General features: G+C 61.2%; 41 protein-coding genes and 1 pseudogene (1 of these 42 only partly in view). 15 read left to right on the forward strand and 27 right to left on the reverse strand.

Annotated elements, in window-relative coordinates:
- Both AC097R_RS20590 and AC097R_RS20595 read right to left on the reverse strand, forming a co-directional pair.
- Positions 1-39: the start of a DMT family transporter gene (locus AC097R_RS20590; protein ID WP_479600095.1), read on the reverse strand. The gene continues 888 nt to the left of window position 1, outside the view; the window shows 39 of its 927 coding nt (coding positions 1-39); the start codon lies at positions 37-39; the stop codon falls past the left edge of the window.
- On the reverse strand, positions 36-671 hold the full coding sequence (locus AC097R_RS20595; RefSeq protein ID WP_479600096.1) for a LysE family translocator: 636 nt from the start codon (positions 669-671) through the stop codon (positions 36-38). Before AC097R_RS20595 ends, AC097R_RS20590 begins: the two co-directional genes overlap by 4 nt.
- A gap of 98 nt (positions 672-769) precedes the next feature.
- Between AC097R_RS20595 and AC097R_RS20600 the strand changes: the two genes are divergently transcribed.
- Genes AC097R_RS20600 through AC097R_RS20615 form a run of 4 tightly spaced genes read left to right on the forward strand, consistent with a single transcriptional unit; the run spans position 770 to position 3433 of the window.
- On the forward strand, positions 770-2203 hold the full coding sequence (locus AC097R_RS20600; protein WP_479600097.1) for an aminotransferase-like domain-containing protein: 1434 nt from the start codon (positions 770-772) through the stop codon (positions 2201-2203).
- Positions 2200-2547, forward strand: coding sequence for a DUF4087 domain-containing protein (locus AC097R_RS20605; protein WP_479600098.1), 348 nt, complete (start codon positions 2200-2202; stop codon positions 2545-2547). Before AC097R_RS20600 ends, AC097R_RS20605 begins: the two co-directional genes overlap by 4 nt.
- Before the next feature lie 29 nt (positions 2548-2576).
- A complete protein-coding gene (locus tag AC097R_RS20610; RefSeq protein WP_479600099.1) occupies positions 2577-2882 on the forward strand; it encodes an NIPSNAP family protein in 306 nt (101 codons plus the stop codon).
- A 47-nt stretch (positions 2883-2929) separates the two neighbouring features.
- On the forward strand, positions 2930-3433 hold the full coding sequence (locus tag AC097R_RS20615) for a hypothetical protein (protein ID WP_479600100.1): 504 nt from the start codon (positions 2930-2932) through the stop codon (positions 3431-3433).
- A 69-nt stretch (positions 3434-3502) separates the two neighbouring features.
- Here the strand turns inward: AC097R_RS20615 and AC097R_RS20620 are convergent, their stop codons facing one another.
- The 12 genes from AC097R_RS20620 to flgB form a co-directional block, all read right to left on the reverse strand.
- Complete coding sequence (locus AC097R_RS20620; protein WP_479600101.1) at positions 3503-4726, reverse strand: YuxH family protein; 1224 nt, start codon at positions 4724-4726, stop codon at positions 3503-3505.
- A gap of 3 nt (positions 4727-4729) precedes the next feature.
- The gene (gene flgL, locus AC097R_RS20625) at positions 4730-6097 is read right to left on the reverse strand and encodes a flagellar hook-associated protein FlgL (RefSeq protein ID WP_479600102.1); all 1368 of its coding nucleotides are present in this window, start codon (positions 6095-6097) and stop codon (positions 4730-4732) included.
- Positions 6098-6128: 31 nt separating this feature from the next.
- Positions 6129-8072: a flagellar hook-associated protein FlgK gene (gene flgK / locus AC097R_RS20630; protein ID WP_479600103.1), complete on the reverse strand. Its 1944-nt coding sequence runs from the start codon at positions 8070-8072 to the stop codon at positions 6129-6131.
- 16 nt (positions 8073-8088) lie between these two features.
- Positions 8089-9015, reverse strand: coding sequence for a flagellar assembly peptidoglycan hydrolase FlgJ (gene flgJ, locus AC097R_RS20635; protein ID WP_479600104.1), 927 nt, complete (start codon positions 9013-9015; stop codon positions 8089-8091).
- A gap of 1 nt (position 9016) precedes the next feature.
- Positions 9017-10165 (reverse strand): flagellar basal body P-ring protein FlgI, encoded by a 1149-nt coding sequence (locus tag AC097R_RS20640; protein ID WP_479600105.1) that lies wholly within the window; start codon positions 10163-10165, stop codon positions 9017-9019.
- A 66-nt stretch (positions 10166-10231) separates the two neighbouring features.
- Entirely contained in the window at positions 10232-10951 is a 720-nt protein-coding gene (locus AC097R_RS20645) for a flagellar basal body L-ring protein FlgH (RefSeq protein ID WP_479600106.1), read from the reverse strand.
- 8 nt (positions 10952-10959) lie between these two features.
- Positions 10960-11742 carry a flagellar basal-body rod protein FlgG gene (gene flgG / locus AC097R_RS20650; protein WP_479600107.1) on the reverse strand — a complete coding sequence of 261 codons (783 nt, stop codon included), beginning with the start codon at positions 11740-11742 and terminating at the stop codon, positions 10960-10962.
- 18 nt (positions 11743-11760) lie between these two features.
- Positions 11761-12501, reverse strand: coding sequence for a flagellar basal body rod protein FlgF (locus AC097R_RS20655; RefSeq protein ID WP_479600108.1), 741 nt, complete (start codon positions 12499-12501; stop codon positions 11761-11763).
- 16 nt (positions 12502-12517) lie between these two features.
- The gene (flgE, locus tag AC097R_RS20660) at positions 12518-13765 is read right to left on the reverse strand and encodes a flagellar hook protein FlgE (RefSeq protein WP_479600109.1); all 1248 of its coding nucleotides are present in this window, start codon (positions 13763-13765) and stop codon (positions 12518-12520) included.
- A gap of 24 nt (positions 13766-13789) precedes the next feature.
- Positions 13790-14434: a flagellar hook assembly protein FlgD gene (locus AC097R_RS20665; RefSeq protein WP_479600110.1), complete on the reverse strand. Its 645-nt coding sequence runs from the start codon at positions 14432-14434 to the stop codon at positions 13790-13792.
- Between the two features lie 17 nt (positions 14435-14451).
- Positions 14452-14856 carry a flagellar basal body rod protein FlgC gene (gene flgC / locus AC097R_RS20670; protein WP_310346015.1) on the reverse strand — a complete coding sequence of 135 codons (405 nt, stop codon included), beginning with the start codon at positions 14854-14856 and terminating at the stop codon, positions 14452-14454.
- A 29-nt stretch (positions 14857-14885) separates the two neighbouring features.
- On the reverse strand, positions 14886-15332 hold the full coding sequence (flgB, locus tag AC097R_RS20675) for a flagellar basal body rod protein FlgB (protein WP_479600111.1): 447 nt from the start codon (positions 15330-15332) through the stop codon (positions 14886-14888).
- A 177-nt stretch (positions 15333-15509) separates the two neighbouring features.
- On the opposite strand from flgB, the gene flgA reads away from it, so the two are divergent.
- From flgA to AC097R_RS20690, 3 genes are all read left to right on the forward strand, one after another.
- Positions 15510-16250: a flagellar basal body P-ring formation chaperone FlgA gene (gene flgA / locus AC097R_RS20680; RefSeq protein ID WP_479600112.1), complete on the forward strand. Its 741-nt coding sequence runs from the start codon at positions 15510-15512 to the stop codon at positions 16248-16250.
- A 94-nt stretch (positions 16251-16344) separates the two neighbouring features.
- The gene (flgM, locus tag AC097R_RS20685) at positions 16345-16674 is read left to right on the forward strand and encodes a flagellar biosynthesis anti-sigma factor FlgM (RefSeq protein ID WP_479600113.1); all 330 of its coding nucleotides are present in this window, start codon (positions 16345-16347) and stop codon (positions 16672-16674) included.
- Positions 16675-16713: 39 nt separating this feature from the next.
- On the forward strand, positions 16714-17094 hold the full coding sequence (locus tag AC097R_RS20690; RefSeq protein ID WP_479600114.1) for a hypothetical protein: 381 nt from the start codon (positions 16714-16716) through the stop codon (positions 17092-17094).
- A 20-nt stretch (positions 17095-17114) separates the two neighbouring features.
- On the opposite strand, the gene AC097R_RS20695 is transcribed toward AC097R_RS20690, so the two are convergent.
- The 12 genes from AC097R_RS20695 to AC097R_RS20750 form a co-directional block, all read right to left on the reverse strand.
- Positions 17115-17831 carry an RNA polymerase sigma factor FliA gene (locus AC097R_RS20695; RefSeq protein ID WP_310346005.1) on the reverse strand — a complete coding sequence of 239 codons (717 nt, stop codon included), beginning with the start codon at positions 17829-17831 and terminating at the stop codon, positions 17115-17117.
- The gene (locus AC097R_RS20700) at positions 17831-18628 is read right to left on the reverse strand and encodes a hypothetical protein (protein ID WP_479600115.1); all 798 of its coding nucleotides are present in this window, start codon (positions 18626-18628) and stop codon (positions 17831-17833) included. The genes AC097R_RS20695 and AC097R_RS20700 overlap by 1 nt, the downstream gene beginning before the upstream one ends.
- Complete coding sequence (flhF, locus tag AC097R_RS20705) at positions 18621-20060, reverse strand: flagellar biosynthesis protein FlhF (RefSeq protein ID WP_479600116.1); 1440 nt, start codon at positions 20058-20060, stop codon at positions 18621-18623. The genes AC097R_RS20700 and flhF overlap by 8 nt, the downstream gene beginning before the upstream one ends.
- A complete protein-coding gene (gene flhA, locus AC097R_RS20710) occupies positions 20057-22138 on the reverse strand; it encodes a flagellar biosynthesis protein FlhA (protein WP_479600117.1) in 2082 nt (693 codons plus the stop codon). Before flhA ends, flhF begins: the two co-directional genes overlap by 4 nt.
- The gene (locus AC097R_RS20715) at positions 22135-23289 is read right to left on the reverse strand and encodes an EscU/YscU/HrcU family type III secretion system export apparatus switch protein (protein WP_479600118.1); all 1155 of its coding nucleotides are present in this window, start codon (positions 23287-23289) and stop codon (positions 22135-22137) included. The genes flhA and AC097R_RS20715 overlap by 4 nt, the downstream gene beginning before the upstream one ends.
- 95 nt (positions 23290-23384) lie before the next feature.
- Positions 23385-24005 carry a protein phosphatase CheZ gene (locus AC097R_RS20720; protein WP_479600119.1) on the reverse strand — a complete coding sequence of 207 codons (621 nt, stop codon included), beginning with the start codon at positions 24003-24005 and terminating at the stop codon, positions 23385-23387.
- Positions 24006-24007: 2 nt separating this feature from the next.
- A complete protein-coding gene (gene cheY / locus AC097R_RS20725) occupies positions 24008-24397 on the reverse strand; it encodes a chemotaxis response regulator CheY (RefSeq protein WP_105261429.1) in 390 nt (129 codons plus the stop codon).
- 60 nt (positions 24398-24457) lie between these two features.
- Positions 24458-25402, reverse strand: a complete 945-nt coding sequence (gene motB, locus AC097R_RS20730) for a flagellar motor protein MotB (RefSeq protein WP_479600120.1) — start codon at positions 25400-25402, stop codon at positions 24458-24460.
- 18 nt (positions 25403-25420) lie between these two features.
- On the reverse strand, positions 25421-26278 hold the full coding sequence (gene motA, locus AC097R_RS20735; RefSeq protein WP_310345982.1) for a flagellar motor stator protein MotA: 858 nt from the start codon (positions 26276-26278) through the stop codon (positions 25421-25423).
- Between the two features lie 164 nt (positions 26279-26442).
- Positions 26443-26979 (reverse strand): flagellar transcriptional regulator FlhC, encoded by a 537-nt coding sequence (flhC, locus tag AC097R_RS20740; protein WP_310345978.1) that lies wholly within the window; start codon positions 26977-26979, stop codon positions 26443-26445.
- Positions 26980-27004: 25 nt separating this feature from the next.
- Positions 27005-27331: a flagellar transcriptional regulator FlhD gene (flhD, locus tag AC097R_RS20745; protein WP_310345975.1), complete on the reverse strand. Its 327-nt coding sequence runs from the start codon at positions 27329-27331 to the stop codon at positions 27005-27007.
- A gap of 322 nt (positions 27332-27653) precedes the next feature.
- Positions 27654-29228, reverse strand: coding sequence for a flagellin N-terminal helical domain-containing protein (locus AC097R_RS20750; RefSeq protein WP_479600121.1), 1575 nt, complete (start codon positions 29226-29228; stop codon positions 27654-27656).
- Positions 29229-29659: 431 nt separating this feature from the next.
- On the opposite strand from AC097R_RS20750, the gene AC097R_RS20755 reads away from it, so the two are divergent.
- From AC097R_RS20755 to AC097R_RS20775, 5 genes are all read left to right on the forward strand, one after another.
- Positions 29660-31129 carry a flagellin N-terminal helical domain-containing protein gene (locus tag AC097R_RS20755; protein ID WP_479600130.1) on the forward strand — a complete coding sequence of 490 codons (1470 nt, stop codon included), beginning with the start codon at positions 29660-29662 and terminating at the stop codon, positions 31127-31129.
- 175 nt (positions 31130-31304) lie between these two features.
- The gene (gene fliD, locus AC097R_RS20760) at positions 31305-33287 is read left to right on the forward strand and encodes a flagellar filament capping protein FliD (protein WP_479600122.1); all 1983 of its coding nucleotides are present in this window, start codon (positions 31305-31307) and stop codon (positions 33285-33287) included.
- A gap of 13 nt (positions 33288-33300) precedes the next feature.
- Positions 33301-34572, forward strand: a complete 1272-nt coding sequence (locus tag AC097R_RS20765) for a S1 family peptidase (protein WP_479600123.1) — start codon at positions 33301-33303, stop codon at positions 34570-34572.
- Between the two features lie 108 nt (positions 34573-34680).
- Positions 34681-35100, forward strand: coding sequence for a flagellar export chaperone FliS (gene fliS / locus AC097R_RS20770; RefSeq protein ID WP_479600124.1), 420 nt, complete (start codon positions 34681-34683; stop codon positions 35098-35100).
- 13 nt (positions 35101-35113) lie between these two features.
- The gene (locus tag AC097R_RS20775) at positions 35114-35413 is read left to right on the forward strand and encodes a flagellar protein FliT (protein WP_479600125.1); all 300 of its coding nucleotides are present in this window, start codon (positions 35114-35116) and stop codon (positions 35411-35413) included.
- Positions 35414-35426: 13 nt separating this feature from the next.
- Here the strand turns inward: AC097R_RS20775 and AC097R_RS20780 are convergent, their stop codons facing one another.
- Positions 35427-37238, reverse strand: coding sequence for an O-linked N-acetylglucosamine transferase, SPINDLY family protein (locus tag AC097R_RS20780; protein WP_479600126.1), 1812 nt, complete (start codon positions 37236-37238; stop codon positions 35427-35429).
- 157 nt (positions 37239-37395) lie between these two features.
- Here AC097R_RS20780 and AC097R_RS20785 point away from each other — a divergent pair, with 157 nt between their 5' ends.
- The 3 genes and pseudogenes from AC097R_RS20785 to AC097R_RS20795 form a co-directional block, all read left to right on the forward strand.
- Positions 37396-38751 (forward strand): efflux transporter outer membrane subunit, encoded by a 1356-nt coding sequence (locus AC097R_RS20785; RefSeq protein WP_479600127.1) that lies wholly within the window; start codon positions 37396-37398, stop codon positions 38749-38751.
- An 8-nt stretch (positions 38752-38759) separates the two neighbouring features.
- On the forward strand, positions 38760-40697 hold the full coding sequence (locus AC097R_RS20790; protein WP_479600128.1) for a tetratricopeptide repeat protein: 1938 nt from the start codon (positions 38760-38762) through the stop codon (positions 40695-40697).
- 267 nt (positions 40698-40964) lie between these two features.
- Positions 40965-41417: pseudogene (locus tag AC097R_RS20795) on the forward strand (heme utilization protein); the annotation flags it as partial.

The raw sequence follows: 41417 nt of genomic DNA on the forward strand, positions 1-41417 counted from the left end.
GCCCAACCACAGGCCTTTTTTGAGGTGTGAAGTAGTCATAGAGATCCCATCCAGGCGGCGGTGGCCACCAGCACGGCAGCCATGCCGCGGTTGAACCAGCGCAGGCGCTGCGCTGTGGCCACACCGGCCACCACGGGGCCACACAGCCAGTCGCGCAAGAGCGAGCCCATGGTGGCGTAGAGCAGATTGCTGAAGAAGCCAAAGGCCAGCATCAGGGGCAGCGTGATGGCGTAGCGCGCCAGCGCGTCCTCGCGCCCGGCCAGCCAACCAGCGGTCACAGTCAGGCCCAGCATCCAGGCCTTGATATTGAGAAACTGCAGCGCCACCCCCTGCCAGAAGCTAACGTTCATGCGACTGGCATCGGACTCCCCCAGGCTGCTGGCGCCCGCCATCTTGCAGGCCAGCCACAGCAGGTAGGCAATGCCCAGCCACTGGATGGCGCTGCGCAACAGCGGCAACGCCACCACCAGCGCGCCCAGGCCACCGGCACACAGCGTGAACAGCAGGCCCCAGCCCAGCGGCACCGCCACCACAAAGCGCATGGCGCGCCGCAGGCCGAGGTTGGCCGCCAGTGCGGTGGACAGCGTGGTGTTGGGGCCCGGCGTGAAGCTGGCCGCGGTGGAGAGCAACAGCAGCGCGGTGAATTCGGCGGGAGCAAATGGGTTCAACATGGGAATCACTGTACTTTGAAAAACAACACACTTGCAGTACAGTTTGTGTAGACAGAAATCAAACTGTACTGCTGGCGGGGCCAGCACAGAGGACTCCCATGCTCATGAAAACCGCGGCCCAAAGCCTGGCCGAACAACTGGCGGCACTGTTTGCCCAGCGCATCCGCGACCGCCTGCTGGCGCCCGGCGCGCGGCTGCCCTCGGTGCGCCTGTGCGCGCAGCAGCAGGGCGTGAGCCCGTCCACCGTGGTGGGCGCGTACGACCAGCTGCTGGCCCAGGGCCTCGTGGAGGCGCGCAAGAACCGTGGCTTTTATGTGCGCGATCTGCCCTCAGCCCCCGCCGAATCTACGCGACTAGCTACGTATTTGGTAGCAAGCGGGGTGGACAGCACCGCCCACCGCGCGCCGCTGAACGCCACCGCGCTGATCCGCGGCATGTTCAAGGGCGTGAGCAACAAGCCCCAGCCCGGCATGGGCGTGCTGCCCAAGGAGTGGCTGCAGTCCACCTTTCTGGCCACGGCCGTTCGGCGCAGCTGCAGTGTGGAGGCACTCAATGCGTTCTCGCTGCAGTACGGCGAGCCCGCGGGCGACTCAGGGCTGCGCCGCGCGCTGTCTACCAAGCTGGCGGGCCTGTCGGTGCACGCCGCGCCCGAGCAAATCATCACCACGGTGGGGGCCACCAACGCGCTCGATGTGGTGAGCCGCACGCTGCTGCGCGCGGGGGACTACGTGATGGTGGAAGAGCCCGGTTGGGCGATCGAATTTGCGCGGTTGGATTCGCTGGGCATGCGCATCCTGCCGGTGCCACGCCGCGCCGAGGGGCCAGACCTAGAGGTGATGGCGCGCTACTGCGAGGCGCACAAGCCCAAGCTCTTTGTCAGTGTCAGCGTGTTCCACAACCCCACGGGGTTTTGCCTCTCGCCCAGCAGCGCCTACCGCATCCTGCAGCTGGCGAATCAGCACGACTTTCATATCGTCGAAGACGACACCTACAGCCACTTCGCACCCGAGCACTCCACGCGCCTGTGTGCGCTGGACGGCCTGCAGCGCACCATCTACGTGGGCGGCTTTGCCAAGATCCTGGCGCCCAACTGGCGCGTGGGCTACCTGGCTGCGCCCAAAGACCTGGCCGAGCGCCTGTTGGACACCAAGCTGCTGTCCACCCTGACGACGCCCGCGCTGCTGGAGAAGGCCTTGGCCTGGTGCATTGACCAGGGCCAGCTGCGCCGCCATGCCGAGCGCATTCGCACCCAGCTGGATGGCGCGCGTGCGCGCAGCGTGAAGCTGGCGCTGGCGCACGGCTGCACCTTCGCGTCTGACCCCGTGGGTTTGTTTGGCTGGGTAGAGACCGGTGTGGACACTGACGCCTTGAGCCAGCGCATGCTGGACGAAGGCTATCTGCTGGCGCCCGGCGCCCTGTTCCACGCCCAGCGCACCCCCAGCAGCCTCATGCGCATCAACTTTGCGAGCACGCAAGAGGCCCAGTTTTGGAAGACCTTTGCGCGCCTGCGCGACGAACAGGTTCGCGCATGAAGCGCCTGCTGGCCCTGGCGCTGTGGACCGCCTGCGCGGTGCAGGCCGCACCCCAAACGCGCTGCGGCTGGTGGGACAATCCCAGCCCCGGCAATGTGTGGCTGCATGACCGCGATGGAGAGTGGGAAGTCGCCACCCAGGGCGGCCATGAGGCAGAGGGCGACTGGCCCAACTTCTCGGCGCGCCAGCAGGTGCGCGTGAACGGCAACTACGGGTATGGCTGCGCCTGCCTGCGCCTGACCGTCAACCCCACAACCCGGCAGGTGCTGAAGATCCTCAGCGCCCAGGCCCGCCCCCTGGCGCAGTGCCGCGCGGACCCCGCCCTGGGCAAACCGCCAGGCTGAACCTATCAACTTTCATTGGAGAACCCCCCATGGTGACCTGCTATCTGCGCTACGTGATCGACCCCTTCAAGCTCGCCGAGTTCGAGCACTACGGCAAGCTCTGGATTCCGCTGGTGGAGCGCTTTGGCGGCCAGCACCACGGTTACTTCATGCCCTCCGAAGGTGCCAACAACATCGCCTTGGCTATGTTCAGCTTCCCCAGCCTGGCGGCGTACGAAACCTACCGCCAGCAGTCCTTCAACGACGCGGAATGCCAGGCCGCGTTTCGCTATGCCGAAGAGACGCGCTGCATCGTGAGTTACGAGCGCACGTTCTTCCGCCCCGTGTTTCGCTGAGCCTGAAGCCGTTACGATGGCACAGGATTTTTAAGGGAGACTGTTTCATGGCATCGTGCGCGTACTGCAACACTACGATTCTTCTGGGTGGCAAACGGCAGGGCGACCTGCGCTTTTGCAATGCCACCTGCATGCAGCGCGGCGCGCTGGCCCTCACGGCGCGGGCGCTGCCCCAGCCCGAGGTTGACCAGTACGTGGCCCAGGTCCACCGCGGCCAGTGCCCCGCTTGCAAGGGTGCCGGGCCGGTGGATGTGCACACCTCGTACCGGGTGTGGTCGGTGCTGTTCATGACTTCGTGGTCCAGCCGACCCAAGGTGTGCTGCCAGGGCTGCGGCACCAAGCGCAAGGTCGGTGACACGGTGTTCTCGGTGGTGCTGGGCTGGTGGGGCTTCCCCTGGGGCTTTCTGGTCACGCCCATGCAAATCATCCGCAACGTCTGGGGCGCGGTGAACCAGCCCGACCCCTCCACGCCGTCCCCCGCGCTGGAGCAGATGCTGCGGCTGGAAATGGCGGCGCGGGCGGCGCCTGCGCGGAGCAAGTTATTGGATTGAGATGGTGGCTGCTCCTATTTCAGGAGCTGCTCGCGCATATTCCACGCGGGCTAGCGCCCTAAAATGTCACTAAACAGCTGCCAACGAGCGCAGCAGGGCGCGGTTCACTTCGTCGGCGGGCAGGTCGTGGGCCTTGCAGACATCGCGGATGACTTTGGTGGAGCTGCCTTCGAGCGCGCTGGCCACTTGCAGCCACGGCGCATAGGGGCCGGTCTGGCCCAGCACGGCGGATGCCACGCGGCCCGGCAGAGGCAGGCGGTGCAGGGCGGCGCCCAGGTTTTCGCCCAGCAGCAAATCCACTTGCGAGAAGATGCCGCACATGAAGACTTCGCGGCGCAGCTCGTCTTCGGCACCCGCGTCCGCCAACCGCTCCATGATGCGGGCGCGCAGCACCATGGCGCCGCGGATGGGTTGCAGGTTGGCATCGCTGCTGGCATGGGGCATTTGCTCCATGAGCCAGGCGCGCAGGCGGCTATAGCCCATGTTGAGCAGGCCCTGGCGCACGCTGGCGGTCTCGTTGCGCAGCGCCAGCGCAGCTGAATTGGCAAAGCGCAAAAACCGGTAGATCAGCAGCGGCTCGTCGCCCATGCGGCGCTCCAGCGCCTCCAGGGATTCGTCGACGTCAATCGCGCGCACCAGGTCGCGCAGCACCTCGCGTGCGGGCTGGATCTGCTTGTAGCGGTAGGCGTAGAGCATTTCCTCGGTGGGCCAGCCGGCCACCCCCCAGACGGCCTGGTGGTCCAGCGCGTGTTCCACCAAGGCCTGGCTGGCCAGCCCCTCGTACAGCGCGCCGGGCACCACGGGGCTGGACACTACCCCGGCGCCACCGCTGCCACCGTCTTGTGTGCGGCGCAGCGCGGCGCGCAGCGCGCCCAGCGCGTCTTGCGGGCTCAGGGTGCGCAGGGTTTTGTGAAAGCTGCCTTGTACCTGGGCTTGCGACGCGGCTTGGCCGACCTCGCCGCTCCACACCAGGCGGCGCCCGCGCTGGTGGGCCTGGCGCACCAGGCCTGCAAGCTGGGTGTCGCCCAGCCAGGCATCGGGCACTTCCAGCCAGATGCCACCGGGCGGCGCGTGTTTCAGCAGGTCACTCAGAAGCGCTGGCGTGCGCACGCTGAGCAATTGGGTTTCCTTGCCGGCAGGCCAAAGTTCTTGCAGGGCTTGCAGCAGGTGCTGTGCATCCACCGCGCTGCCGCTGTAGGGGTCCACCCACAGGCGCACGCCGCTGCGCTGGCGCCATTGGTTCCACAGGGGTTGGTACCCCATGGTCACGCTGCCCAGCACCGAGGGGGTCATGGCTTACCCGAGGAAGTTGAACAGCGAGAGCTTTTGCACCTGCGCGTAGGACTGCAGGGCCGCGGAGTAGGCGGTCTGCTGGTTCTGGAAGTCGGAGATGCCCTTGATCATGTCCAGGTCTTCCGCGCGTGAGCGGTTGCCCTCTTGCTCGATGTTGCGCTTGTCGTTGTCGGTGGTGATGCGGTCGGCGCGACCCAGCAGGTCGCCGGCCTGGCCGCGCACAGCCGAGATGCGGGTCATGCTGATGTCCACGTTGTGCAGGGCCTGGGCCACGGCCTGCGTGGCTGCGTTGGCGTTGGTGGCCTTGCCGATGTCGTTGATGGCGGTGTCCAGCACGCTGAACACGCTGCGCTTGAAGGTCACGTCCACCGTGTCCCCCACGGCCGGGCTGCCGATCACGGTGGCACCGCTGTTCTTGTCGGTGGTGGGTGGGATGCCGTTGATGTTGAACGTCAGGCCGGGGATGCCGGTGATGGCGATCTTGGCGTTGCTGCCCGTGGCATACGAGGCGCTGGCGCCCGACACCAGGGGGGCGGGGCCGCTGACGGCTGGGGTCTCGGTGATGTCGTAGGTGACGGTGGTGGTGCCCGGCACGGTGGTGGAGTCCAGCGCCGTGAAGGTGATCTTGTAGGTGGGGTAGTCGGGGTTGCCCGCCGTGGCCTGGGCCAGCGCTGCGGTGCTGGCCACAGTGGCGCTGTTGCTCACCACCACGCCGTCGGTGGTCAGTGATCGGTTGGTGGGAATGGCGCCACTGGTGGTGTTGCCCACGGTGACGTTGAACACGCCATCGCGTGCGGGCTGGTTCATGAAGGCGCTTTCGCCATCCAGCGTGAACGGAATGGCGTACTGGCCGCTGGCCGCCTGGCCGGGCAGGCCGTTGAAGGTGTAGTCCGGCGCGACCGACTGCGGGCCCACAAACGGTGCCAGTGCGCTACCCAGTGCGGCAAACAGCGGCAGGCCATTGCTGTCCTTGGTATTGGCCAGCGCCAGGATCTGGTCGCGCATGCCGGTCAGCTGGCTGGCAATGGTGGTGCGCTCCGACGCGGTGTAGGCACCGTTGCCGGCGGTCACCACCAGCTCGCGGAAGTTCTGCAAGGCGTCGGTGATGTTGCCCAGGGTGCTTTCGGCCGATGCGATGGCGTTGCGCTGTGATTCGAGTGCGCGCTGGTCGGTAGCAATGCGGGCAATGCGGTTCATCGCGCGCTCGGCCTGGGCGGCGCCCGTGGGGTCGTCGCTGGCGCTGTTGATTTTCTTGCCCGAGGTCAGGCTCTCTTGCAGGCTGGCCAGCGTGGTCTGGCGGGATTGCAGGTTGCGCAGGGTGTTGTCGTAGGCGTTGGCGGACCCGAGCCGGGTAAAGGCGGTGGCGGTCATGCGTGTTCTCCAAGCGTCGGGCGCCTAGCGGCTACCGGGAAAGGCCCTGGATCAGGGTGTCAAAAATGCTTTGGGCGATCTGGATCATCTTCGCCGAGGCCTGGTAGGCCTGCTGGTACTGCAGCAGCTTGGCGGCTTCTTCGTCTAGGTTCACACCCGATACACCCGAGCGGTCTTTCTCTGCGTTGGTGGCAATGTTGCTGGACACCTGGGCCGAGTAGTTGGCGCTTTGCGAGCGGATGCCGATTTGCGAGATCAGGCCGGCGTAGCCGTCGGTCAGCGCGGCACCGTCAAACATGGGCTTGTCCCGCAGGTCCATCATGGCGCTGGCATTGCCGCCGCTGGTGGCGGCAAAGGCGTTTTGGCCAATGGTCACCGTATCGTTGGTCGCGGGCATGCCGGTCAGCGTCAGTGCAAAACCGGGGAAGCCTGCTGGCGTGTAGTTGATGGCCTGGCCCGATACATAGGGCTGGCCGGTCACACCGGGGGTCAGGGCGGTGTTGTCCACGATGTCGTAGGTGGTGCCGCCCACGCCATTGGTAAAGGTGACGGTGTAGCTGGGCTGGGGCACGGTGGCCGCCGTGGTGGCCATGGTCTTGGCGCTCAGGCTGGCCAGTGCCAGTGAGCCGGTGTTGGTGGGCTTGAGCGTGGCGGCCAGCGGTGCGGCCACGGCCAGCGCACGTGGGGTGGAAAATTCGCGCCCCACATTGCTGGCCGAGGTGCTGTAGGGCTTGAGCAGAAAGCGGTCGCCCGCGGTGGCACCGGCGGCACCGGTGGTGGTGATGGTCAGGCCGTCCAGCGTCACCGGGCTGCTCAGGTCCACGGTGCGCACCAGCCCGTCGCTCATGCGCTTCACCGAGGCATTGGGCGGGGTGGTGAAGTTGATCTCGTAGTCAGACGCTTCCAGCTTGGTCACATCTGCGACGGACAGGGTCATGCTCGCCGCCGAGGTTTGCCCCGTGGCTTCGTAAATGTTGGAACTGCCAAAGGTGGTGGGCGTGAAGATGTTGCCGCCCACATTGCCGTCCAGGTCCAGGCCCAGCTTGTGCTGGTCGTTCATGGCGGTGGTGATGCCCATGGTCAGGCGGCCCAGCAGGTTGCGGCCCTCGGCCAGGTCGTTGTTCTGAAAGCGCAGCAGGCCCGAGACTTCGCCGCCGCCCAGGGTGTTTTCGTCCAGCACCATGGAGCTGCCGTTGCGCGTGATGGCCAGCCGGCTTTTCAGCGTGTCGCCAAAGTCATCGGGCACGATGGACACGGGCGCCACCTCGGTGCCCAGCACCAGGGCTTGGCTGCCGCCGATGAAGACGCCCACGGTGCCGTCATCCGCCGGGATGGAGGTGGTCTGCACATACTGGTTCAGGTCTCGGATCAACTGGTCGCGACGGTCCAGCAGGTCGTTGGGCGGCTGGCCGTTGCCCTGGGCGCGCGAGATCTGCTGGTTCACATCGGCAATGTTGTGCGCCAGGGTGTTGATGGCGGTGACCTTTTCGCCGATGGACTGGGCGATGCCGCTTTGCAGGTCGTCCAGGCTTTGCGATGCAGAGCGCAGGCGACGTGCGGTTTCGTCCACGCGGGTCAGCGCCACGGTGCGTGCGGTCAGGTCGGTAGGGGAGCTGGCCACGTCCGAGAAGGCGTTCAGCATGTCGTTGATGCTGGCGCCCACGCCGTCGGTCCCGCCCTGGAAGATGTTGGTCAGCTGCGTCAGGTAGTTGGCGCGGGTTACGTCGGCAGACTGGGTGGTGGCGGCCAGCGTGCTTTGGCGGTTCAAAAACGAATCGAAGTTGCGCTGGATGGTCTGAATGGACACACCCTTGCCCAGGTAGCCACCGCCCGTGAACTGGCCAGCAACGGTTTGCAGCACCACCTTCTGGCGCGAATAGCCGGCGGTATTCACGTTGGCAATGTTGTTGCCCGTGGTTTGCAGTGCCACCAGGTTGGCCTGCAGTGCCTGCGCGCCGATGTTCAGAATGCCCATGGTGGTCGGTCTCCGTTTACACCTGCACGCGGCGCAGTTGCAGCGTGGTGTTGATGGCGCGGCTCAGCTTGGCGGCGTATTCAGGGTCGGTGGCGTAGCCGGCCTTTTGCAGGCCGCTGGCAAAGGCGTGGGCCGAGGTGGTCTGCTCGCGTGCCTTGGCGTAGCGGGGGCTTTCCGTGATCATGCGGGCGTAGTCCTTGAACGAGTCCTCATAGGAGTCGTAGGCGCGAAACTTGGCCACCTGCTTTTGCGCCACGCCGCCCACGTATTCGGTGGTGGTGACTTCGGCCACCTTGCCGGTCCAGCTGGCACCGGCCTTGATGCCAAACAGGTTGAAGGAATTGCCGCCGCCCTTGACCTTGATCTGGTGGTTGCCCCAGCCAGTCTCGTGGCCGGCCTGGCCCAGCATGTAGCTGGCGGGTATGCCGGTGGCTTTCTCCACTTTGCTGGCCACGTCTGAATGCTTTTTGACGAAGTCGGCCTGGCTCTCGGTGGGGGCGCGTTTGGTTTTCACCGGGGTGATCTTCGCGTCCATGCCCAGGTCCTTGGCCGCCGCCTTGGCGGGTTCGGTGCCGGTGGCCGTGGGGGGCGTGGTGCCGGGCATGGTCACGCCCATCTGGCGTGCCAGCTGCTGGGAGATCATCTCCGACAGGCCGCCAGGCTGGCCCGACATCTGCACGGCAAACTGCTGGTCCAGCATGTCAGCACCCAGGTCGCTGCCGGGGTTGTCCAGCATGCCGGATTTCATGCTGTTGCTGGCCTCGCGCATGCTTTTCACCAGCTCGCGCATGAACAGTGATTCAAACTGCTTGGCCGTTTCCTTGATGGTCTCCGGCGTGGCCTTGCTCGCGTCGAACTTCAGGTTGCTGAGCGACTGGGAATCAACCGCCAGGCTCTGCGAGCTGGAGAGTGACGAGGTGCCGTAGATGGATCCGTAGCTCATGTCAGATCACCTCCAGTTCCGCGTTGAGCGCGCCGGCCGACTTGATGGCTTGCAAAATGGCCAACAGGTCTTGCGGCGTGGCGCCCAGTGAATTCAAGGCCTTCACCACATCGGTGAGTTGGGCCGCTGCGGGAATCTGGATCAGCTTGCCGGGCTCGGATTTGATGTCGATATTGGCTTTTTCGGTCACCACGGTTTGCCCGCCGGACAAGGCGCTGGGCTGGCTCACCACCGGGGTGCTGGAGATGCTGATGGACAGGTTGCCGTGCGCAATCGCGCAGGGGCCCAGGGTCACGGCCTGGTTGAGCACGATGGAGCCGGTGCGTGAGTTGATGATGACTTTGGCCGCGGCCACCGACGATTCAATGGGCAGCTCTTCCATCTCGGCGATGAAGTTCACGCGGTCATTGGGGTTGCCGGGGGCCTTGACCTGCACGGTGCGGCCGTCTTGGGCCTGGGCCACGCCGGCGCCAAATTTGCGGTTGATGGCCTGGGCCACCTTGCGTGCGGTCTGAAAGTCCGACGAATTCAGGCTCAGGCTGATGCTGTCGCCCTCTTGCAGGTTGGTGGGTACAGCGCGCTCGACCTGGGCGCCTTCGGGAATACGGCCCACGCTGAGGTGGTTCACGGTGACCTTGCTGCCACCGGCCGCAGCGCCGGCACCGGCCACGATCAGGTTGCCCTGGGCCAGCGCATACACCTCTCCGTCCACGCCCTTGAGTGGGGTGGAAATCAGTGTGCCGCCCTTGAGCGACTTGGCGTTGCCCAGCGAGGACACGTTGATGTCCAGCGTCTGGCCGGGGCGGGCGAAGGCGGGGAGTTGGGTGGTGACCAGCACGGCGGCCACGTTTTTCATTTGCAACTGGGCGATTTGCGCGGCGGGCAGGGTCAGGCCCAGCTGTTTCATGTAATTGGCCAGGCCCTGCGAGGTGTAGGGCATCTGCGTAGTTTGGTCGCCGGTGCCGTCCAGGCCCACGACCAGGCCAAAGCCCGTCAATTGGTTGCTGCGCACGCCTTCAATGGCGGCGACTTCCTTGATACGGGTGGCTGACAAAGCGGTGCCGCTGGCTGCTGCCATCAGGAGCGCCAGGCACCAACCGCCTAGCCATGGGCGGCCTCGGGGTGTTACAGCTTGGTTCCGGTGTGTCATGTGCAGAGTCGGTAATGGGGACGGTCCGACTGGACCTATTACCCCTCGGCACTATTCTGGAGAACTTTAGAACGGATGAAAGTTCAAAAAGAACCGGGATAACCAGCCAACTGTTTGCGCTTCGCCCTGGGCGCCGCGGCCCTTGGACTCCACGCGCACGTTGGCGACCTGCAGCGAGCTGATCACATTGTTGGGTTGCAGCATGCGCGGGTTGACCGTACCGGTGAACCGCATCACGTCCACATTCTGGTTCACACCAATCTGCTTCTCACCGGCCACCACCAGGTTGCCGTTGGGCAGCACTTCGACGACGGTGGTGGAGATGGAGCCGGAAAATGTGTTGGCGGCTTCGGTGCCGCCTTTGCCCGAGAAATCGTTATTGGTCTTGGCAGACATTTCCAGGTTTTTCAAGTCCGGACCCAGCATGCTGGGCAGGGGCGGGGTGATGGCCGAGTCGATCGAGCTGTTGCGGTTCACCGTGGACTTGGAGACCTGGCTGGCGGCCAGGCTTTCGACGATCTGGATGGTGACGATGTCACCCAGCGCGCGGGCGCGGCTGTCTTCAAACGCCGGGCGGTAGGTGGCCAGGTGGAACAGGCTGCCGCCGGAGGGCTTGGTTGGTGCGACGTTGGTGGCGGCACTCAGCTCGGGTTTGACTTCGGCAAAGTCCACCACCGCCTTGGGCGGAATGCCTTGGCAGGCGCCCAGCAGCAGGGTGCTCGCCAGTGACAGGTAAAAACCACATCTAGCCCCCGTGAAATATGCGCCAGTAGCTACTTTTTTCATAGCAAACCTCACAGCTGTCCTAATTTTTGCAGCATCTGGTCCGAGGTCTGGATGGCCTTGGAGTTCATCTCATACGCGCGCTGGGTCTGGATCATGGTCACCAGCTCCTGCACCACGTTGACGTTGGAGGTTTCCACAAAGCCCTGCATCACGGCGCCCAGGCCGTTGGAGCCCGGCACGCCCGCATTGGGCTGGCCTGAGGCCACGGTTTCCTGGTACACGTTTTGCCCCTTGGGCTCCAGGCCGGCGGGGTTGATGAAGCTGGCCGTGGTGATGGTGCCCACCGACTGGGGGGTGGTGGTGCCCGGCACCGTGGCCGACACGGTGCCGTCCTGCGCGATAGAGAGGTTGGTGGCATTCGCCGGCACGGTGATGCCGCCTTGCACCAGCAGGCCGGAGGAGGTGACCACACGGCCCTGGTTGTCCAGCTGGAAGGCGCCGTCGCGGGTGTAGCCGGTGGTGCCGTCGGGCATGGTCACCTGGAAGAAGCCGTTGCCCTGGATGGCCACATCGAGGTTGTTGTTGGTCTGCTGCAGGTTGCCCTGCGAGAAGGTGCGGCTGGTGGCCACCGTGCGCACGCCCAGGCCCACTTGCAGCCCGGTGGGCAGGGTGGACTGTTCCGAGCTGTTGGAGCCCACCTGGCGCAGGTTTTGGTACATCAGGTCTTCGAACACCGCATGGGCTTTTTTGAAGCCGTTGGTGGAGACGTTGGCCAAGTTGTTGGAAATCACGTCCAGCTGCATTTGCTGGGCTTCCATGCCGGTCTTGGAGATCCAAAGGGAGTTGATCATGGTGTGTTTCCTGGGGGGTTAGCCTTGCAAGCCAAGCAATTGGCCGGCCGAGCGGTCGTTGGATTCGGCGGTCTGCATCAGGCGCATCTGCGCTTCAAACTGGCGGGCGGTCTGGATCATGCCGACCATGGATTCGATGGCGTTGACGTTGGAGCCTTCCAGCACACCGACCTGCACCCGGGCGGTGTCTTCGTTGTTCATGGGGTCGCCCGACAGCGTGCGGAACAGGCCGTCGTCACCGCGCTTGAGCGGGTCGTCGGCCGTGGGCACGGCCAGCTTGAGCCGACCAATCACGTTGGCGGGCTGACCGCCCACCTTGGCGCTGATGTTGCCGTCCGGGCTGATGCTCAGCTCGGCCCCGGCGGGTGAGGTGATGGCGCCGCCGTCACTGGACAGCACCTGGCGGCCGTTGCCGGTGGTCAGCGTGCCGTCGGTGGCCACTTCGAAGTTGCCGTTGCGGGTGTAGGCCTCGGTGCCGTCCAGGCCCTGCACGGCAAACCAGGCGTCGTTCATGGCCATGGCGTCCAGGCTGCGGCCGGTGCGCTGGGCCGGGCCGGGGGTGTTCAGGTGGCCGGCCGTGGCCTCCACCGCAAACACGCGGGTGGTGGCGCCTTCGCCGCGCAGCGGCACGGCACGGTAGGTGGCCAACTGGGCCCGAAAGCCATTGGTGGACACGTTGGCCAGGTTGTTGGACAGGACGGCCTGGCGGTTGGCCGCCGCGTTGGCGCCCGTCATGGCGGTGTAGATCAGGCGGTCCATGGTGGTCTAGCCTCGGTTAGCGCAGGTTGACCAGCGTGGACATCACCTGGTCCTGCGTCTTGATGGTCTGTGCGTTGGCTTGGTAGTTGCGCTGGGCGGTCATCATGTTGACCAGCTCGGCGGTGATGTCCACGTTGGACTCTTCAATCGAGCCCGCACGTGTTTCGCCAAACTTGCCAATGCCGGGTTTGCCCAGCACCACGGGACCGGACTTGAAGGTCTCCAGGTACTCACCACCGCCCACGGGCGCCAGGCCCTGCAGGTTGCGGAAGTCGCCCAGGGCAATCATGCCGCCGGTCTTCAGGGTCTGGCCGTTGGAGTAGCTGGTGCTGATCACGCCCTTGCCGTCAATGGCCAGGCTGGTGAATTCGCCTGCGGCATAGCCGTCTTGCGACAAGGCCGTCACGCTGTAGGCCGCACCAAACTGGGTGACACCAGAGATATCGACCGTCATGGCGCTGGGGATCTTGCCGGTCGGTTCGTTGGGGTTGTTGGAGGTGATCGTGCCGCTGGGAATGGTCAGCGTGAACCCTGCAGGACCGGTGACCTTGCCCGTGGCGTCAAACGTCATGGTGCCGATCGGGGTGGCGCTGGTCAGGTCGGTATACACGTCCCAGGAATTGGCAACCGTATCGGTCTTCTGGAAGTACAGGTTGGCCGAAGACGCCACACCCTGGGCGTCGTACACGCTGATGGAGGTGCCGTAAGTGGCGCGCGGCGACGGCGTGACACCGGCTGCCACGGACTGGGTAGCGTCCTTGGCGCGGGCGTCCAGGTTGAACTCGGCCGTGATGGCTGCGGTGGCCTTGGCGGGAATCGGGGCACCGGTGGGCATCACCAGTTTTTGCGGGCTGATGCTGGTGGCGGTGCCAGTGTTGTCGGTGGGGTAACCCATCAAGAACGAGCCGGTGTTGGTGATCAGGTTGCCGGTCTTGTCCAGCTTGAATTCGCCGTCGCGGGTGTAGGCAATGGTGCCGTCGGTCTTGGTCACCTGGAAGAAGCCACCCCCGTTGATGCCCACGTCCAGGCTGTTGCCGGTGATGTTAATGTTGCCCTGCGAGAACTGCTGCGCGATGGCCGCCGTGGCCGCGCCGATGCCGGCCGCACTGCCGCCGCCCGTGCCCAGCGATCCAGCCACCAGCTCGGAGAACTCATTGCGTGACGACTTGAACCCCACGGTGCTGGAGTTGGCAATGTTGTTCCCAATGACATCGAGGCTTTTGCTCGACACATTGAGCCCGGAGAGTCCTGTTTGAAAGCTCATGGCGTGGTCCTTGTGGGTGGCGAATTAGAGAATGACTTTGATGGCGTCGTAGGCAACGGTTGCGCCGCTCTTGAGGCTGAGGTTCAGCCCACCGGTGCCGGTGCTGACGGATTCGATGGTGCTGCGCGTCAGCGGTGTGACATCGACCGCCTTGCCGCTCAGCGTGGCCGTGACCTTGAAGACCGGTGTGGTGGTGCCGGTGTAGCTGCTGGCGTCCCACTCGAAGTTATGGCGGCCTTCGGCTTGCGCGCCCATGTTGATGGTGCCCAGCACCTGGCCGCCCTGGGTCAGCACTTGCACGGTGACCTTGTCGGCCTCGCCGGCCAGTTGCAGACTGCCTTTGCCCACGCCCGAGCTCACCGACAGGCTGTTGCCCTCGGTCAGTACCTCGCGGCCCACCATGGAGGCGCCCTGCAGCACCTGCATGGAGGAGAACTGGGTGGCCATGGACTTCATGGTCTCGTTGAGCTCCTGGATGCCCGACACCGTGTTGATCTGTGCCATCTGGCTGGTCATCTGGGCGTTGTCCATGGGGTTCATGGGGTCCTGGTTGTTCAGCTGGGCTACCAGGAGTTTCAGGAAACGGTCCGTCTGGGCCTGCGCGCTGGTTTGCGTGGTGCCCGTGGCGGATGTGTTTGTCGAGCTGGTGTTGCTTACGCTGGCGACCATGGTGTGTGCCTCTGAGGTTATTGACCCATTTGGAGCGTCTTGAGCAGCAGCGTCTTGGCTGTGTTCATGACTTCCACGTTGTTTTGGTAGGACCGCGAGGCCGAGATCATGTTCACCATCTCCTCCACCGGGTTCACGTTGGATTGGGTGACGTAGCCATCGGCATCGGCCGACGGATGGGTCGGGTTGTGCACGCGCTTCAGGGGGTCATTGCTTTCCCTGATGGAGCTGACCTTGACGCCCGAGGAGGCGTCCGAGCCCATGGGCACGGTCTCAAACACCACCTGGCGCGCTTTGTAGCCTTGGCCGTCGGGGCCGGCTACCGCATCGGCGTTGGCCAGGTTGCTGGCGACCACGTTGAGGCGCTGCGACTGGGCGCTGACGGCGCTGCCAGACACATTGAAGATGGAAAACATGGACATCGTGGGACTCCTCAGTCGTGGTCAGAGGCCTACTGGCCCTGAATGGCACTCAAGATTGTTCTGGATGAGCCGTTAATGAAGCGAAGGGTGGCTTCGTAGCGCACCGAGTTGTCCACAAAGTTGGCCCGCTCGCGGTCCAGGTCCACGCTGTTGCCGTCCATGGCGGGTTGCGTTTGCACCGTGTAGTCCAGCTTGGAATCGCCCAGGGCGCCGCTTCCATTGGCACTCGGCAGGGGAATATGACGTGCATTGGTGGTGCCATCGCTGGACAGGCCGGCGCTGCTGCTGGTGGACAGGCGCACGCCCTGGCTTTCGCCAATGGCTTCGCTCATGGCCTGCTTGAAATTGACGTCACGGCCGGAGTAGCCAGGCGTGTCCGCGTTGGCGATGTTGCTGGCAATGACGCGTTGACGCTCGGCGCGCAGCACCAAAGCTTTCGCTTGAAAGTCCAGGGCGTTGGTCAAATTGGCAAACATGGGCTACCTCGGCTAAGGGCGTCCGGTCCAGACGGAGGGGCCGGGATGGGGACGTGCGGCAATTATGGGAAAAGCTTTAATTTCTTAGCGGAGGAATAGCGGGGGGATTGGCCTGCATTTGGCGGGTTTGCGCGGGCGAGGGGCTGCCTATAGTTGCTGCAACTTAGGAGTGCCGCCATGTCCCCGTGCTTGCGATTCGCGCATCTGCTGCCCCGCTGGCTGCGTGGCGGCTTGGCGTTGGCCGTGCTGGCCGTGGTGCCTGCTGCCTGGGCCCAAGACATGGCGCTGGGCGATTTGCAGGCGTTCGCGCAGCGCTGGGTGCGCGATACGGTGGCCAAAACCAATGCGGACAACCCGGGCCTGCGCATGGAGTCGAGCGTGGGCGCGCTGGATGGCCGCTTGCGGCTGGCGGTCTGCGGCAATGTGGAGGCGTATGTTCCGCCCGGTGCCCGCCTGTGGGGCCGCAGCCGCGTGGGTTTGCGTTGCGCCGACGGCATGGGCCGCTGGAATGTGTCCTTGCCCGTGGTTGTCAAGGCCGTGGGCCCGGCCTGGGTGTTGAAGAGCCAAGTGGTGGCGGGTGCCACGTTGGCGGAGTCGGATGTGATCGAGGCCGAGGTGGATTGGGCCGAAGAGCCCTCAGCGGTGCTGCAGGAGCGCCCCCTGTGGGTGGGACAAACGGCGACCCGGCTGCTCAGTGCAGGCCAGGCCTTGCGCCAGGGCATGGTGAAGCCGGCGCAGGTGTTTCAGGCTGGTGCCTCGGTACGGGTGGTCGCACAGGGCCCTGGGTTCCAGGTGTCCAGCGATGCCCAGGCCCTGTCTGCCGGGGTGGTGGGCCAGCAGGCCCGGGTCCGCATGGACAACGGGCGGGTCACATCGGGCATGGTGCTGGATGTTCGTACAGTCAAAATTGACCTTTGAGTCCAACTTCCTGTGCAAAGAACCCTAAAGTCCGTCATGATCTGGCCGATAACAATCCCACGAGGCCGCGCTTATCGCGGCTTTGGAGAATGCCATGAAGATAGGTCAACCCTCAGATATCCCCTCGTCCGTCACGCCCACGGTGTCCGGTGCTGCCCAAAAAGCGGCCCAGAGCAGCAGCGCCAGCACGGCTGCGACCAACAGCGCGGCCGAAGGCACGCGCTCTGCGGGTGTGGCCGTCACCGTGTCCACGTTGGCGCGTTCTCTGGAGAAGCCCGAGCGCAGCGATGCGGATGTGGACACCCAGAAAGTCGCCTCCGTGAAAGCGGCCATCGAAGATGGCACCTATGTGGTGAACGCCGAGGCGATTGCCGACAAGCTTCTTTCCAACGCGCAGGAAATGCTGAACCGCACCACGCGGTAAATCCGGCCTGCGCACTATCTACGGTGCGGAGGTTTCAGGATGTCTAAGGATTCACAATCGCGGTTTGACGCACTCGAGCAGCAGTTCGGCGCAGTAGCCGCTGCCCTGCGTGATGGCGACACTTCCCAACTGGAGTCTCTGAGCAGCCAGCTGCAGCAAATGACGGTGGAATTCGCGCGCGAGTTGGAGGTTTTCTCGGCCAAGTCGGGCATCTCCTCGACCCAGCTGCGCCGTGCCAAAGCCCTAAGCCAGGGATTTCCGGTGTTGCGTGAAAGCCTGTTGCGCCGACAAGCCTTGGTAGACCAGGCTCTCCAGGTGGTGGTTCCCGCCACCCAAACCCAGACCTATGCGGCCCCGACAGCCAGCCCTTACGGTGCGGGCCCGAAGGCTTCCGGCCGTTTCCAAAGTTTCACGGCCTGAGGGCTAAGCGATCCCCCTGCTCAGTGGGATCGCATCTTTGCCCGCAGCCGGGCGATGGACTGGCTGTGCAGCTGGCAGACGCGCGATTCGGTCACTTCCAATACTGCCGCAATTTCCTTGAGGTTCATGTCCTGCTCGTAGTACATGCTCATGATGAACTGTTCGCGCTCGGGCAGGGCCTTGATGGCGGTGACCAGTGACTGGCGCAGGCGCATGTCCCGCAGCATATTCAGCGGGTCGGCATCGTTGTCGGCCACGTGGCGGTCCAGGAAGGTGTCATCGTCTTCGTTGCGCCGCGTCATGTCTTCCAGGTAGACCAGCTGCGTGCCGCGCACCTTGCCCAGCAGACTTTGGTATTCGGCCAGGCCCATTCCCAGTTCCGCCGCAATTTCGGATTCTGCGGGGCTGCGGCCCAGCACATGCTCCAGCTTGCGCATCGCGACTTCAATTTCCTTCTGGCTCTTGCGGGAGCCGCGCGACATCCAGTCGTTTTCACGCAGCTCGTCGAGCATGGCGCCGCGAATGCGCTGGGTGGCAAAGGTCTCAAACTGCACGCCCTGCGAAGCCTCGAAGCGGGTAAGCGCGTCCGACAGCCCAATCAGTCCGACCTGGATCAGGTCATCCACTTCCACGCTGGCGGGCAACTTGGCCATCATGTGGTGGGCCAGGCGGCGCACCAGCGGCTGGTACTGCTTGATCAAAGCGGTACGGTCCAGCTGTCCTTTGGCGGAGTACATCAGTGTGCCCCTGTGGGGTAGTGGTGGCGCACCGTGGGCGCATAGGGGCGGTGGGGAGCGGACCAGCCGCTGTTCAGCGCCATGGCATTTTCCAGCAGGCCCAGCACCAGCCGGCCGATGCTGGCCGAGGGGCGCTCATCGGTGGTGGGGGCCGGAATGTTCAGGGCGTTCACTTGGTAATTCAAAAAGTATTTGGCGCAGTCGTTCAAGCTGGTGGGCGTGCGGTTTTCGGACACCGGTGTTTTGGCTCTTGCATTGTCCATCACATTGACAATGGTAGGTTCCAGTGCACCTTTGAGCAACAGGCGTTTGAGGGCCAAATAACTGGTTAGCAGCGAGGCTTTGGCCGTGGACACGGCCAGCACCGGGCGCACGCCGCTGCCGTGCAGCAAATGGGCCAGCGTTTGCGCCGTGCTGTACACAATCACCACACTCTCGTGGGGGAATAGTCCTCCGGCATCTACCAGCGAATGCATGCCGGTAGCGCTGCCGCTGGCCAGGGTTTGCAGCCCCAGCCGTGCCGGCAGAACCGTCCACGAAGGCGCATCGGATACGGCTGGCGGCGCCATGGAGTAATCAAACAACTGGGCCAAACCCGGGTTGTCCGGGGTTTCCAGCACCGTGCCGTCCAGCACCGTGACCGGGTGGCCGAAACCGACCAGGGCATTGCACAGTTGCAGCAACAGTGGGAGTTCCACCTGCTCGTCACCATGGCTGACCATGGCGATGAGCTTGGGCGCAGGGACGACTGCCAGGTCCAGCAGACCTGCGGCCTGATTGATCGGGTGATCAAGCATCCAGGCGCCCCTGGCCGGTGGCCGCGTTGCTGGACTGGCTGAAGAAAAAGCCCAGGTCGCTGGCCTTGGGGTCGTAGGCGGACACGCCGGCCGTGCGCATGGACATGCGCACCAGCTTGGCTGCGACAGCGGGTTCCCAGTCTTCAGGCACGCGCTGGCCGTTGGTCACACCGCGCAACACCAATTGGTGTCGGATGACGGCATCGAGGGCGGGGCCGAGTTTCACGGCCTCGTCGGTCTTGGACAGAATGGCTTGCAGCGTGGTGGGGGTTTTGAAGCAGGCCACGGCTTCGTCCAGCGTGTCCCCATGGCCACCCGCATTGAGCACCAGCAGGCGCTTGATTTTGGGCAAGTCCAGCAGCTCCATCAGTTCGCGCTTGCGCGGGTCGCGTGGGGCAATGCCGGTGGTGTCAATCAACACCATTTTCTTGTTGGCCAGCAGCCCCAGCAGATCTTGCAGGGCGGCCTTGTCATGCGCCAGGTGGGCCACGACGCCCAGCATCTTGCCGTAGGCACGCAGTTGCTCATGGGCACCCACACGGTAGGTGTCCAGGGTGATCAGGCCCACGCTACCGGGGCCATGGGCGCGGGCGCACTGGCCGGCCAGCTTGGCGGCGGTGGTGGTCTTGCCCACGCCGGTGGCGCCTATGAGGGCAAACACGCCGCCTTCTTCGTGCAGGGGCGGGCTGCTGGCGTCGGTGCGCAGGTTGCGCTCCAGCACGTCCATCACCCAGCGCACCGATTCCGCCGCATCCATGTCTTCAGGCATGCGCTCCAGAATCGTGCGGGACAGTGTGGGCGAGTAGCCTGCGCGAATCATCTTCAGCATCAGGTTGGACTGGATGGGATTTTGCCGCGCCTGGCCCAGCCAGTTCAGGGTATTGAAGCGGTCTTCAATCAGCTCCTTCATGGCGTGCAGCTCATCCATCATGTTTTGCGGCACGGCAGGAGCGGGCGTATAGCTTGGCGGCTTGCGTGCGGGCACCGGCCTTTGGGGGGCGGCTTCTACGTCCATGCTGATGCGCTTGAGCGCCGGCGCCTGGGGTGGCTCGGGGGCCACAGGCGGGGGCAGGATGGTGGTTTGGGGCTGGGTTTGCGCGGCCTCGTGGCGGCGGCGCATCATGCGCTCGCGCACATAGTCCTGGAACGACAGCGTGCTCATGGCCAATTGTTCTGCATCGTCCTCCACTTGGCTTGCCACATCCTGGTAGCTGGGTGGCGTGCTGTTGCGCGGCGCGGGCTGCTGTTTGTTCCCTCCGGGCTTGCCAGCGTTCTGGTCCAGTGTGGCCAGCGTGTCTTCGGCGGTGGCCACCACTTCCACGCCGTTTTCGGTGGGGCGGTTGGACAAGATTAGGGTGCCATCGCCAAAGGCCTGGCGTGCTTTGGCAAGGGCTTCGCGTGAGGTGGCGGCGGTAAAGCGTTGGATGTTCATGGTGTTGCGCCTCTCAAAATCGGGCCGATGCGGATGGTGTGGGTTTCAGGTATTTCGCTGTGCGCCAGTACTTGCAGGCGGGGGGCCACGCGGCGCACCAGGCGCGCAATCGAGCCGCGGATCTGGTCCGGCACCAGCAGGCAGGCGGGCACGCCAATCTCTTCCTGTTTCAACGCGGTCTCGGCTGCGGTGCGGGTCAGCATGTCGGCCACGCCAGGGTCCAGGGCTGGGCCCGATGTGCCGCCCAAGGCCTGCACCAGCAGACGTTCCAGGCTGGGGTCGATGGCAATCACATTGAGCTCGCGGGTCGGGCCATAAATCTGCTGCACGATGGCTGGCGACAGCGCCACGCGTACACGCCGGGCCAGCTCGACCGGATCGGTGGTGGCGGTGGCGTGTTCGGCGATGGATTCGATGATGGTGCGGATGTCGCGGATATGGACCGACTCGTCCAGCAGCAGTTGCAAAACCTTTTGGAAAACCGCCACCGAGACCATCTTGGGAACGACTTCTTCGATGAGTTTGGGGGCCAGCTTTGCCACGTGTTCCACGAGTTGTTGTGTTTCTGTCCGGCTCAGTAACTTGGCGGCCTGGACTTGCATCAAGTGTGACAAATGGGTGGCCATGACGGTCTCGGAATCAACCACGGTAAATCCGGCCATTTGCGCCGCTTCCTTTTGCCGCTCGTCAATCCAATGGGCGGGCAGACCAAAAGCAGGGTCGGTGGTGGCAGCTCCGATCAAGGGCGTGGTGATGCCACCCGGGTTGATGGCCAGGTACATGCCGGGGAACGCTTCGCCTTCTCCCACGATGACGCCGCGCAGCGTGATGCGGTAGGCGCTGGGCTTGAGTTCCAGGTTGTCCCGCACATGCACGGCAGGTGGCAGGAAGCCAACCTCTTGCGCAAACTTGCGGCGCACGCCCTTGATGCGGTTGAGCAAGTCGCCTTGGCGGGTTTTGTCCACCAGGGCAATCAGGCGGTAGCCCAGCTCCAAGCCCAGTTGGTCCACGGGTTGCAGGTCGTCCCAGGAGGCTTCGCCGTCTGTCACTGGAGCGGGGGCCTGGGCTTGGGGATCCACCGGCTCGGGCTTGTGCGACAGGGCCCATGCGCCATAGCCCAGGATGGCTGCGATGCTCAAGAACACCAGGTGCGGCATATTGGGAATGACACCCACCACAAACATGATGAGTCCGGTGATGCCGAGCACCCGTGGGGACACAAACATCTGCCCCATGATCTGCTTGCCGATGTCTTTGTCCTTGCCGACGCGGGACACCACCATGGCAGCAGCCACGGAAATCAGCAGGCCAGGAATTTGTGCCACCAGGGCATCACCAACAGCCAACAGGATGTAGGAGTTGGCGGCCTGGCTGGCGGTCAGGTCATGCTGCAGGATGCCGACCGCAAAGCCGCCAAAGATGTTGATCAGCAAAATCAGGATACCGGCCACGGCATCGCCGCGCACGAACTTGGAGGCGCCGTCCATGGAGCCAAAGAACTCGGCCTCTTCGCCAATTTCTGCGCGGCGGCGCTTGGCTTCTTTTTCGTCAATCAGGCCCGCATTCAGGTCGGCGTCCACCGCCATCTGCTTGCCCGGCATGGCGTCCAGCGTGAACCGGGCAGACACTTCGGCAATACGTTCAGAGCCCTTGGTCACCACCACAAAGTTGATCACCACCAGGATGGCAAACACGATCAGACCCACGGCAAAGTTGCCGCCAATCAGGAAATGGCCAAAGGCCTCGATCACCGCGCCGGCAGCGCCGGCACCGGTGTGGCCTTCGAGCAGTACCACGCGCGTAGACGCCACGTTGAGCGACAAGCGCATCAGCGTGGTGAGCAGCAGCACGGAGGGGAAGGCCGCGAAGTCCAAGGGGCGAATCATGTAGGCCGCCACCATCATCACCATCAGCGCCACGGCGATGTTGATGGTGAAGAAAGCGTCCAGCAGGATGGGAGGCAGCGGCAGCACCATCATGGCCAGAATGGCGACGACCAGGATAGGGGCGGCTGCACCCTGCATGACGGTGGCATTGCTGCCAAACCACTGCTGCAGGTTTTTGATGTGGGCGTTCATGCCGTTTCAGCCTTCAGGGTTTTGGACAAGGGGTCCAGCTCGGGCGGAACAAAGGGCTGTGGCACTTCTTGCGGCATGGCACCTTCGCCACGCAGTGCGGCGCGCAAGCGGTACACATAGGCCAATACCTGCGCCACGGCGGTGTACAGAGCTGAGGGGATGTCCTGGTCCAGCTCCGCATTGGCATACAGCGCACGCGCCAGCATGGGGGACTGCAGTACGGGGATGGAATGCTGCTTCGCCACATCGCGGATCTTCATGGCCAACAGGTCAGCGCCTTTGGAGATCACACGCGGGGCGCGCATGGATTTTTCGTCGTAGCGGATGGCTACGGCAAAGTGGGTGGGGTTCATCACCACGAAGTCGGCTTTGGGCACGGCGTTGACACTGCTTTTTTGGGCCAATTCACGCTGCTTCTGGCGGATCTTGCTTTTGATCTGTGGGTTACCGTCAGACTCTTTGCCTTCCTGCTTCACTTCCTGGTGCGACATCTTCATCTGGTCTTTGTGCAGGAAGGTTTGCAGCGGCACGTCCACCATGGCGGCCATCAGGACCACCAGCAGCATGAGGCCGAGTCCACCGGTCAGCCATTGGGTCAAATGGGCAATGGCTGCGGTGGAGGGCTGCATCAGCAAGGATGCCATCTCCTGGAAACCAGAGGTCAGAAACGAGGTGGCAATGGCAAACAGAATGCCCGTCATGGCGACCATCTTGGCGGTGTTGAGCAGCTTCTTCTTGGAAAACAGATTGGAGAAGCCGGACAACGGGCTGAGGCGGGAAAAATCCGGCATCAGTGGCTTGAGGCTGTTGACCCAGCCGCCCGATGCCACGGCTGCCACGATGGCCGCGGTGGTGACGATGGCGGCGAATGCGACGCAACCTGCAATGCCAATGGTGGTGGTATCGCTCAAGCGCTGCAACATGGCGCCAGGACGCATGACGATGGCTGCGTCAAAGGACAGCTGCTGCGCCATGCTGAGCTTGAGCTGGTCGAACAATACGGGGGACAGGACGAGAACCGCGATGGCACCAGCGCCCAGCACCGCGAGGTGCGAAAGGTCTTCGGAGCGGCTAACCTGGCCGTCTTCGCGCGCTTTCTTGAGCTTGCGCTCTGAGGCCGGTAGGTTGCGATCTTGACTGCCTGAGTCCATGGTGGAGAAGCTCTCTAGTTCTCACCATTGTCGCAACCGACCTCCTGAACTAAAGGGCGATAAGCGGGGCAATCCTCCGCTTATTCAAGAAGATTTCAGAAGCCCAAACTGGCCAGCAAATCGTCCACCTGGGACTGGTCGGTGACCACTTCCTGGTTGGCCTGCCCGTCCACCACGGGGCCGGCCAATGCAGGGGTGTATTCCTGCACAGTGGCGGCGCTTACTTTGGCTTCGGCGGGGGCGGTTTGCAGCAGCAACAGCACCAGCTGTTCTTCGATGGTCGCAGCCAGTGTGACCACCTTGGCAATCACCTGGCCGGTCAGGTCGTGGAAGTCCTGCGCCATCATGATTTCGGTCAGGTGGTCGTCCACTTTCTTGCTGGATTGCTCGACGTCATTGATGAAATTCATCACATGGCCCTTGGCGACAGCGCCTACGGGGTCTTTGACGATCAATGCGCCAATGCGGCGGGTTTCTGCCGCTATGTGGTCGTGCTGGGCCTTGGCCTGGTCGACCTGGTTGAGCACCTTTTCGGCGGCTTGGCCGGTCAGGCGCGCGATGTAGGACAGGCGGCTTTTCGCGTCAGGCAACTCGCCGGCCCAGTCTTTGACTTTTTCGGCAAGGCCTAGGCCATTGAGGGAGTCATGCAACTGGCGCGTGAGCGCCCCCAACTGTTGGTGAACTGCGCCGGTGGAGAGTGGCGTGGCGTCAGTCATGCTTACTTCAAGCCCATTTTTGTCAGGATGTGGTTCACCTTGTCTTCCAGGGTGGCCTTGGTGAACGGTTTGACGATGTAGCCGGCCGCACCCTGTTGGGCCGCCAGCACAATGTCTTCCTTGCGGGCTTCCGCGGTCACCATCAGTACGGGCAGGTGTTTGAGCTTGTCGTCTTTTTTGATCTCGGCCAGCAATTGAAACCCGTTCATATTGGGCATGTTGATATCGCTAACCACGAAGTCAAAGGTGCTGGCGCGGAGTTTTTGCAGGGCGACCACCCCGTCCTCGGCCTCATCAGCCTCGGCATAGCCACTTTCCTTGAGCAGATTGCGAACAATTCTGCGCATGGTGGAGAAGTCATCAACAACTAGAAAGCGCAATTCTTTGGACATAGATAACCTTTAACCAGGCAATTTTCGAATTTCTGCAAGTATGACCGAATTTTCGCGGAGTTATGGTGTCGATTTTGCGCCTGTAGCCGCTGCGGGGGGCGCGGTTTCCGTCTCGATTTCCAGCGGGACTGTCTTGGTGCCCAAGAGCCGTTCTTCCGCGTCTTTGGTCATCACCAGAATGCTGATGCGGCGGTTGCTGGGGCTCATCGGGTCGTCGGGTTCCAGTGGCAGGCTGGAGGCCATGCCCACCACGCGCGCCAGCTTGTCTTCGGGCATGCCAGCCGCAATCAGTTCCCGGCGGGAGGCGTTGGCACGGTCGGCCGACAGCTCCCAGTTGCTGTAGCCACGGGCCGCATTGCCATAGGCCAGGCGGTCGGTGTGGCCGTCCAGGCTGATCTTGTTTTCGACCTCTGCCAGGGCCAGGCCAATTTCGCGCAGGATGTCGCGCATATAGGGTTTGACGGTGGCGCTGCCGCTGTCAAACATGGGGCGGCGCTGGTCGTCTACGATTTGGATCTGCAGGCCGTCCGGGGTGATTTCGAGTTTGATCTGTGAGCTGAACTCGGCCATCTTAGGGTTGTTGGAGATGGTTGCCGCAATTTTGGCGGCCAGGGTGGCCAGCGCTTTGGCGTCGTTTTTGGCACGTTCGATCTTGGCCTGTTCACCCGACATCTTCTTGGCCGTTTTCTCGGTGCCGTCGCCGCGGCGCGATTGGCCGGCTTGCTGCGTCAGGTCGTTGCCGCCGCCGGTGATCACGCTGTTGCTGGCGCCCGCACCCGCGCCACCTTGCATAGCGACTTTGAGGGGCGACTGGAAGTAGTCGGAAATGCCTTTTTTGTCGCCTTCCGACGTGCTGCCCAGTAGCCACATCAGCAAGAAGAACGCCATCATGGCGGTCACGAAGTCGGCATAGGCGATCTTCCAGGCGCCCCCATGCGCAGCGTGGCCGCCTTTTTTGACCCGCTTGATGATGATTGGCTGAAGCTTCTTGGCGTCTCCGGCCATGCTCAGGCGCCCCCGCGCTTACTTTTTCTTGACATACGCTTCCAGCTCGGCAAACGTGGGGCGCTCTGTGGAATACAGAACTTTGCGGCCGAACTCAATGGCAGTGGAGGGGTTGTAGCCCTGCATGCTGGCCAGCAACGTGGTTTTGATGCACTGCAATTCCTTACCGGCTTCTTCCACTTTTTGCTCCAACAGGCCACCCAGCGGTTCGGCAAAGGCGTACGCCAGCAAAATGCCCAGGAAGGTGCCGACCAGCGCCGAGCCGATCATCCCGCCCAGCACCGCAGGGGGCTGGCCCACCGAGCCCATGGTGTTCACCACGCCCAGCACCGCCGCCACAATCCCGAAAGCGGGCAAGCCACCGGCAATGCGCTGGATGGCGGCCACGGCAGCGTGTTCTTCGTGGTGGTGGGTTTCGATTTCGCTGTCCATGAGCGATTCGATTTCATGGGCATTCAGGTTACCCGACACCATCATGCGCAGGTAATCGGTGATGAACTCCACCACGTGGTGGTCGGAACCTACGGTGGAGTATTTTTTGAAGATTTCGGACTGCTCAGGCTCTTCGACATCTTTTTCAATCGCCATCAGCCCTTCTTTGCGGGCCTTTTGCAGGATGTCGAACATCAGCGCCATGAGTTCCATGTAGCGCGCCTTGGTGTACTTGCTGCCTTTGAAGCAGGCGCCCAGGCCCTTCATGGTGGACTTGATCACCTTCATCTGGTTGTTGGCCAAAAAGGCGCCCAGGGTGGCGCCCCCGATGGTCAGCATTTCGAAGGGGAGTGCGTGCAACACCACGCTGATGTTGCCGCCGTGCGCGATGAACACGCCGAACACGCAGCCAAGAACAACCAGCCAGCCGATGATTACGAACATAGGAACATTGTGACAGGGAAGCCAGGGGCTTCAGGGGTTGAACAGCCTGGCTTTTCAGGGCCGTCTCTATCATATCGTCGCCTTGTCCGTTGTCTTGAGTTTTATCTAAAAATGACCTCTAGCCCCCGTGGATATTGCGCAAGTAGCTACTATATTTGTAGCGACTAGTGCAGCAAGATGCCGCCGGCGGTAGAGCCTTTGCCGGCCCGTGCGGGGGGGGTGCACAGCCCGCACTCAAAGTGGCGGGAGTTTTCATAGGCTTCCGAGACAAAGTGGCCGCCGCACTTGGAGCACTTGGTCATGGACAGCATGTTGTTGTCGATGAACTTCACCAGGCGCCAGGCGCGGGTGATGGACAGCAGGGGCTCGACACCGCAGGCGGCGATCTGCTCGGTGTAGAGGCGGTAGGCGGCCATGATGGCGTCGATGTCCTCCATGGCGCTGACCTTGCTCAGGTACTCATAGGTGTTCTGGAACAGCGACGCGTGGATATTAGGCTGCCAGGTCAGGAACCACTCGGTGGAGAAGGGCAGCTGGCCCTTGCTGGGAGAACGGCCGGCCACTTCCTTGTACAGGCGCAGCAGACGCTCGTAAGACAGGTCGGTTTCGCTCTCCAGCACCTGCAGGCGGGCGCCCAGCTGGATCAGGGAGACTGCGCGCTCGACTTGCTTGGAGTCGTTCAAAACACTTTTGGTGGCCATGGGGTGCTCCTGCGGGGTGGGGTGCTCAGACGGCTTCGGCGAAACGGCCGGCCATCAAGATGCTGGCGTGCAGCTTGGTGGTGGCGTCGTTGTCCACCTTGTTGGTCGAGTGGTTTGTCAACAGGTTCCAGACGATGTCGTCGTCCACCCGGAAGCGGCACAGCAGCATGTTGCTCGATGCAATGCGCATGATTTGTGCGGGGGAGAGGGCGGTAATCATGTCGGCGGCTTCCTCCGACATGCCCAGGCGAAACAGGGCTTCTGCCTTGTCCTTGCGGATCAGGCTTTGGGCCAGCATCAGGTAAGTCATATTGGCTTCCCGGATCTGCGCCAGTAGTTGTTCGTCGTTCATATTCGGCTCCTGGTGAGGGCAATTCGTGTGAATCACCATGGAGCGAATTCTGGTTGCCAGGCCTCAAAACTTGAATCAGAAAAAGGCTAATCCACGTGTCGGAAACGCAGACGCGCCCTGTAGGCGAACTTCCTACAAGCGCAAGGCAATCAGCATGGAGTGGCCCGCAACGAAGGGGCGTGAGCGGTCCACAGAGGACGCGTACACATGGGTTGTCGGCAGCATGGGCTGCAAACTTGAGAACTTAATTTAAGCGTGCGACAGACGTACCTGTCCCACAGTCGCCATCCAACGGATGGTTCCCCAGAAGAGGGTTGTGCTATCAGCCCTTGAGCAACTGCAACACCGACTGCGGCAACTGGTTGGCCTGCGCCACCATGGCGGTACCAGCCTGTTGCAGAATTTGCGTGCGCGACAGGTTGGCGGTTTCCATCGCAAAGTCCGCATCTTGGATACGTGAGCGCGAGGCGCTCAAGTTTTCCGACGTGGTTTGCAGGCTGCTAATGGCGGTCTCGAACCGCGACTGCAGGGCGCCGAATTTGGCGCGCTGTGCGGAGATGACCGAGAGGGATGAGTCCACAGTTGACAGCGTGCGGGTGGCGGCTTCCACGGTGGAAACGTCCATGGTGGAGGCGGATTGCAACTCACTGGCGGAGTTGGCGGTCGAAAAATAGCTGGCACCAGTTCCTGTGCTTTCCCCATTGGTGTTGCTGACACTGAAGCTGCCGTTGGAATCCAGGGTCAATGCACCCACGACATAGGCGCTCCCGCTGGCGGCCATCGTGACAACAGCCGGTGTTGTCGTTACGACGGCGGGCGGAATGGGGCCTACGGGCGCATTGACGACGTCGAAGCTCCCGACTGAACTCGCTCCACTGTTGATCTGAATATCGGCGCCGGAATCGTTGGTCAGCGTGATGCCGGTGCCTGCGGTATTCAGCTTGGCTGTGATACCCGTTTGGGAGGACTTGTCGTTGAAGGCCGTAACCGCTGCAGCCAAGCCGTCATTGGTGTTGAGGGTAGTGCCGATATTGAAGCCAATCGTCACTGGCGTTGCCGTCGGGTTGTTCGACACCACGGTGAGCGAATAGCTCCCGGCAGTAGTGAAATTGTTGATGTCAACCTCTGTACGCGCCGTGGCCGTTACCCCGGTAGTGCCGGCTTGGGCATTGATGGATGCTGCAACGAGTTTGGCGCTGTCCCCAATGTTGACTGCCACGTTAGCTGTGCCAGTGGATCCGCTGACGACCAGCGTATCCGCGGTAGTTACTGGGCTAGTGTTGCCGGTGACGGCTGTCGACGGATTGGTGCCTGCACTGGTAGTGCCCAGTACCAGATCGCCGGCCCCGCCGGTGCTGGAGGCAACTGAGGATCCGATTCGGTTGTTACCGTATTTCGTGGTGCTGAAATTGGCGGTAGTGGCAATGATGGTCTGGTTGGCATTAGCGCCCACTTGGAAGGTGGCGGAAGTAAAGCTGCCGTCCAGAATGTTCTGGCCGTTGAACTGGGTGGTCTGCGCTATGCGGTTGAGTTCGGCAGTCAGTTGGCTGACTTCGGCGTTTAGGGCGGCACGGTCCGAAGAGGAGTTCGTGGCGTTGGCCGATTGCACCGCCAGTTCGCGGACGCGTTGCAGGATGCTGGATGCGCTGCCCAGTGCGCCTTCCGCTACCTGCGCCAGCGAAATGCCGTCATTGGCATTGCGGGCCGCTTGGTTGACGCCACGGATCTGCGAGGTAAAGCGTTCACTGATGGCCAAACCCGCCGCATCGTCTTTGGCGCTGTTGATGCGCAAACCTGAGGACAGGCGGGCCATGGAGGTAGCCATTGCCGACTGCGAACTGCTGAGGTTGCGTTGCGCAGTCAGCGACTGAACGTTGGTATTGATGGTTGAGGCCATTGCGGAACTCCTAAATAAAGTGAATCAGCGTCGCCGCCGATTGCATAGCCTGCTAGCCCGCAGACAATCAGTAACGATGGGTGAATTCTGGAGAAGCCCTCCTCAGGCATATGGGCAATAAGCACGGCAAAAGGCGGCCAAATTCTTGACGCTCTGGCAATCTTGATAGGGGTAAACCCTTAAACGCATGAATTGCCCGGTGAACTCCGCGCTAATTCAATTTCCGTCACCTAGGGCTGCGTGTTAAGAGCTGTTTGAAGTGAAGTTGCTAAAGTTTTCTGGGATTGACCCGAAAACAATTGCAACGGGCCTTAGCGGGCCTGTCGTCCGGGAGGCGCCACTGTGGCGCACCGGTCATGGCGGCCAGTAGCGATGCTGGCGTTGAGATCGGCATTTCGCCGGATTTACAGGTTCTTACCAGGAGTTATCACATGACCGCAACCATCAATACCAACATCAACACGTTGACCGCACAACGCAATCTGACCAACAGTCAGTCGGCGTTGGGTACCTCCATCCAGCGCCTGTCCTCGGGTTTGCGCATCAACAGCGCAAAGGATGATGCTGCCGGTTTGGCGATTTCGGAGCGTTTCACCTCTCAAATCCGTGGCCTGAACCAAGCGGCCCGCAATGCCAATGACGGCATTTCGCTGGCGCAAACCGCTGAAGGCGCACTGGGTTCCATGAGCACCGTGCTGCAGCGTGTGCGTGAGTTGGCGGTGCAATCTGCCAATGCCACCAATTCGGCCTCCGATCGCCAAGCGATCAATGCTGAAGTGAATCAGCTCACTGCCGAACTGGATCGTATCTCGCTCACGACGCAGTTCAACGGCCAAAACTTGTTGGATGGCAGCTTCGGCTCGGCCGTCTTCCAAGTCGGCGCCAACGCCAACCAGACCGTGACCGCCACCACGGGCAACACCCGCACCAGCCAGTACGGCAACAACCAAATCGCCGGCTCCAACGCGGGTGCGGCATCTACCGCAACCGCTTTTGGTCTCAACGGCGTTACTGCAGGTGCCATTGCTATCAGCGGCTACGTTGGTACGGCCTCTGCCACGGTTGCTTTGAACGATACGGCAAAGACCATCGCTGCCGCCATCAATGGCCAAACCGCCTCGACGGGTGTTACCGCAACTGCACGTACCGACGCAACAGTGACCTTTGGTACTGCAGGGGCCTACACACTGAATCTGCGCTCTGATAACTCTGCGAACCAAACCATCACCTTCTCGCTGACGGCGGTAGCAACTGCAGATGGTTTGGCCACAGCGGTGTCTGCGATCAACGATCAGTCCTCCAAAACGGGAGTGACTGCATCTGTCAATGCGGCAGGCACTGGCGTGACGTTGACCAATGCCACTGGCAATGACATTTACTTGGGCGACACCACCGCAACCAACGCGGGTGCTGTGACCATCACTAAGCTGGACAGTGCAGGAGCGGCAATCGCAGGTACTATCACGTTGGCCGCCGATGCGACGGCAGATGATTCGCTGACCAGTGGCTCTTTGGTCCTTGATTCGCAAAAGTCCTTTGCAGTGACCTCTGCAAGTACGGCGACTACCACTGGAACTTCCACATTGAACAAGGTGTCTGATCTGGACGTGTCGACAGTCGCGAAAGCTACGCAGGCCATTAAAACCGTTGATTCTGCGGTGGCTTTCATTAGTGGCGAGCGTGCTAAATACGGTGCCTTGCAGTCCCGTTTTGAAACCACGATCTCCAGCTTGAACATCACGTCTGAAAACTTGAGCGCATCCCGCTCACGCGTTCAGGATGCCGACTTTGCGGTGGAAACAGCCAACCTGTCGCGCGCCCAAATCCTGCAACAGGCCGGCACAGCGATGGTGGCCCAGGCGAACCAGTTGCCCCAGGGCGTGCTGGCCCTGCTGCGTTAATCAAGGCGAGTAAGGATTCGGCGCTAAAGTATCTGCGGCAGCGTCCGATATAGAGGGTGGCAAGGGAGAAATCCCTCGCCACCCTTTTTTCTGTGGGAAAACCGGGTCTTTTCATGGTTTATTCGCGGTGCCAAAGTGCGACACTTCGGAGTCTTGGACTGAGTAGGAGGCTTGAATGGCTACCATTTCTTCATTGGGGGTCGGCACTGGCGGCCTGGACTCCGAGGCGATCGTCACCAAATTGGTGGCGCTGGAGAAGCAGCCACTGACGTCTTTGAAGGCCAAAGCCACCATCGACCAGGCCAAAATTTCCTCGTTTGGTCAGATTCAATCCCAATTTTCGGCACTGAGTGACGTCGCGACCCGAATTGCGGCTGCCTCGGTCTGGAGTTCGCGGGTGGCCTCGTCCTCCAACACAAGCGCTGCAACGATTGTTGCAACAGCCTCTACAGCCGCCACGTCTTTTACATTGGATGTGGATGCATTGGCCAAGGAACAGTCCAATTCGTCGGCCTCAGTGGCCTTGGGATCTTTAGTGGGCGCTGGCACTCTGACGTTTCGGACGGGTACTTGGTCTGGGGGCTCTGCCGACGCCAGTACTACCAACGCAGATATTGCCGCCAAGGATGCGCTGGTGGTCAGTACCGCTGCTGCCTCGACGGTTGCCACGAATGCCGCGACTACCGCCAGCGCTACTGCCGGTAGTACGGCCGCCTCGGCAGCCTCTGCTTTGGCGGATGACAACACGGCGGCATCGGATCTGGCTTCTGCTGCGGTTTCGCCCGAACAGACTGCTTATGCCAGCGCCTATTCCGATTGGGTGTCCGCCATTACAGCCAACGACCACAGCACCCCAGCGCTGCAGGCTGCCGAAGCAGCAGCTTTGACAGCAAAAAACAATGCATACGCAGCAATGACAGGTGGGGAGCAGACTTCGGCCAATAGCATCACCGCGACGGCCGACGCTACCGATGCCTCTGCACTCAAAGGCGTTGCTCTGAGTGCGGCAACAGCCTCCACGGTAGCTACTGCTGCAGCTAGTGCGGCAGCCACTGCGGCAGCCGCAGCCGTCACCGCCGCTAACTCTGCCCGACCAACGTTCACGGCGGGAGGCAGCAGCTCTGATGTGGCGATCACCGTCACCGCAGCGGACACTATCACCACGCTGGCAGCCAAGATTAATGCTTCTACGGCTGGTGTCGTGGCTACGGTGTTTCGTGATGGGACTGGTGAGCGTTTGCTGTTGCGTTCCAAGAGCACGGGCGCGGATTCAGGATTCAAGATTCAGGCGACGGATGCAGATAGCAATAATGCAGACAACGCAGGCCTTTCCCGCTTTGCCTATGATCCCCAAACTGCTGCATTTGGAATGGCTTCCAGTGGCACGCCGGCGCAGAATGGCCAAGATGCCAAAGCCCGCATCAACGGTTTGGCGGTAACTTCCACAACCAATACCCTGACGGACAACATCCCAGGGGTGACTATCACGTTGACGGCGACCACCACGACTAATTACGGAACGGTCAGTGAGACGAAGGCCCCCGTCACTATGGCAGTGCGGGAAGATGTCACACCTGCAGTCAAGAATGTGCAGGATTTCATTACCGCTTACAACACGCTGGCAGCGTCTTTGGCTGATATGACCAAGTACGACGCTTCAACAAAGACGCCTGCGATTTTTCAGGGGGATTCCGCAGTGTTGGGCCTCCAAAGTATCTTGCGCAATATGTTGGGTTCGGTCAGCACGGGGTCGGCGTACCAACGGCTGTCTGACGTGGGTGTAGAACGTCAACTGGATGGCTCGCTGACACTCAACACCGCCAAACTGAGCACTGCAGCCAATAACGGAACTGAACTTCAGAAACTGTTCACCACCAACAATGGCAACGCACAGACCAACGGGTTTGCTCTGAAGTTCAGCGCTTTGGCTAAGGGGGTTTTGGGGACCGGTGGGTCTGTTGTGAACAAGGCGAGCTCCCTGCAAAAGGATCTGGATCGCAATGCAACGGAGCAAACCCGGGTGAATGACCGTGCGGACGCTGTCGAGGCGCGCTTGCGCAAGCAATACACCGCGTTGGACACCAAGATGGCTTCGTTGTCAGCTCTCAACGCCTATGTGGCGCAGCAGGTAACGACCTGGAACAAGTCGACCAGTTGATGGGCGATCGACCATGACAACTCAGGTGCGTGGTGTTAGATTATTGGGGCTGGTATTGGTTGGCCTTCTGGTCGCATGTTCCACCAGCGTGCAGAAGGTGCCTGTGGGTGCCGCGCTAGTGGCGCCAATCGATGCCGGCGCCAAGATCATTCAGTTTCGAAAAATTGCGGATGCCTTGCCGAAAGGTGAGCTCATTGGAAAGTCGCGTTTTGGCGTTCTGTGCATTCCCGGCAAACCCCTCGCCTGGCGGGATGGCCGCGTGAATGTCAATGACGATGAGTTTGCAGAGAGTTTCCGCCAAGAAGTCGAAAAAGCCAAATTCGCTACTGTAGTTGAGCCTGGGGCTACCCCGGAAACCACCATTAGCCCCCGAGCCGGGTTTCTGGTGTCAGGACAGGTGGCTAATGTGAGCATGGACACATGCGCCCCTTGGTCCGACTTCGGAAACTGGCGGGATGCGCGTGGCGGTGCCTATGTCAAGGTGCAATGGCAGGTGTACAGCACCATGCAGAAGAAAGTAGTCTACGAGACCGCAACCGAAGGCTCCTACCAGACGGATGACAGTGTGCCCGGGGGGACGACCGAACTGATGCGAAGTGCATTTGCGTCAGCGACTCAGAACTTGCTCGCAGATGCGGCTTTTTATCGCACTGTCCACGGGGACAAAAAAGGGGCGTCTCCGGGCGGAGCTTCTGCCATGGCAGAGCCGCTGCGGGTGATGGAGGCGGCCAAAGGCAACGCCACCGTGGATGAGCCTAGGTCTGCCGTATTCACGGTGATTGCGGGACTGAACCGGGGTAGTGGGTTTGTCGTGAGTGCGGACGGGTATTTGATCACCAGTGAGCACACGGTTCGCGGCTACCAGCTGGTCAAACTCAAATCCGCTACGGGGCGTGAATCTCTGGGGTTTGTAATCCGCAGGGATGAGCAAAGCGACGTCGCGTTGGTGCAGCTCACCGAGCGCAATGCCTCAACATTGGCCCTTCGATCCAATCCGGCGGTGCTTGCCGGTGAGGATGTATATGTAATGGATGTTGCTGCGCGCACGCCCGATATGGGCATCCGCAAGGGCGCCGTCGGGACCCAGAAGGATGCAGTGGGGCTGAAATGGGTGCGCACTTCGGTGCCGCTGGCACCTCTGGATGCGGGTGCGCCGTTTTTTGACAAGACGGGCAAGGTGGTTGGGGTGGCGGTTGCGCCCGCTGTGGACGGTCCGGCGCAGCCGACAGGGGGGTTTGTCCCTATTTCTGAAGTGCTGGCGCGCCTTGCGTTAAGCTTGAAATAAAGAGAAGTTCCTTTGCGAACTCCGCTGGGTAAGTGGTTTCGGATTGAATGCACTTTAGTTGGCGCTGGCGGTGCCGATATAGGTTGCAAGAAGATAAGGAATTGCAGCATGTTTACTTCCGTCAACGCCCGTTCGGCTTCCGCCTACAAAAGAGCGAGTGTGGATGCCAGTGTGGAAATGGCCAATCCGCATCAGTTGGTGACCTTGCTGTTTGAGGCCTTGCAGCGCACGCTAGGGTCGGCCACCCTGGCAATGCAGGCGGGTGATATCGGCGCAAAATGCAACCACATCAGCTCCGCCATTCGCATTCTGGAAGAGGGGCTGATTGCCCCGCTAGACCTGTCCAAAGGCGGTGAACTGGCAGGCAATTTGAAAAATCTGTACGAATACTGCGTCATGCGCTTGGTGCTTGCCAATGCCAAGAACGATCCAGCTTTGCTCAATGAGGTAAAGCAATTGATTGAGCCCGTGGCCAGCGGATGGAAGCAAATTGATGGGCAAGGTCCCGCCTACCTGAAGCCTGTTTGAGACTGAGGCCACCATGCCAAAGACATTGATCGAGTGTTACCGGGCCATAGAGGCCAGCAGCGTTCAGATGCTAGATGCTGCCCGCTCTCAGGATTGGGATACCGTTGTCCACCATGAGGGCGTGTGCGCTGTGTTGATAGAGCAGTTGCGCAGCCAGGCGCGTCGTCTTGAGTTGGACGCGCAGGAGAGAGCGGAGAAGTCCCGCATCATGCTTCGCATCCTGTGCAATGACGCCAAAGTGCGGGACCTGACCGAACCGTGGCTGGCACACTGCGACGCTCGCTTCAACACTCAGAGCACTCTGCTGCACTGACCCCTTCCGAACTCTAGAGCGCAGCAACAAGTTGCTGCAAGCGTTGCTCCAGGTTTCGTACGAACCGAGGGGTGTCAAACAAAACGCCACTAGCTTTTTCTTGCGCCAAGTGCTTGCGTATACGTGCAAGTTCCACGGGTTGGCCAGCTAGTGCCACAGCTTTTTCTTCGTAATCCTGCAGGTTGTAAGTGATCAGCTCTGGCAACTTGGCCGCTGTCAGGAGTGCACCCGCCATGCGCGAAGCAAAGGATCGCCCGGTGTAGGTCAGCAGAGGTAGTTCCATCCAGAGCGCGTCATTGGCAGTGGTGCCCGCATTGAATGGGAATGTATCCAGAAATAGGTCAGCCACTGCGTAGCGCGCCAAGTAGTCCGGTGGCAGCACCCTGCCAGCAAAGTAAAGGCGGCCCGGATCAATCCCGTGTTTTTGAGCTTCTGTTCGGAGATTTGCCTCGGCCCAAGGGTTGTCAGACAACAACCACAGCACGCTGCCCGGAGTCCGCCGCAAGATGTTCATCCATACGGAAAACACTTCGGGCGTGTACTTGTAATTGTTATTCAGGGAGCAAAACACAAAGGTATCCGGCGGCAACCCGCATGAGGCGCGCGTGGGCGTCTGGCCCACGGGGCGCTTGCGATCGCTCACCTGGTACACATCTGGCATGTAGAGAGGTTTTTCTGAATACAGGGATGCCGATGCTTCAGGGATCAAGAACTTGTCTGCAATGACATAGTCAATCGATGGCAAGCCGGTGGTCGCGGGGAGCCCCAGGTAGGTGATTTGCACTGGCGCGGGGCGGTACGCCAAGAGGTTCGCGCGTGCACCGGCAGTCTGACCTTGCAGGTCGATCAGGATGTCAATCTCGTGCGAGCGAATGAGATTGGCTGCATCTTCGTCGGTCATTCTGTCAATACGGTGGAATTGATCCATAGACTGAATCACCCTTTGGCGCAGCCCGGAACCGTCTTCCGGGCTCCAACAATAGCCATAGATTTCAAACTGAGTACGGTCGTGCAATTCGAAGAGCTCTGCAGTCAGCATGGAAACCGGATGCAAAGAGAAGTCAGACGAAACGTACGCAATCCGCAGTTTCGTGTGGCCATAGGCTTTGGGGTTGGCAAGTGTCGCTACGTTGGAGATCACCTTCTTTTCAACAAACCGGCGTGCAGCTTCCAGTTGTCTGACGGGCTCGTCGGAGACGCTGAGCATGGCCAACGCTGAGGTCGCTTTGTGCATGGCATCCAGACTGATGCCGGGGAACGTGGGGTAAACCGGCCATATGCATTGTTTTTGGCGCAGATGAATCCAATGATGTAAGGCATCCTCTTGGTTGGGGTCTAAGGTCAGGCTTCTAGTGAGCCACTCCAAGGCGTCGTGCATTTGTTTTTTGGTTTCCAGAACCCGGCCTTGGTGGTTGCAGGCCATGACGATCAAGGGTTTGGTCTCTGGGGGCTCTGCGCTGATGTTGTCTGCCACCCAGCGCCATTCTGCCAAGGCTTTCTCAATTTGCCCCATGCGTTCGAACAGAGAACCGAGGTTCAGGCGGGGTTGGGCAAATGTCGGATGTAACTCCATGGACTTCCGGTAGGCCGCCTCGGCATTTGGAAAATCGTCCAGGTTGGACAGGGTGACGCCCAGGTTGAAGTAGGCTGCGTACGCATAGGGCGATGGGGTTCTGCTGAGCCAAGTCTGGTAGAGGACGACAGACAAAGGGCTCAGCTTCTTGGCGTCCATTTGGGCGGCGCAGTCGATCAGCTGGGCAAACTCCAGCTGGCCATTCCATGCGCGCATGACGATGTCTACGAAGTTTTCTTCAAAAGATGCCACGGTGCCTCGGACGAATCGATAGGGTGAGCGGTATTACAGCAAGTATGTACTGGAATCAACCGCCTGAAACGGGGGGTGAAAGGGGGGCATTTGCAGTTTTGTCGGCGTGGGAAGCCACGTAGTATGCGTAGCCTGCACAGGTGTACTTTTGCTTTTTATGTACAGAGTTTTCCCTCTCACTGCGGTTGCCCTTCTGTTGTCGGCCTGTTCGCAGACTGAGCTGCAACGCCCTGTCGCGCCGGTGCCGGCCAAATGGGAGCAGGCTGGACAAGTCCCGGGGATCAATTCGGCGGCCACACACTGGCGTGCTTTTTTTACAGATTTGCGGTTGCGTGCGCTCCTGGAAGCCGCATTGGAGAACAACCGTGATCTACGCATGGCTGTCGGCCGGGTGCAGGAGGCGCGTGCGCAATATGGCGTGGTCCGCGCGGATCGTGTGCCAACAGTCAGCCTGGGGCCTCCGGCTGGTACAGCCATCACCACCGGCTATACCGCGCCACTGATTAGTGTCTCGTATGAGCTGGATTTCTGGGGGCGAATCAGCGGGATGACGGAAGTTGCCCGATTCAGCTTTCTAGCCACCGAAGATGCCCGGCGCGCTGTTCAATTGACTTTGGTTGCTGATGTTGCCAATGCGTATTACGAAATCTTGCAGTTAGATGAGCTTATTTCCCTTTTGCGCGCCACCGTCGATTTGCGCGAATACGCTGCTGAGCTGGTGGGGAGGGGGCGTGATCTTGGTGCTGCGAATGACAATGAGCATCTGCTGGCGACTGTTGCGCTGGAGTCTGGTCGTAGCAGTCTGGCGGCGCTGAAGCATCAACGTGCAGTGGCAGGGAATCGCTTGGACTTCTTGGTCGGTAAGACTGGCGTAATACAGCCGGAAGGAAAGTCCATTGAAGAGCCAGGATTCGATTCCGTGTTGCGGCCAGGGATTCCGAGCGAGGTGTTGCTGTTTCGGCCTGATGTCATGGCCAGCGAACAGCGGTTGCGAGCTGCACATGCCAATATAGGCGTAGCGCGCGCTGCATTTTTCCCCAAAATTGCCATCACTGCGGGTTTTGGCGCGGTCGGAGGGGGCTTCGCTAGTCTTTTTACTTCCAATTCGTCGACATTCTCGCCCTTGGTATCGCTGCCCGCGCTCTGGGATGGTGGGCGTGTTCAAGGCGGTGTAGCGGTAGCGCAGGCACGCCAGGAAATTGCAGTGGCCGAATACGAAAAGACCATTCAACAGGCTTTCCGCGAGGTGGCTGACCAGTTGTCGGCCCGTGAATCTTTGGCCAAGCAAATGCGCGCTGCGATGGCGAACAAAGCCTCCCAGGAAAGGCGATTGCTGATTGTCCAGGGGCGTTATGACGGTGGCTTGGTGGCATACCGGGAAGTGATTGAGGGGCAGCAAGACTTGTTGGCTGCGCAGCAGGCTGTGATCACATTGAGACGGGCGCAACTGGAGGCCGAGGTTCAGCTGTACAAGGCAATGGGTGGGGGCGAGCAACGTGCTGAAAAGATGTAGCGGTTGCAATGGCACCGTTGGCCATTGCTGGGGGGATGTCTGTGATATCTAGTCGCGATAAAGCTATTTTTTTGAGAACGCTGAAGTCGGCGCGCCTAGGATTGCCCGATGCACAGTACGAAGTGGGGTTGATGTACGCCAATGGCATTGGTGTCCCCCAAGATTTCAAGCAGGCGATCCACTGGATTCGCCTGTCGGCCGAGCGGGGGCATGTGCCTGCGCAATATCTCTTGGCTACGAGGTATGCAAGTGGCGTGGCAATTGAAAAAAACGAGCACCAAGCATTTGTCTGGTTCTTGCGAGCGGCTGTGCAAGGTCACCCCAAGGCCTATTTCCGATTGGGGAAATTGCATAGCGTGGCGCATCCGGAGGCCGCTTTTGCGTGCTTCATGAAGGCCGCGGAGCTTGGCACCCCAGAGGCCCAGTTGGCAGTTGCACAAGCCTTTGCCAAAGGTGTGGGCGTTGATCCTGATGTTCATCAGGCCCTACATTGGTGCAAAGCGTCTGCGGAGCAGGGGTTGGCCGCCGCGCAACACGCTTTGGCGGAAATGTATGCCACTGGGCAAGGTGCTTCACCAGATCTGGATACTGCCTTTTTTTGGTACCGCAGAGCGGCATCGCAGCGTTATGCGCCTGCGCAGGTGGCCATGGAGCTGTTGGACAACGAGGGGGGCGGTCGGTCTCCAGTCCTTGGTCAGAATCGCCGCCGGAAGGCTTCGGCGGAGCGCCGACAAATAGGCGTTGAAGAGTGGGTTGATGCTGCAGAGCACGCCGATGCGAATGTTTGGTACCACCTGGGATTGATGTTCGAGCTGGGGATGGCGGTTCCTCTAGACCTGATTCAAGCGGAGTATTGGTATTCGCGCGCGGCTCATGGCGAGGATGTTCGTGCGCAGGTCGCATTGGCCAAGTTACTAGAGGTCCGGCAAGAGCCGTCGGCCACCACTTGGCTTCTGAGGGCGGCAGAGCGGGGGGCGGTTGATGCCCAACTCGCGGTGGGGCACTGGTTGTTGGGAGCGGACAGTGCTGACCGCGATTTGTTTCGTGGTCTTGCCTGGTGCCTCAGAGCGGGTGAGCAGAATGACAACCGGGCTTGGCGGGCGCTGGCAGACACTTTTCACAAGAATGCGGAGGAGTTGGCGGCGACCGGGTACCGAAGGGCAGCCGATCTTGGGGATGCGCAGGCGCAGTACGTGGTGGCGCAGCAGTATGCAACAGGGCGCGGCGTTTTCAAGGATTCTGCCGTTGCTGTCAGTTGGTACAAGCTTTCGGCCGAGCAAGGACATGCAGAAGCGCAAAGTGCTTTGGGTGCCTGCTATTTGACTGGCGTGGGCATCGCATCTGATTTCCGTCAAGCATTGGATTGGCTACAGAAGGCCGCAGAGCAAGGGGATGCCAAAGCGCAGTGGAACATCGGATCCATCTTCGCCAGTGGACGTGGAGGCATCAAACGCGATCTCCCAACAGCATTTGTGTGGTGCAACAAATCTGCTGCGGCTGGGTTTGTGCCCGCCCAGGCGACCTTAGGTGTGCTCTTCACCCGGATTCGGGATTTTGAGCAGGCGGCCTTTTGGTTGAACAAAGCCGCTCAGCAGGGCGACGCGGAGGCTCAGTACAACCTAGGGGTGGCCTATATCAAAGGGCAGGGGGTGTCCGCTGACTTAGGGGAGGCTTTCCGTTGGATGGTCCTGGCGGCTGAACAGGGCCTTGCTCCTGCCCAGGCCAGATTGGGCTTGATGTACGTAACAGGAGATGGCGTTGCGTTGGACCCGATCGAGGCACATAAGTGGCTGATCCTGGCTTCCAAGGCAGGAGACGCGGGCGCGACGGCAAACTATTCGCGCTCTGAGGCGCAGCTAGGACTCATGCAAATTGCAGAAGCACAACGTAGAGTGGATATTTGGCTGAATGTAAGTGCTTGCAAACTTAAAAGTAATGATGCGTAAAGTGACTTGCATTTTTAAAAGAATGCAAGTTATACGGCTCAAATCCTTTGCTTAGCTCCTGCGTTTGTGCGATAAGGTGCTACTTTTAGAGGCAACTGCCCTGTTCATTTTGTGCCCATTGAACAATTTGTTTAAGTTTTGTAAAAAAGTGTCGTTATGAAGGAACGGGCGAACTCCATAAGTGGGTGCGCATTGCCTGTTTCATAGAGTCGGCATTTCATTTGCATCCCTTCAGCCGGTGCGAATAAAAAGGAATAGAGGTTAAAAATGGCAGCATCAAATTTCATTCTGGGTAGTACAACCGCGCAAATCGCCGCGTTGACTACGAAGCAGGTTACCGGGCTGTCTACCGATGATTTTGGTGCGCTGACCACCGCGCAAGTGGGGGCATTGACAACCTCAAATTTGGTTGTCTTGTCCACAGATCAGTTTCAGTCGTTGTCCACGGCTGCCGTTTCGTCGCTGAAAACCTCTCAGATTCAGGCGCTGACTACGGATGAACTCATTGCGCTGTCCACGGCCCAGATTGGCGTGCTTGGCTCGGCTGCGTTGGCTGCGTTGTCTACGGCCCAAGTCGCTGCGATTGAAACGGCTGATATTGAAGCGCTGACGACGTACCAGGTAGCGAACCTGTCGACGGCGACGCTGAAGGCGCTGAACAGTGCGCAGGTGGCTGCGATCGAGACGACCGACATCCGAGCGCTGACGACGGGCCAGATG

The sequence above is a fragment of the Rhodoferax sp. ZS1R25 genome (assembly GCF_056521335.1).

Excerpts from the sequence above, each read along its gene's own strand:
- AC097R_RS20595 (WP_479600096.1), bottom strand. The coding sequence starts at position 671 with ATGTTGAACCCATTTGCTCCCGCCGAATTCACCGCGCTGCTGTTGCTC.
- AC097R_RS20600 (WP_479600097.1), top strand. The coding sequence starts at position 770 with ATGCTCATGAAAACCGCGGCCCAAAGCCTGGCCGAACAACTGGCGGCA.
- AC097R_RS20605 (WP_479600098.1), top strand. The coding sequence starts at position 2,200 with ATGAAGCGCCTGCTGGCCCTGGCGCTGTGGACCGCCTGCGCGGTGCAG.
- AC097R_RS20610 (WP_479600099.1), top strand. The coding sequence starts at position 2,577 with ATGGTGACCTGCTATCTGCGCTACGTGATCGACCCCTTCAAGCTCGCC.
- AC097R_RS20615 (WP_479600100.1), top strand. The coding sequence starts at position 2,930 with ATGGCATCGTGCGCGTACTGCAACACTACGATTCTTCTGGGTGGCAAA.
- AC097R_RS20620 (WP_479600101.1), bottom strand. The coding sequence starts at position 4,726 with ATGACCCCCTCGGTGCTGGGCAGCGTGACCATGGGGTACCAACCCCTG.
- flgL (WP_479600102.1), bottom strand. The coding sequence starts at position 6,097 with ATGACCGCCACCGCCTTTACCCGGCTCGGGTCCGCCAACGCCTACGAC.
- flgK (WP_479600103.1), bottom strand. The coding sequence starts at position 8,072 with ATGGGCATTCTGAACATCGGCGCGCAGGCACTGCAGGCCAACCTGGTG.
- flgJ (WP_479600104.1), bottom strand. The coding sequence starts at position 9,015 with ATGAGCTACGGATCCATCTACGGCACCTCGTCACTCTCCAGCTCGCAG.
- AC097R_RS20640 (WP_479600105.1), bottom strand. The coding sequence starts at position 10,165 with ATGACACACCGGAACCAAGCTGTAACACCCCGAGGCCGCCCATGGCTA.
- AC097R_RS20645 (WP_479600106.1), bottom strand. The coding sequence starts at position 10,951 with ATGAAAAAAGTAGCTACTGGCGCATATTTCACGGGGGCTAGATGTGGT.
- flgG (WP_479600107.1), bottom strand. The coding sequence starts at position 11,742 with ATGATCAACTCCCTTTGGATCTCCAAGACCGGCATGGAAGCCCAGCAA.
- AC097R_RS20655 (WP_479600108.1), bottom strand. The coding sequence starts at position 12,501 with ATGGACCGCCTGATCTACACCGCCATGACGGGCGCCAACGCGGCGGCC.
- flgE (WP_479600109.1), bottom strand. The coding sequence starts at position 13,765 with ATGAGCTTTCAAACAGGACTCTCCGGGCTCAATGTGTCGAGCAAAAGC.
- AC097R_RS20665 (WP_479600110.1), bottom strand. The coding sequence starts at position 14,434 with ATGGTCGCCAGCGTAAGCAACACCAGCTCGACAAACACATCCGCCACG.
- flgC (WP_310346015.1), bottom strand. The coding sequence starts at position 14,856 with ATGTCCATGTTTTCCATCTTCAATGTGTCTGGCAGCGCCGTCAGCGCC.
- flgB (WP_479600111.1), bottom strand. The coding sequence starts at position 15,332 with ATGTTTGCCAATTTGACCAACGCCCTGGACTTTCAAGCGAAAGCTTTG.
- flgA (WP_479600112.1), top strand. The coding sequence starts at position 15,510 with ATGTCCCCGTGCTTGCGATTCGCGCATCTGCTGCCCCGCTGGCTGCGT.
- flgM (WP_479600113.1), top strand. The coding sequence starts at position 16,345 with ATGAAGATAGGTCAACCCTCAGATATCCCCTCGTCCGTCACGCCCACG.
- AC097R_RS20690 (WP_479600114.1), top strand. The coding sequence starts at position 16,714 with ATGTCTAAGGATTCACAATCGCGGTTTGACGCACTCGAGCAGCAGTTC.
- AC097R_RS20695 (WP_310346005.1), bottom strand. The coding sequence starts at position 17,831 with ATGTACTCCGCCAAAGGACAGCTGGACCGTACCGCTTTGATCAAGCAG.
- AC097R_RS20700 (WP_479600115.1), bottom strand. The coding sequence starts at position 18,628 with ATGCTTGATCACCCGATCAATCAGGCCGCAGGTCTGCTGGACCTGGCA.
- flhF (WP_479600116.1), bottom strand. The coding sequence starts at position 20,060 with ATGAACATCCAACGCTTTACCGCCGCCACCTCACGCGAAGCCCTTGCC.
- flhA (WP_479600117.1), bottom strand. The coding sequence starts at position 22,138 with ATGAACGCCCACATCAAAAACCTGCAGCAGTGGTTTGGCAGCAATGCC.
- AC097R_RS20715 (WP_479600118.1), bottom strand. The coding sequence starts at position 23,289 with ATGGACTCAGGCAGTCAAGATCGCAACCTACCGGCCTCAGAGCGCAAG.
- AC097R_RS20720 (WP_479600119.1), bottom strand. The coding sequence starts at position 24,005 with ATGACTGACGCCACGCCACTCTCCACCGGCGCAGTTCACCAACAGTTG.
- cheY (WP_105261429.1), bottom strand. The coding sequence starts at position 24,397 with ATGTCCAAAGAATTGCGCTTTCTAGTTGTTGATGACTTCTCCACCATG.
- motB (WP_479600120.1), bottom strand. The coding sequence starts at position 25,402 with ATGGCCGGAGACGCCAAGAAGCTTCAGCCAATCATCATCAAGCGGGTC.
- motA (WP_310345982.1), bottom strand. The coding sequence starts at position 26,278 with ATGTTCGTAATCATCGGCTGGCTGGTTGTTCTTGGCTGCGTGTTCGGC.
- flhC (WP_310345978.1), bottom strand. The coding sequence starts at position 26,979 with ATGGCCACCAAAAGTGTTTTGAACGACTCCAAGCAAGTCGAGCGCGCA.
- flhD (WP_310345975.1), bottom strand. The coding sequence starts at position 27,331 with ATGAACGACGAACAACTACTGGCGCAGATCCGGGAAGCCAATATGACT.
- AC097R_RS20750 (WP_479600121.1), bottom strand. The coding sequence starts at position 29,228 with ATGGCCTCAACCATCAATACCAACGTTCAGTCGCTGACTGCGCAACGC.
- AC097R_RS20755 (WP_479600130.1), top strand. The coding sequence starts at position 29,660 with ATGACCGCAACCATCAATACCAACATCAACACGTTGACCGCACAACGC.
- fliD (WP_479600122.1), top strand. The coding sequence starts at position 31,305 with ATGGCTACCATTTCTTCATTGGGGGTCGGCACTGGCGGCCTGGACTCC.
- AC097R_RS20765 (WP_479600123.1), top strand. The coding sequence starts at position 33,301 with ATGACAACTCAGGTGCGTGGTGTTAGATTATTGGGGCTGGTATTGGTT.
- fliS (WP_479600124.1), top strand. The coding sequence starts at position 34,681 with ATGTTTACTTCCGTCAACGCCCGTTCGGCTTCCGCCTACAAAAGAGCG.
- AC097R_RS20775 (WP_479600125.1), top strand. The coding sequence starts at position 35,114 with ATGCCAAAGACATTGATCGAGTGTTACCGGGCCATAGAGGCCAGCAGC.
- AC097R_RS20785 (WP_479600127.1), top strand. The coding sequence starts at position 37,396 with ATGTACAGAGTTTTCCCTCTCACTGCGGTTGCCCTTCTGTTGTCGGCC.
- AC097R_RS20790 (WP_479600128.1), top strand. The coding sequence starts at position 38,760 with ATGGCACCGTTGGCCATTGCTGGGGGGATGTCTGTGATATCTAGTCGC.